Annotated in this window: 46 protein-coding genes and 1 pseudogene (1 of these 47 running past the window's edge); 17 read left to right on the plus strand and 30 right to left on the minus strand. The window is 69.1% G+C overall.

The features are described 5' to 3' along the window. Positions 1-285 precede the first annotated feature (285 nt). On the plus strand, positions 286-1,800 hold the full coding sequence (locus D7X32_RS03730) for a serine/threonine-protein kinase (RefSeq protein WP_120601112.1): 1,515 nt from the start codon (positions 286-288) through the stop codon (positions 1,798-1,800). Further along, positions 1,769-2,494, plus strand: coding sequence for a tetratricopeptide repeat protein (locus tag D7X32_RS03735; RefSeq protein WP_120601190.1), 726 nt, complete (start codon positions 1,769-1,771; stop codon positions 2,492-2,494). The genes D7X32_RS03730 and D7X32_RS03735 overlap by 32 nt, the downstream gene beginning before the upstream one ends. A 343-nt stretch (positions 2,495-2,837) precedes the next feature. Here D7X32_RS03735 and D7X32_RS03740 read toward each other — a convergent pair whose 3' ends face one another. The 3 genes from D7X32_RS03740 to D7X32_RS03750 form a co-directional block, all read right to left on the minus strand. Beyond that, complete coding sequence (locus D7X32_RS03740; RefSeq protein WP_120601113.1) at positions 2,838-3,374, minus strand: FHA domain-containing protein; 537 nt, start codon at positions 3,372-3,374, stop codon at positions 2,838-2,840. Between the two features lie 89 nt (positions 3,375-3,463). After that, on the minus strand, positions 3,464-4,318 hold the full coding sequence (locus D7X32_RS03745) for an ATP-grasp domain-containing protein (protein ID WP_120601114.1): 855 nt from the start codon (positions 4,316-4,318) through the stop codon (positions 3,464-3,466). 73 nt (positions 4,319-4,391) lie between these two features. Then, the gene (locus D7X32_RS03750) at positions 4,392-5,999 is read right to left on the minus strand and encodes a serine/threonine-protein kinase (RefSeq protein ID WP_120601115.1); all 1,608 of its coding nucleotides are present in this window, start codon (positions 5,997-5,999) and stop codon (positions 4,392-4,394) included. A 238-nt stretch (positions 6,000-6,237) separates the two neighbouring features. Here D7X32_RS03750 and D7X32_RS03755 point away from each other — a divergent pair, with 238 nt between their 5' ends. Continuing rightward, positions 6,238-10,845: an amidohydrolase family protein gene (locus D7X32_RS03755; RefSeq protein ID WP_120601116.1), complete on the plus strand. Its 4,608-nt coding sequence runs from the start codon at positions 6,238-6,240 to the stop codon at positions 10,843-10,845. 139 nt (positions 10,846-10,984) lie between these two features. Here D7X32_RS03755 and D7X32_RS03760 read toward each other — a convergent pair whose 3' ends face one another. The 6 genes from D7X32_RS03760 to D7X32_RS03785 form a co-directional block, all read right to left on the minus strand. Next, positions 10,985-11,629 carry a TetR/AcrR family transcriptional regulator gene (locus tag D7X32_RS03760; RefSeq protein ID WP_120601117.1) on the minus strand — a complete coding sequence of 215 codons (645 nt, stop codon included), beginning with the start codon at positions 11,627-11,629 and terminating at the stop codon, positions 10,985-10,987. 19 nt (positions 11,630-11,648) lie between these two features. Continuing rightward, on the minus strand, positions 11,649-12,917 hold the full coding sequence (locus D7X32_RS03765) for a metallophosphoesterase (RefSeq protein WP_120601118.1): 1,269 nt from the start codon (positions 12,915-12,917) through the stop codon (positions 11,649-11,651). A 107-nt stretch (positions 12,918-13,024) separates the two neighbouring features. Continuing rightward, positions 13,025-13,624, minus strand: a complete 600-nt coding sequence (locus tag D7X32_RS03770) for a hypothetical protein (protein ID WP_120601119.1) — start codon at positions 13,622-13,624, stop codon at positions 13,025-13,027. 257 nt (positions 13,625-13,881) lie between these two features. After that, positions 13,882-14,934 carry an alpha/beta hydrolase-fold protein gene (locus D7X32_RS03775; protein WP_120601120.1) on the minus strand — a complete coding sequence of 351 codons (1,053 nt, stop codon included), beginning with the start codon at positions 14,932-14,934 and terminating at the stop codon, positions 13,882-13,884. 88 nt (positions 14,935-15,022) lie between these two features. After that, positions 15,023-15,931 carry a TIGR01777 family oxidoreductase gene (locus tag D7X32_RS03780; protein WP_120601121.1) on the minus strand — a complete coding sequence of 303 codons (909 nt, stop codon included), beginning with the start codon at positions 15,929-15,931 and terminating at the stop codon, positions 15,023-15,025. After that, the gene (locus D7X32_RS03785) at positions 15,928-16,491 is read right to left on the minus strand and encodes a peroxiredoxin family protein (RefSeq protein WP_244238833.1); all 564 of its coding nucleotides are present in this window, start codon (positions 16,489-16,491) and stop codon (positions 15,928-15,930) included. Before D7X32_RS03785 ends, D7X32_RS03780 begins: the two co-directional genes overlap by 4 nt. Before the next feature lie 123 nt (positions 16,492-16,614). On the opposite strand from D7X32_RS03785, the gene D7X32_RS03790 reads away from it, so the two are divergent. From D7X32_RS03790 to D7X32_RS03840, 11 genes are all read left to right on the plus strand, one after another. Further along, a complete protein-coding gene (locus D7X32_RS03790) occupies positions 16,615-17,703 on the plus strand; it encodes a polyprenyl synthetase family protein (protein WP_120601123.1) in 1,089 nt (362 codons plus the stop codon). Between the two features lie 10 nt (positions 17,704-17,713). Next, a complete protein-coding gene (locus tag D7X32_RS03795) occupies positions 17,714-19,258 on the plus strand; it encodes a phytoene desaturase family protein (protein WP_120601124.1) in 1,545 nt (514 codons plus the stop codon). Next, entirely contained in the window at positions 19,255-20,292 is a 1,038-nt protein-coding gene (locus tag D7X32_RS03800) for a phytoene/squalene synthase family protein (RefSeq protein WP_120601125.1), read from the plus strand. The genes D7X32_RS03795 and D7X32_RS03800 overlap by 4 nt, the downstream gene beginning before the upstream one ends. Beyond that, complete coding sequence (locus D7X32_RS03805) at positions 20,289-21,740, plus strand: phytoene desaturase family protein (protein WP_120601126.1); 1,452 nt, start codon at positions 20,289-20,291, stop codon at positions 21,738-21,740. Before D7X32_RS03800 ends, D7X32_RS03805 begins: the two co-directional genes overlap by 4 nt. Continuing rightward, entirely contained in the window at positions 21,737-22,696 is a 960-nt protein-coding gene (locus D7X32_RS03810) for a carotenoid 1,2-hydratase family protein (RefSeq protein WP_120601127.1), read from the plus strand. The genes D7X32_RS03805 and D7X32_RS03810 overlap by 4 nt, the downstream gene beginning before the upstream one ends. A 100-nt stretch (positions 22,697-22,796) precedes the next feature. Continuing rightward, on the plus strand, positions 22,797-23,915 hold the full coding sequence (locus D7X32_RS03815) for a glycosyltransferase (RefSeq protein ID WP_120601128.1): 1,119 nt from the start codon (positions 22,797-22,799) through the stop codon (positions 23,913-23,915). After that, positions 23,912-24,295 carry a lycopene cyclase domain-containing protein gene (locus D7X32_RS03820; protein ID WP_120601129.1) on the plus strand — a complete coding sequence of 128 codons (384 nt, stop codon included), beginning with the start codon at positions 23,912-23,914 and terminating at the stop codon, positions 24,293-24,295. The genes D7X32_RS03815 and D7X32_RS03820 overlap by 4 nt, the downstream gene beginning before the upstream one ends. After that, positions 24,292-24,639: a lycopene cyclase domain-containing protein gene (locus D7X32_RS03825; RefSeq protein WP_120601130.1), complete on the plus strand. Its 348-nt coding sequence runs from the start codon at positions 24,292-24,294 to the stop codon at positions 24,637-24,639. Before D7X32_RS03820 ends, D7X32_RS03825 begins: the two co-directional genes overlap by 4 nt. Next, a complete protein-coding gene (locus D7X32_RS03830; RefSeq protein WP_120601131.1) occupies positions 24,636-25,313 on the plus strand; it encodes a lysophospholipid acyltransferase family protein in 678 nt (225 codons plus the stop codon). The genes D7X32_RS03825 and D7X32_RS03830 overlap by 4 nt, the downstream gene beginning before the upstream one ends. After that, positions 25,310-26,170 carry a MerR family transcriptional regulator gene (locus D7X32_RS03835; protein ID WP_120601132.1) on the plus strand — a complete coding sequence of 287 codons (861 nt, stop codon included), beginning with the start codon at positions 25,310-25,312 and terminating at the stop codon, positions 26,168-26,170. The genes D7X32_RS03830 and D7X32_RS03835 overlap by 4 nt, the downstream gene beginning before the upstream one ends. A 12-nt stretch (positions 26,171-26,182) precedes the next feature. Next, positions 26,183-27,088: a MerR family transcriptional regulator gene (locus tag D7X32_RS03840; RefSeq protein ID WP_120601133.1), complete on the plus strand. Its 906-nt coding sequence runs from the start codon at positions 26,183-26,185 to the stop codon at positions 27,086-27,088. A gap of 11 nt (positions 27,089-27,099) precedes the next feature. Here D7X32_RS03840 and D7X32_RS03845 read toward each other — a convergent pair whose 3' ends face one another. From D7X32_RS03845 to D7X32_RS03910, 14 genes and pseudogenes are all read right to left on the minus strand, one after another. Further along, positions 27,100-27,450, minus strand: coding sequence for a DUF2019 domain-containing protein (locus D7X32_RS03845; protein ID WP_120601191.1), 351 nt, complete (start codon positions 27,448-27,450; stop codon positions 27,100-27,102). Between the two features lie 126 nt (positions 27,451-27,576). Then, positions 27,577-27,882, minus strand: a pseudogene (locus tag D7X32_RS03850) (DUF2019 domain-containing protein); the annotation flags it as partial. A gap of 117 nt (positions 27,883-27,999) precedes the next feature. Beyond that, positions 28,000-28,350, minus strand: coding sequence for a DUF2019 domain-containing protein (locus tag D7X32_RS03855; RefSeq protein WP_120601135.1), 351 nt, complete (start codon positions 28,348-28,350; stop codon positions 28,000-28,002). After that, positions 28,347-29,699, minus strand: coding sequence for a SitA5 family polymorphic toxin (sitA5, locus tag D7X32_RS03860; RefSeq protein ID WP_120601192.1), 1,353 nt, complete (start codon positions 29,697-29,699; stop codon positions 28,347-28,349). Before sitA5 ends, D7X32_RS03855 begins: the two co-directional genes overlap by 4 nt. A gap of 36 nt (positions 29,700-29,735) precedes the next feature. Then, positions 29,736-32,870: a type I restriction endonuclease subunit R gene (locus D7X32_RS03865; protein WP_120601136.1), complete on the minus strand. Its 3,135-nt coding sequence runs from the start codon at positions 32,868-32,870 to the stop codon at positions 29,736-29,738. Beyond that, the gene (locus tag D7X32_RS03870; protein WP_120601137.1) at positions 32,867-34,213 is read right to left on the minus strand and encodes a restriction endonuclease subunit S; all 1,347 of its coding nucleotides are present in this window, start codon (positions 34,211-34,213) and stop codon (positions 32,867-32,869) included. The genes D7X32_RS03865 and D7X32_RS03870 overlap by 4 nt, the downstream gene beginning before the upstream one ends. Further along, positions 34,210-35,952 (minus strand): type I restriction-modification system subunit M, encoded by a 1,743-nt coding sequence (locus tag D7X32_RS03875; RefSeq protein ID WP_120601138.1) that lies wholly within the window; start codon positions 35,950-35,952, stop codon positions 34,210-34,212. The genes D7X32_RS03870 and D7X32_RS03875 overlap by 4 nt, the downstream gene beginning before the upstream one ends. A 153-nt stretch (positions 35,953-36,105) precedes the next feature. Continuing rightward, positions 36,106-36,702 carry an imm11 family protein gene (locus D7X32_RS03880; RefSeq protein ID WP_120601139.1) on the minus strand — a complete coding sequence of 199 codons (597 nt, stop codon included), beginning with the start codon at positions 36,700-36,702 and terminating at the stop codon, positions 36,106-36,108. Between the two features lie 3 nt (positions 36,703-36,705). Further along, the gene (locus D7X32_RS03885; protein WP_120601140.1) at positions 36,706-38,007 is read right to left on the minus strand and encodes an AHH domain-containing protein; all 1,302 of its coding nucleotides are present in this window, start codon (positions 38,005-38,007) and stop codon (positions 36,706-36,708) included. A gap of 143 nt (positions 38,008-38,150) precedes the next feature. Continuing rightward, positions 38,151-38,774: an imm11 family protein gene (locus D7X32_RS03890; RefSeq protein WP_171446947.1), complete on the minus strand. Its 624-nt coding sequence runs from the start codon at positions 38,772-38,774 to the stop codon at positions 38,151-38,153. 1 nt (position 38,775) lies between these two features. Then, positions 38,776-40,077 carry an AHH domain-containing protein gene (locus tag D7X32_RS03895; RefSeq protein ID WP_120601141.1) on the minus strand — a complete coding sequence of 434 codons (1,302 nt, stop codon included), beginning with the start codon at positions 40,075-40,077 and terminating at the stop codon, positions 38,776-38,778. Between the two features lie 182 nt (positions 40,078-40,259). Then, positions 40,260-40,736, minus strand: a complete 477-nt coding sequence (locus D7X32_RS03900; RefSeq protein ID WP_120601142.1) for a hypothetical protein — start codon at positions 40,734-40,736, stop codon at positions 40,260-40,262. Positions 40,737-40,982: 246 nt separating this feature from the next. Further along, entirely contained in the window at positions 40,983-42,458 is a 1,476-nt protein-coding gene (locus D7X32_RS03905; protein WP_120601143.1) for a DUF2252 domain-containing protein, read from the minus strand. 104 nt (positions 42,459-42,562) lie between these two features. After that, complete coding sequence (locus D7X32_RS03910; RefSeq protein ID WP_120601144.1) at positions 42,563-43,927, minus strand: cytochrome P450; 1,365 nt, start codon at positions 43,925-43,927, stop codon at positions 42,563-42,565. A gap of 312 nt (positions 43,928-44,239) precedes the next feature. On the opposite strand from D7X32_RS03910, the gene D7X32_RS03915 reads away from it, so the two are divergent. Beyond that, positions 44,240-45,064 (plus strand): hypothetical protein, encoded by an 825-nt coding sequence (locus tag D7X32_RS03915; protein ID WP_147450017.1) that lies wholly within the window; start codon positions 44,240-44,242, stop codon positions 45,062-45,064. 60 nt (positions 45,065-45,124) lie between these two features. Here the strand turns inward: D7X32_RS03915 and D7X32_RS03920 are convergent, their stop codons facing one another. The 4 genes from D7X32_RS03920 to D7X32_RS03935 form a co-directional block, all read right to left on the minus strand. Continuing rightward, positions 45,125-48,655, minus strand: a complete 3,531-nt coding sequence (locus D7X32_RS03920; RefSeq protein WP_120601146.1) for a hypothetical protein — start codon at positions 48,653-48,655, stop codon at positions 45,125-45,127. Positions 48,656-48,698: 43 nt separating this feature from the next. Next, positions 48,699-50,558 (minus strand): hypothetical protein, encoded by a 1,860-nt coding sequence (locus tag D7X32_RS03925; protein WP_120601147.1) that lies wholly within the window; start codon positions 50,556-50,558, stop codon positions 48,699-48,701. A gap of 174 nt (positions 50,559-50,732) precedes the next feature. Beyond that, on the minus strand, positions 50,733-51,254 hold the full coding sequence (locus D7X32_RS03930; protein WP_120601148.1) for a hypothetical protein: 522 nt from the start codon (positions 51,252-51,254) through the stop codon (positions 50,733-50,735). Between the two features lie 34 nt (positions 51,255-51,288). Next, positions 51,289-51,687, minus strand: a complete 399-nt coding sequence (locus tag D7X32_RS03935) for a hypothetical protein (RefSeq protein ID WP_120601149.1) — start codon at positions 51,685-51,687, stop codon at positions 51,289-51,291. Between the two features lie 145 nt (positions 51,688-51,832). On the opposite strand from D7X32_RS03935, the gene prpE reads away from it, so the two are divergent. Then, on the plus strand, positions 51,833-53,746 hold the full coding sequence (gene prpE / locus D7X32_RS03940) for a propionate--CoA ligase (protein ID WP_120601150.1): 1,914 nt from the start codon (positions 51,833-51,835) through the stop codon (positions 53,744-53,746). A gap of 64 nt (positions 53,747-53,810) precedes the next feature. Here prpE and D7X32_RS03945 read toward each other — a convergent pair whose 3' ends face one another. Both D7X32_RS03945 and D7X32_RS03950 read right to left on the minus strand, forming a co-directional pair. Further along, a complete protein-coding gene (locus tag D7X32_RS03945; protein ID WP_120601151.1) occupies positions 53,811-55,604 on the minus strand; it encodes a M4 family metallopeptidase in 1,794 nt (597 codons plus the stop codon). A gap of 298 nt (positions 55,605-55,902) precedes the next feature. Next, the gene (locus tag D7X32_RS03950) at positions 55,903-56,541 is read right to left on the minus strand and encodes a TetR/AcrR family transcriptional regulator (protein ID WP_244238835.1); all 639 of its coding nucleotides are present in this window, start codon (positions 56,539-56,541) and stop codon (positions 55,903-55,905) included. A gap of 128 nt (positions 56,542-56,669) precedes the next feature. Here D7X32_RS03950 and trhA point away from each other — a divergent pair, with 128 nt between their 5' ends. Beyond that, positions 56,670-57,326: a PAQR family membrane homeostasis protein TrhA gene (gene trhA / locus D7X32_RS03955; protein WP_341868116.1), complete on the plus strand. Its 657-nt coding sequence runs from the start codon at positions 56,670-56,672 to the stop codon at positions 57,324-57,326. Positions 57,327-57,337: 11 nt separating this feature from the next. Here trhA and D7X32_RS03960 read toward each other — a convergent pair whose 3' ends face one another. Further along, positions 57,338-57,671, minus strand: partial view of a winged helix-turn-helix transcriptional regulator gene (locus D7X32_RS03960; RefSeq protein WP_120601152.1) — the 3' portion only. 47 nt of this gene lie beyond the right edge of the window; the window shows 334 of its 381 coding nt (coding positions 48-381); its start codon lies beyond the right edge, outside the window; the stop codon is at positions 57,338-57,340.

Genomic DNA, 57,671 nt, shown 5'->3' on the forward strand with positions numbered 1-57,671 from the left:
CGGGAACACTCTGCGTGCCCCCCGGTGCTGACGACCTCCGCCCACGTTGACCAACCGCATCCAAGCGGCGACCATCGTTGGCCGGGGGAACAGGACGGGAGTGGGCTGTATGGAGAAGTATTTCAATGTCCGTGGACGGGAGGTGCGCGTTCGCCGCACATGCCATCTGTCCATGCGCCGCACGACCGGTGAATCGTCACGTGGCGAAAGTTTTCCCGTCGTGCGGGCGATAGATGCCCTCCCATGGGTTGCAGGGTCGCCTCGCCATGGAAACCTGATCCTCCCATGGGCACCGACGACCTCCTCGCTCACACAGTCCTCTCTGACTCGGGTGGCGCCGTGACCGACGGTGGCGGAGCGCCCGTCGTGATGTCGCCGCCTGGACAGGAGGTCCAGGAAGGCACGGTGCTGGGCAACTACCAGCTGGAGAAGCTGCTGGGCGAAGGCTCCATGGGCCGGGTCTTCCAGGCGCGGCACGTGCGGCTGGGGCGCCAGGTGGCGCTCAAGGTGCTCAAGCCGGAGCACGCGCGGGACAGCTCGTTCGTGCAGCGCTTCTTCCAGGAGGCGCGCACCGTCAATCAGATCAACCACGAGCACATCGTGGAGGTCTTCGACTTCGTGGACGATTCGCCCGACGGGCACGTCTACTGCGTGATGGAGCTGTTGCGCGGGCAGAGCCTGGCGGCGCTCCTGAAGGACGAGGGGCTGACGCTGGAGCGCGTGCAGCGCATGGGCGTGCAGGTGTGCGCGGCGCTGGGCGCGGCCCATCAGGTGGGCGTGGTGCACCGGGACATCAAGCCGGACAACCTCTTCATCACGCAGCGCTCCGGGCAGCCGGACTTCGTGAAGGTGTTGGACTTCGGCGTCGCCAAGCTCATCACCACGCAGACGGGCGTGAGCCTCACGGGCACGCTGGACGGGACCATCATCGGCACGCCGGCGTACATGGCGCCGGAGCAGGCCGCGGGGCTGCCGGTGGACGCGCGCGCGGACATCTACGCGGTGGGCAACATCCTCTACGAGATGCTCTCCGGCCATCCGCCGTTCCAGGCGACGGCCTTCGGGCAGCTGGTGGTGCAGATCATCACCCAGCCGCCGCCGGCGCTGCCCTCGCACCTGCCGTCGGGCGAGCGGGTGCCGCCGGAGCTGGCGGAGCTGGTGATGCGCTGCCTGGCGAAGGAGCCGGAGTCCCGGCCCCAGCAGCTGGCGGAGGTCACCACGTCGCTCCTGCTGATGCCCACCGCGCCGGCCGCGCCCGCGCGCACGGAAGTGCTGCTGGAGGAGGCGGAGCGGCCCACCCTGCGCATGCGCGTGCCGGGCCTCTTGCGCAGCCGGCGGCTCCAGATGTCGGTGGGGCTGGCGGCGCTCGCGCTGGTGTCCGGCATCACGACGTGGAAGGGCCTGCAATCGATGCGCGCCTCCCAGACGGCGCAGGCTCCGGTGGCGGTGGCGTCCGCCGCGCAGACGCCGGTGCCAGGCGCGATGGACGCGGTGACGCTCACGGTGCACTCGTCGCCGCCGGGCGCGAAGGTGGTTCGCGTGGACACCGGCGAGGAATTGGGCACCACGCCGCTGACGAAGGCGCTGAGCAGGCAGGCGGTGCCGCCGCAGCTGCGCGTGGAGCTGGCGGGCTACGTTCCGCTGGAGCGGGCGGTGGACCTGAAGCAGGATGCCGCCGCCGCAGAGCTGACCGTGCCGCTCGTGAAGGCGAGCGCGGGGCCGCGCCGCGCCCCCGCACGCACGCCGGGCCGCAAGGGAGGAAGCCGGGATGCGGTCATTGATCCGTTCGCGTCGCCGTGAGCCCAAGGCCCTGAGCCTGGCGCTCGCGCTCGCGCTGGGGACGCCGTTCCCCGCGGTGGCGGCGGAGGCGACGGCCACCGCCGCGGAGGACCAGGCGAGGGAGAAGTTCTCCGAGGGCAACCTGGCCTATGACCTGGGTGAGTTCGACCGGGCGCTCAAGGCCTTCAGCGAGGCGTACCGCCTCAAGCCGCTGCCCGCGTTCCTCTTCAACATCGCGCAGTGCCACCGGCAGCTGAACAACCCGTCGCGCGCGGCCTTCTTCTACCGGCGCTACCTGTCGCTGTCGCAGGGGGAGCCGGCGAACGCGGACGTGGTGCGCGAGCTCATCGCGGAGATGGACACGAAGGCGCGCGTCCAGGACGAGCAGCGCCGGGAGCGCGAGCGCTTCGCGAGGGACCGCGAGCTGCAGCGGGCGCGGGAGCAGGCCGCCCTGGCGGAGGCGCGCGCGAACGAGTCGAAGCTCGCCACCGGGAGCCCCACCGCCGCGCCACAGAAGAACGGGGCCTCCGAGGCCCTGGCCATGCAGGTGCCGGACGCGTCCGTGAAGACGGAGGCCGGTGCCTCCAAGCCGTGGACGCGCCGCTGGTACGTCTGGGCGGGCGTGGGCGCGGTGGCGCTGCTCGCGGGCGGCGCGGTGTGGATGGCCACGGCGCCGGATCCGCGGGACACGACGCTCGGCACCGTGGGGCGGTAGGCGCCGCGCCCGGCGCTTCCGTGGCGGCGGATGCGGCGCGAGCCCAGCGCCACCACGGCTGCTTCAGCGCGGTGGCGGAGCATGTCGGCGTGCGCCAGCCTCCGCGCGGCGCGTCTCAGCGGCGGAAGCGGCGCGTGCCCGGCGCCACCACGGCTGCTTCATCGCGGTAGCGGAGCTCGGCGCGCGCCAGCCTCCACGCGGCGCGCCTCACCGGTGGATGCGGCACGTGCTCGGCGCCACCACGGTTGCATCAGCGCGGTGGCGGAGCTCGGCGTGCGCCAGCCTCCGCGCGGCGCGCCTCAGCGGCGGAAGCGGCGCGTGCCCGGCGCCACGACGGCTGTTTTCAGCGCGGCGGTGGCGGTGCGGCGGCCTGTGCCAGCACCTGCGCGGCGATGCGGCCGATGCGCGCGTGGAACGACGCGGCGTCGTGGAAGGTGAGGCGCACGTCGCCCACCTTCAACTCGTCGCCCGTGCGCAGCGGTCGCGGCTGTTCGGCCTCCAGCGGCTCGCCGTTCACCGTCACCGGCCGGGACTGCGCCAGCCGCTCCACCTTCCAGCCGCCATCCGGCGTGGGGTGCAGGGCGAACTGCTCGCGCGACACCGTGGCGTCGTTGACCACGAAGGTGTTGTGCGACGCGCGCCCCAGCTTGAGGGGGCCTCGGTCCGCCACCCCCATCAGCTCGAAGCACAGCGCGTCGCCCGCGGGCAGGCAGTCGCGCAGGTCCATCATGGGCAGCCGCGTGGCCGCCACGTTCTGCTCCTCGGGGACGTTCCACGCGCCCGCCTCCCACACCAGCCACGCGTGCGGGTACTTGGCGTTGAACTTCTCCTGGAGTGCCATGTGCTGCCGGATGAGCAGCGAGAGCAACAGGGCTCGCATGGCCCATTCATAACCCCATCCGCCGCTTCCGCGTCGCCCTGATGGCCTTCCAGGTGTCCACGAGTGGGCGAATGGCCCGGAGCGAAAGGCTACAACCGGGCAACCAGGGCCTTCGCCATCCGCTCCGGCGCGCCCGCGTCCATGAGCAGGAAGAGGCTCGGCTCCGTCACCTCCACCTCCTGCAACCGCGTACGCCCCTCGTTGTCCGTGGCCACGTCCACGCGCGCATACAAGAGCCGCGCGCCCCCGCACGCCTCCATCACCTCGTGCGCCACCTGCTGCTCCGCCGCGTTGTCCGGCGTGAAGCCGTGCGGCTCCGCGAAGCCCCGGGGCGCGGTGGACAGCGTGGGCGGGCGGCGCACCGCATGGCTGAAGGCGCCGTTGAAGAAGATGTACGAACGCTCGCCCTCCGTCTCGAAGGCGCGCAGGTAGGGCTGCACCATCACGTCCCCCTCCTTCGCCAGCTCCGCCACCTTCGCGCTCGCGTCGTCCCACTGCTCGCGCCGAACGATGAAGACCTTGAGCCCGCCCGCCGCCACCGCGGGCTTGAGCACCACCGCGTCCCAGCCGCGCTCGCGCGCCGTCGCCGCCACGTCCAGCGTCCCCCCGGGCGGCACCCAGACGGTGGGCGTCAGCGGCAGGCCGCGCGCCTCCAGCGTCTTCAGGTAGCCCTTGTGCGTGTTCCACCGGAGCACGTCCGCCGGGTTGAACAGCCGCGTGACGCTGGCCACGCGGTCCGCCCAGGCGAGGAACTCCTCGCGGCGCAGGTGGCTGTCCCAGGCGTTGCGCACCACCGCCGCGCGCACGCGGCTCCAGTCCACGGCCGGGTCGTCCCAGATGACCGGCCGCGCATCCAGGCCCAGCGCCCGCAGCGCGGGCACCAGCGGCGCGTCCAGCGGGTGGAGCTGCGGCAGTCCGGCGTAGGTGATGACGGCGATGTCCAAGGCGGCGGGCTCCAGAAGGAGGAAACGCGCCGCGTTCTAACGCGCTCCTCCGCCCCTTGCAGCGCGCCCCGCGTCAGGCCGACCGTGCCACGGGCGACTTCCCCACGGCCGCCGTCTCCACGGTCTCCTTCGTCAGCTGCTCGGCCAGCGCCTTCGCCTCGCGCGCCACCCGTCCCAGCTCCGCCTGGCCGTGGGGGAAGGGCGCCGCGGGGCCCTCCAGCGCCAGCAGTTGCTGACGCAGCGCCGCGCCGTTGGGCGTGCGCTTCTGCGGATCCTTCTGGAGCAGCGACATGACGATGAGGTCCAGCGCCAGCGGCACCGCGGGGTTGAGCTGCGAGGGCAGGACGACCTCCTGGTCCACCGCCGCGCGCAGCAGCACCTCCTCCGAGTGGCCACTCAGCGCGCGCTGGCCGGTGAGGGCCTCGTGCAGCGTGAGCCCCAGGGCGAAGAGGTCCGCGCGCCCGTCGATGTCCTTGCCCATGGCCTGCTCCGGCGCCATGTAGCCCAGCTTGCCGCGCACGCTGCCGGCCACCGTGATGTTCGCGCGGACCGCGTCGCGCGCGATGCCGAAGTCCGACAGCTTCACCTCGCCAATGCGCGACACCAGGATGTTGGGCGGGTTCAAGTCGCGGTGGACCAGTTGGAGCGGGACGCCGTCCGCGCTGGTCCGACGGTGCAGGTAGTCCAGCGCGGACGCCAGCTCCGCGGCCAGGAACGTCGCCGCGGCCAGGGGCAGCGGCCGGCGGTTGCGCGGCCTGAGCAGGGCGCTCAAGGGCAGGCCGTCCACGTACTCCATCGCCAGGAAGTAGGTGCCGCCGTGGCGGCCCAGGTCGAACACCTGGACGATGTTGGGGTGGTAGAGCGACGAGCACAGCTCCGCCTCGCGGCGGAACATCGTCACGAACGCCGCGTCGTCCGCGTACGACGGCAGGATGCGCTTCAGGGCCACCTGCTTCTCGAAGCCGCCCTCCGGCGAATACGTGGCCCGGTACACCTCCGCCATGCCGCCCGCGCCCAGCCGCTCGTGCAGCACGTACTTGCCCATGACCTCCTGCTCACGCAGCGCCGCGAGCGCGCTCCGCGTGCGCTCCAGGAAGTGCCGCGCCAGCGTCGCCGTCAGCGCGCCCGTGGCCACGAAGAAGAACGCGCGCACGCAGATGAACAGCGGCGCCAGCGTGACGAGCGGGTTCTCCGGCAGCAGCGGCCGCACGAAGCCGAAGTAGAGCGTCAGGTACTCCGCCGCCACCAGCGCGCCCGCGGCCAGCCCCAGGCGCGGGTTGCTGCGCAGGCCCGCCAGCGTCACCAGCGTGCCCCAGATGACCAGCGTGGGCGCGGTGAGCGCGTAGACGGGGCCCTTGAAGTGCAGGTCGAACGCCAGCACCACCGCTGGGATGCTCACCTCGATGAAGACGTTGAGCCACGGGATGGCCGGGTGGAACGCGCCGGAGCGCAGCACCCACCACATGCAGCCGTAGTAGCCCGACAGCACCGCCGACAGCCCCATCAGCGCCAACGTCAGGTCCCAGCCCATGGCCGGGCCCAGCGCCGCGGCCACCACCACGCAGAGGGCGGACAGGATGCTCATGAAGCGCGCCACCGACAGCTCACGCGCCTGCGCGTCACGGCGCAGGTGCGCGTCCAGGAAGCGCGACACGGTGCTCGATGGATTCCGGGTAATCATGTCCCCCCACTCTAGAACGTGGCAGGACGCGTCATCCGCCTGCTCCCCCACACGTTGGGTGTGTTCCTACCATACCTGCCGCGACACGGCGGACCTTTGGAGCCCCATGAAGTGGACTTCGCGGGTCAGGTATCGCTGAAATGTTGCACCCCCGGGCTACGCGGCGTGCGAGGCACGGGGGGCTTTCACGCCACACCGTCTCTTCTTTTCACGGCTCTGCCTTCGGGCAGGAGGCTTCATGCGCAGCTCCCGTTTATTGCTGGCCGCCCTGGGCGCGGTCCTTTTGTTGGGCAGTGCCTGTGGATCCGATGATCCAGAAGTTCGCGCGGTCTGCGGAGACGGAAAGAAGGAAGGCGCCGAGCAATGCGATGACGGCAACACCACCGGCGGCGACGCGTGCGAGGCGAACTGCACGCTGCCTTCCGCGAAGTGTGGCGATGGCCAGAAGGCGGCCACCGAGGCGTGTGACGACGGCAACACGGTGAGCGGCGACGGGTGCGAGGCGGACTGTACCGTCACCCCCACCCAGACGGTGCAGTGTTGGGCCACCCCTCCCGCGCCGCTGGCGAACGGCGCCACCTGCGAGGTGACGAAGGCGGGCACGGCGGGCAAGCTCTTCACCGGCATCGTCCTCACGGATGGCCAGACGCTGGTGGGCGGCCAGGTGCTGGTGGACGCCCAGGGCGTCATCACCTGCTCCGCGTGTGACTGCTCGCAGGCGGCCGGCGCCGCGGAGGCCACGGTGGTGACGTGCCCCACGGGTGTCATCTCCCCGGGCCTCATCAACCCGCACGACCACATCACCTACCCGGGCGCGCCCCAGGCCAGCACCAGCGTGGAGCGCTACGAGCACCGCCACGACTGGCGCACGGGCAACAACAAGCACACCCGGCTGAACAACCCGGCCAACACGAAGGCGGACGCGATCCGCTGGTCGGAGCTGCGCCAGGTGATGGCGGGCACCACCTCCATCGCGGGCGCGGGCGGGCAGGCGGGGTTCCTGCGCAACATGGACGTGTCCGCCACCGCGCAGCAGGAGGGCCTGTCGGAGCCGTACGCGGACTCGGACACCTTCCCGCTGGGCGACAGCAGCGGCACCACGCTGACGGACAGCTGCTCCTATTCGTCGTTCCCGTCCTCCGCGACCATCACCGGGCGCACGTCCGCGTACCTGCCGCACATCGCGGAGGGCATCGCGGCCACGGCGCAGAACGAGTTCCGCTGCCTGTCCGCGGGGGCGGGCAACGTGCTGTACCCGCGCTCGTCCATCATCCACGGCGTGGGTCTGACGGCGAAGGAGATCTCGGAGATGGCGGCGCACGGCACGGGCCTCGTCTGGTCGCCGCGCTCCAACATCTCGCTGTACGGCGACACGGCGATGGTGACGGCCTTCAAGCGGCTGGGCGTGTCCATCTCCCTGGGCACGGACTGGATCCGCTCCGGCTCCATGAACATCCTGCGCGAGCTGGCTTGCGCGGACCACCTCAACACCACGCGCTACGCGAAGTCCTTCACCGACGAGGACCTGTGGCGCATGGTCACGGGCAGCGCCGCGGACGTGGTGGACATCTATGAGCGCGTGGGCCGCATCGCGCCGGGCAAGGTGGCGGACCTGGCCATCTTCCGGGTGGGGACGAACGCGGCCTCGCCGTTCCGCGCGGTCATCGCCGCACAGCCGCAGGACGTGGTGCTGACGGTGCGCGGCGGCAAGCCGCTCTACGGCGACCAGGCGCTGGTGGACGGCCTCAAGGGCACGGACACCTGCGACGCGCTGGACGTGTGCGGCACCCAGAAGGCCGCGTGCGTGAAGTCGGAGATTGGCAAGACGCTGGCGGAGTTCCAGACCTCCCCGGACACCCAGGGCCTCTACCCGCTGTTCTCGTGCGGCACCCCCGCCAACGAGCCCACGTGCGAGCCTGCGCGCAGCGCGGTGAACACCAGCTTCCCGGTGGCCGCCGTCAACGGCTCCACCGTCTACACGGGCGTTTCGAGCGCGGAGGACGCGGACGCGGACGGCATCCCGGACGCGAGCGACATCTGCCCCACCATCTTCAACCCCGTGCGCCCCATGGACAACGGGCGGCAGCTGGACACGGACGGCGACGGCGTGGGTGACGCGTGCGACCCGTGCCCCCTGGAGGCGGGCACCACGGCGTGCGTGGCCTTCCGCGGCGACGACGACGACCACGACGGCGTGGCCACCTGGAAGGACAACTGCCCCTTCGTGGCCAACGCGGACCAGAAGGACACCGACGCCGACGGCAAGGGTGACGTGTGCGACGGCTGCCCGGCGGACGCGACCACGTGCGCGGCCCAGGACCCGTCCGACTTCGACTACGACGGCATCACCGCCCCCACGGACAACTGCCCGCTGGTGGTCAACGTGGACCAGAAGGACGCGGACGGCGACGGCGTGGGTGACGCGTGCGACCCGTGCCCGGCGCCCAACCCCGCTGGCGCCGCGTGCCCCACCACCGTCTACGACGTGAAGACGACGCCCCGCTCCGGCGGCCAGTCACTGGTGGGCGTGAAGATCGCGGTGGATGACGTGGTGGTGACCGCGGTGGATGCGAAGGCGGCCAATGGCTACTGGGTGCAGGTGGCGAACTACCCGGCGGGCAAGGGCGCGGAGAACTCCGGCCTCTTCATCTACAGCCCCAAGGCCGATGTCGCGGTGGGCGACAACATCCGCGTCGAAGGCACGCTGAAGGACTACTTCAGCCTGCTGGAGGTGACGGACGCCAAGGTGACGAAGCACAGCGCGTCCAACCCGCTGCCGGCGCCGGTGGTGGTGCGCACGGAGGCCATCCGCACCGGCGGCCCGCAGGCGAAGGCGCTGGAGGGCGCGCTGGTGGAGGTCCGCAACGTCTTCAACACCCGCCTGGAGAACACCAACCGCGAGTTCATCGTGGACGAGAACAAGGCCGGCGACCCGGCGGCCACGGGCCTCATGGTGGATGACCAGGCCTTCGGCTACCCCACGCAGGTGCTGGGCACGGAGTACACCGCGCTGCGCGGCGTGCTCACGTTCACCTTCAGCGACCACAAGCTGCTGCCCCGGAGCGCGGCCGACATGGTCATCCCGCTGCCGCCCCTGCCGGCGCTGACGGCGTTCACGTCCGGCGGCTTCGTGCGCGTGGGCGGAACCCAGGCCATCCCGCAGCCCCTCACCGTCACGATGGCGAACGCCTACCCGGTGGACGTCACGGTGACCATCACGTCGGGTGACGCGGCGGCGCTGAGCGCGAAGGGCGGGCAGGTGGTGATTCCCGCGGGCCAGACCAGCGCCACGGTGGCGCTGGAGGCCAACGCGCAGGCGGCCTCCGTGGAGCTCACCGCGACGCTGGGCACGTCCTCGCAGATGGCCACGCTGCGCGTGCTGGGGACGAACGAGGCGGCCACCGCCACGAACCTCACCCCGGCGACGCAGGACGTGGCGCCGGGCGGCACGGCGCGCTTCACGGTGACGTTCGACCGGCCGGTGCCGGCGGGGACGACGCTGGAGCCGGTCGTGACGCCCGCGGGCTTCGGCACCATCACGGCCCAGGCCGTGACGACCGACGCGCTGACGGCCACCTTCGACCTGACCGTGGACGAGGCCAGCACCGGCTCCGGCACGGTGACGCTGGGCACGCTGAGCGCGACGGTGAACGTCGTCACGGGCGTGCCCCGGCTGGTGTCGCTCACCCCGTCCACCGCGACGGTGAACGCGGGCGCGTCCCAGGTGTTCACGGTGACGCTGGAGTCCGCTCCGGCGGCGCCCGTGCAGGTGCTGCTGGCGCTGACCTCGCAGGCCACGTCCTTCGGCGCGCTGTCCGCCACGTCGGTGACGGTGGGCGAGGGCGAGACGACGGCGACGGTGACGTTCACCGCCGCCGCGGACGGGGATGGGACGGGCACGGTGTCCGCCTCGCTCAACGGCATCACGCAGTCGGCGTCGCTGACCGTGCTGCCTCCGCCCGCGAAGCTCGCCAGCGTCACGCCGGAGACGGTGACGGTGACGGTGGGCACGACGCAGACGTTCACCGTCACGCTGGACCGCAAGGCCCCGGCGGGCGGCGCGGCCGTGGACGTGACGTTCGCGCCCGCGGAGCTGGGCTCGCTGGCGGCCTCGACGGTGACGGTGCCGGAGGGTCAGACGACCGCCACCGTCGTCTTCACCGCCACGCAGACGACGGGCGAAGGCCAGCTCACCGCGTCCTACCAGGGCGTGACGAAGCAGGCCGCCGTCACCGTGGCCCCGCCCCTGGGCCACGTCGTCATCAGTGAGATCTCCGGTCAGGGCCTCACCGTGAACGCGGACGACTTCATCGAGCTGTACAACCCGACGAACGCCGACGTGACCATCACCGGCTGGAAGCTGCTCTACCGCACGGCGAGCACCACCAGCACGACAACGAACTTCACGGTGCTGGCCACGCTGCCCACCGCGACCATCAAGGCCCACGGCTACTACCTGGTCGCGTCCTCCGGCTACTCCACGACGACGGTTCCCGCGGACCACACGTGGGGCAACACGGACATCTCTGGCTCCACGGGCAACGTCCGCCTGGGCACGGCGGCAGTGACGGTGGACCCCACGTCCCTCACGGGCGTGGTGGACACCGTGGGCTTCGGCACCGGCCGCACCGTGGTGGAAGGCGCCGCGGCCCCCGCGCCCGCGGGCAAGGGTGGCAGCATCGAGCGCAAGGCCCGGACGTCGTCCACCGCCGCGACCATGGGCGTGGGCGGCGCGGATGAGTTCGCGGGCAACGGCGAGGACTCCGACAACAACGCGTCGGACTTCCTGCCCCGTACCGAGCGCCAGCCGCAGAACGCGTCGAGCAGCCCCACCGAGACGCCGTAGTCCCGCTTCCAGGCCCCGCTCCCCTCACCGGGGGAGCGGGGGCTGAAGCCTCCTTCCGGAAATGAAAACGCCCGGTCCCCTCACGTGGGGGACCGGGCGTCTTTCGTTCCGGGCCGCCCGGCCCGGTGGATTCAGCGCGTCAGCCCAGGGGGCCGCGCACGTGGAGGCCGCCAGAGAGGATCTGGTCCAACGACGCCATCAGCGGGTCGTAGTTCACGGCGGCGCGGAACAGGTTGTGGTGCAGGAGGATGCCCAGGTAGCCGCCCATCATCGTGTGGGCCATGTGCAGCGGGTCCACCTCCTGGCGGAACTCCTGCCGCTTCTGGCCGAAGCGGATCATCCCCGCCAGCACCGCCACGTAGAGGGAGATCTTCTCGCGCAGCGCCTCCGCCACGCGGTCGTTGGACTCCGCGGACTCGGCGGACAGCATCCCGAAGAAGATGCCGTATTCGCGGTGGTAGCGCAGGAACTGCGACGTGCGCGACACCACGAACACCAGCTGCTCCCGGCCGGACAGGATGCGGCGCTCGGCCAGCAGCGGCGCGAACTCCATCAGGTAACGGTTGTGCAGCTCCTCGATGGCCGCCAGCAGCAGGTCTTCCTTGGTGGGGAAGTGCCAGTACAGCGCGCCCGGGGTCATCCGGATGGCTTTCGCCAGGTCCGACATCGTCGTCGACAGGTAGCCCCGCCGGGCGAACAACGTGATGGCAGCCTCCAGGATTTCGACCCGCGTTCGCGCGGCCCGCTCCTGTTTGATTTCGCGCTTCGCTGGTTCCTTGCCCATTTACGGGTAAATCTACACCTCACACTGCCAGTAGCGTCACCTTAACGATTTCGGATGGCGCGCCGACGCGCAGGGGCGGGCCCCAGAAGCCGGTGCCACGGCTGACATAGAGGGAATTGTCGCCCTCCTGGAAGAGGCCGGCGTCGTGCTTCCAGATGGTGGAGACGGCGACGGTGAATGGGAAGAACTGTCCACCGTGGGTATGCCCGGACAGTTGCAGGCCCATGCCCGCCTTCGCGGCGACGTCCCAGTTGGAGGGCTGGTGCGCGAGCAGCACGGCCGCGTGGCCGGGATTCCTGCCCGCGATGGCGGCGTCCAGGTTGTAGCCCTTGGGGCCGCTGCGCATGGACCAGTCATCCACGCCCACCAGGTCGAACGCGCCGCCCGCGTCACCGATGGTCACGTGACGGTTTCGCAACACGGTGACGCCCAGGCCGGTGAGCGCGTCCGCCCACGTGCTCGCGTTCCAGTAGTACTCGTGGTTGCCGGTGATGAAGTGCGTGCCCGCGCGCGCCTGGAGGTTCTGGAGCGCGGCGACGGAGTGGCGCAGGTCGTCCACCGTGCCGTCCACCAGGTCGCCGGTGATGGCGACGAGGTCCGGCTTGAGCGCGTTGGCCCGCCGCACCAGCTCGTCCATGAAGCGCCGCTGGATGATGGGGCCTACATGGATGTCGCTCATGTGGACCAGGGTGAAGCCGTCCAGCGCCTTGGGCAGGCCGGGCAGCCGCACCGCGACCTCGTTGACCACGGGCGGATGGAGCGCGCTCCACATGCCGTAGCCGGTGAGGCCGCCCGCCGCCAGGACCGCGCCGCCCGCGGTGGCCCGCGCGAGGAACCGCCGGCGCTCTTCGTCCACGGGAGGGACCGGGGGCACGGCGGGAGGCGGAGGCGGCACGGTGACCGCCAGGTCCGCCAGGGACGGCGGCGCGGCGGGGTCCGGCGCGGGTGTGGCGAGCGGCGCGGCGACGCCCCGGTGGCCGCGCGTGCGGGCCACGAGCCAGCGCACCCCACCCAGCAGCGCCAGCGAGAGCAGCAGGTACACGGCCACGCCCATCCACGTCCACGCGAACACGGCGACGATGAACGCGGAGGGCAGCACGCGCGTCACCACCCAGGACAGGAGCAGCGGCAGGCACAGCGCCGTCAGCAGCACCTTGCCGGCGGTGCGCCAGGTGGGGTTCGTGGACGTGTCGCGGAAGAGGCGCCGGTACAGGTAGATGTGGACGTAGACCGACGCGACGCTGACGAGGAGGACGAACAGGATGATGCGCAACGGGCTTTCCACCATGGGAGGCCCATCCTGGCGTGCACGCGTTCAGGCGCAACCGGCATGCGCGTGAAGAAGCGTGAAGCGGTGGGGGCCCCGGGCCCCCAAGCTCGGAGCCCGGAGCCCGGCTACTTGCGCGAGTCACCCAGCGCGGCGCCAATCTGCTGCCACTCCTGGGCGTAGGTGCCACGGGAGAAGGCGCGCAGGTCGTCGCCGGTCACCGTGCCGCGGGAGAGCGCCGTGTCGAGCGCTCGCACGATGGCGTTCTTGTGCGGCTGCTCCACGTACGGGTTGTCCTCGCGGAAGACCTCGCCGAAGAGCGACTCCAGGCGGCCGTCCTGCTTCAGCCGCTCCACGATGCGGTTCTGCGACACGGGCGCATCCGAGTGCGCGTGCAGCATGGCGGACGCGATGCCGCTCTGCGCGTCCGCGTCCGGGAACTGCTCCAGCAGGCCCAGCTCCATGTCCGCCTGGGCAATGGACTCCGCGTCCGCGGGCGAGGGCGGACCCTTCACCGCCGGCGTCTGCGAAGGCGTGGGGCGCCCGGGGGCGGGGCGCGCGGGCTCGAAGTCGCTGCGGCCCTGGAACGAGCGCACGTTGGCGTTGGCGGGCGTCCGGCCCTGGGCCCCCGTCTTGCCGTCGCGCGTGACGTCGCTCCGCTCGGACCGCTCGAACTCCGAGCGCTTCGGGGGAATGGACGGGCGATTGCCACCATCGACGCGAGACATGAGGGGACTCCAGGAGCGGGGGAAAGCCCGTCGCGGTACTCGCGCCGGGTTGCGCACCTACATCTGTTATCGGTCCGTCCTTCCCCAGGGTTGCGTGGCCTGCCAGTCCACAACCCCCGCACGGCCGCCCGCCTGCCGCGTCAAACGCCCCTCTCAAACCTGGATCATCCGGCCTTGGCCGCCTTCCTCCCGGGCCAAGCCCTTGAATCCATGGGACTTTCATCCCGGGCGGAAATCCAGCGTTTCGCCGCGACGCGTCACCCAGGGGGCGAGAAGATTTCTTCGAGTCCGGCCGGGAGGCTGGTCTGCCACGCCGGGTAATTATGGCCCCCGCTGTAGGGCCGGTACGTGACGCGATGGCCGGTCGCATGGAGGGTGGGGAGCAGGCGCTGGTTGCCGTCCTGGAGTCCTTCGAAGCGGCCGCAGTCCATCCAGACGTGCAGGGGCGGCTGGCCGGTGCGCCGGGCCAGGTCGAAGACGACCATGTCGGTGCCTTCGATGGAGAAGGCGCCGGACTGGGACAGCACGCGGCCGAAGACGCGCGGCAGGCGTTGGGCCGCGTAGAGCGCCATCAGGCCGCCCAGGGACGAGCCCAGCACCGCGTGCGCGCCCGGCGTGCGCTGTTCATCCACCAGCGACAGGTGCTCGCGGGCCAGCGGCAGCACGCGCTGCGCCAGGAAGGCCACGGTGGCCTCGCTGCACGCGTATTCGGTGGTGCGGGCCGGACCGCCGTTGGCCACGAAGGCCATGGCCACCGGCTGCATGCGGCCCGCCGCACTCAGGTTCTCCACCAGCGTGGGCAACTGCACGCGCTGGAGGTAGTCGTCGCCGTCCAGCACCACCATGAGGGGCACGGGGCCTTTCACGGGCGGCGCGTAGAGGGCCACCGCGCGCTTCTTGCCCACGGCCCATTCGTGCGTCTCCAACTGGTGGCGCGTCACGCGGCCCCTGGGCACGTTCCGGATGCGCCGGCCCAGCGGCGTGGGCTCACCCTTCGGCATCCAGAAGCAGTGGTTGAAGTCACCGAAGCCGTTGTCGGAGCGGCGCGGGTTGAGGGGGTCGCGCACGCGGCGGCCCTTGGCGTCCTGGAGCGCGTACTCGACGTAGGCGTCCTCGGGCAGCGCCAGCGAGCGCGCCCACAGTCCCTTGCCCACGCGCTCCAGCGGCAGGGGCTTGCCGCGCCAGTCCTGGAAGTCCCCCTGGAGGAAGACCTGGCGGGGTCCCTTCCACACGAAGGTGGCGGTGTCTCCGTCGATGAGCGGCGTGCCCTCTTTGCGCGCGCGGGCTTCCAGTGTCCGGGTGTCGTCCATGCGTGCCGCGCACTCTACGCACCCATGCCCTGCGAAGCGGATCCATGCCCGGGCCGCGTCCACCCGCGGACATCGCGGGCGGGACACCTCAGGAAGGCAGCAGGTCGCGCAGCGCTCCGGTCAGGTCGGGAAAGCGGAACTGGAAGCCCGACTCCAGCGCGCGCCGGGGCATCACCCGCTGGCCCTCCAGCGCCACGCGCGCCATCTCTCCGAAGCGCGCCTTGAGGACGAGCCCCGGCACCGACAGCGCCGCGGGCCGCTCCAGCACCGCGCCCAGCGTGTGCGCGAAGGTCGCGTTGGTGACGGGCTCCGGCGACGTGGCGTTCACCGGGCCGGACAGCGTGAAGTTCTCCAGCGCGAAGCGCATCAACTGGAAGAGGTCCTCGCGGTGCACCCAGCTGACGTACTGCTGGCCGTTGCCCACCTTCGCGCCCGCGCCCATGCGGAACACCGGCAGCATCCGGTGCAGCACGCCACCGGCCGGGTGCAGCACCACGCCGATGCGCAGGCGCACCGTGCGGAGGCCCGCCTCTTCCGCGCGCAGGGCCTCCGCCTCCCAGGCCTGGCACACGTGCGCGAGGAAGTCGTCGCCGGGCGGATCCTCCTCCGTCAGCGTCTGCCCCGCCCGCGCGCCGCCGTAGAAGCCCACCGCCGACGCGCAGACGAAGTGACGCACGCAGCCGGCCTGCTTCATCGCCTCCACCAGCACGCGCGTGCCCTCCACGCGGCTGTAGTGGATGCGGTGCTTCGCCTCGTGTGTCCAACGTTGGTCCACCGGCTCCCCGGCCAGGTGGACCACCCCCTCCGCCCCCGCCAGCGCGTCCGGCGACAGCGGGGTGCTCCCGTCGAAGAAGGAGCCCGTCACCCCGGCCGGCAGGCGGCCGAGCGCGTGTTCAACGTTCCGGCTGAGCACGTGCACCGTGTGGCCGGCCTCCAACAAACCCTGGACAAGGCCTGGACCGAGGAAGCCGCTGGCGCCCGTGCAGGCCACCTTCATGGATGGGCCTCCGCCTCACGTCCTGCGGTCAGGTCCTGGCCCACCAGCTCTCCCAGGGTGGTGAAGAAGCGGGCCTGGTCCTCCGGCTTCATGCGGCCGGAGTACTGGAAGACGGGCGTGCCTGCCGCGTCCAGCAGCATCACCGTGGACGTCTTGGTGGGCAGCTTCCAAGGCGCCTGGCCCAGGGTGCCCTTCAGGTCCACCAGGATGGGCACGCCGGCCTTCTTCTCCTCGTCGCGCACGTACGACAGGGCAATCTCCCGGGCGGGGAAGAAGTCGTACTTTTCCAGATTGGCGATGGCGACCACGAAGGCGCTCTGGAGCAGGCCCCGCTCCCGTCCCCGAGCGAACAGCTCTGCCTTCAACGGCGCGTTGAGTGTCGTGGAGTCCTTGTCCTCGTAGAAGAGGATGACGGGTTTTCCACGCCAGTGGGCCAGCTGGATCCGCTCACCCTTCGAGGTGCTTAACGTCGCGTCCACCGGCTCCGGATCCGGCGAGGCGCCACCCGCGCTCCCCGCCGCCAGGGTCACCGTCAACGCACCTGTGATCCATGCCTTCATCGGGAGCCTCCCGTGTACAAGGTTTTTGCAAACCTTAGACATAGCCTTGACAATCTCTGGACGCAAACGCTACCTCTAGGTGAAGAAGCTGCTGCCGTGCTCCCGACTCCGGAGATCCGCTGTATGGCCACCCTGCTTCCCAACGTGCAGCAGACCTCCGCCGGAGCGGCATACCCCGAACACGCCTGGTTGCAGCTCGTGCAGGCAGAGGTGGAAGCGGCGCTCGTCCAGCTGTTCGATCTGCCCGATGAACAAGGCCTGGACGCACGTTGGACACAGGCGCAGGCCCAGACGCGAGCCTATGCGCTGCGGCCGGCGAAGCGGCTGAGACCGGCGCTGGTGCTGGCGGGGCACGGGCTGGCGCGTGGGAGCACGGCGGTGCCTCCGGGGCTGTGGCGCTTCGCCGCGGGGCTGGAGCTGCTGCACACGTTCCTGCTCATCCACGACGACGTGGCGGATCAGGCGGAGCTGCGCCGGAGCGGGCCGGCGCTGCACCGGATGCTGGCCCCGGGCCGTCCGGGCGAGGACCTGGCCGTGGTGATGGGCGACCACCTCTTCGCGCGCTCGCTGGAGGCGATGCTGGAATCGGGGCTGCCGGGCGCGTCCAGCGTGGCGCGCTACTACCTGGGTGTGTGCCGGCACACGGCCGCCGGGCAGTACCTGGACCTGGACCTGGCGCGCGTGCCGCTGGCGGAGATGACGCTCTTCCAGACGCTGCGCGTGGCGCACCTCAAGACGGCGCGCTACGGCTTCTGCGCCCCGCTGGTGTGCGGCGCGATGCTGGGCGGCGCGGACGTGGCGCTCCAGCAGGGCCTGGAGCGGGTGGGGCGCTCGGTGGGGCTCGCGTACCAGCTGCGTGACGACCTCATCGGCCTGTTTGGCGACGCGTCCGTGGCGGGCAAGGCGTCCGACGGCGACTTCATGCAGGCCAAGCGCACCTTCCCGGTGGTGGCCGCGTATGTGCGCGCCACGCCCGAGGGCCGCGAGGAACTGGAGCGGTTGTGGGCGCTGCCGGTGGAGTGCAAGGACGAAGCGGCGCTGGCCCGCGCGCGCGAACTGGTGGAGCACTTCGGCGGCCGTGCGGCGTGTGAGCGCGCGGTGGAGCGTGCGTCGCGCGCGGCGCGGCGGAGCCTGCAGGCATTGCCCAACCCCCACGGCTTGAGGGACCTCTTGGACGCCCTCATCGCCCGGCTGTCGCGTCGCGCTTCCTGAGGACACCGTCATGAGCGCACAGGGCAAGCGGGTGGTGGTGGTGGGCGCGGGGGTGGGAGGACTGGCCGCGGCGGCGAGGCTCGCGCGGCAGGGCTTCGACGTCCAGGTCTTCGAGAAGACGCACGGCCCGGGCGGCCGGTGCAACCAGCTGCAGGTGGACGGGTTCACCTGGGACGTGGGTCCCACCATCGTGCTCATGCCGGAGGTGTTCGAGGAGACCTTCCGCGCGCTGGGCCGCCGCATCGAGGACTACCTCACGCTGGTGCGGTGCGACCCGAACTACCGGGTGCACTTCCGGGACGGCTCGGACGTCACCTTCACCTCCGAGCTGTGCACCATGGGCCGCGAGCTGGAGCGCGTGGAGCCGGGCAGCTTCCAGCGCTACCTGGCCTTCATGGCGCAGGGCCGCGACCAGTACCGCATCAGCCTGGACCACTTCGTGGGCCGCAACTTCAACGGCGTGCGCGACTACTTCTCGCCCGGGGTGCTGGCCAAGATCTTCAAGGCGCGCGCGCACCGCCGCATGTACGCGGACGTCAGCCGCTACTTCCAGGACGACCGGCTGCGCGCGGCGATGACGTTCCAGACCATGTACCTGGGCGTGTCTCCCTTTGAGTCGCCCGCGGTGTATGGCCTGCTGCCCTTCACCGAGCTGGGCGTGGGCATCTGGTTCCCCAAGGGCGGCCTGTATGCCATTCCCCTCGCGCTGGAGCGGCTGGCGCGCGAGGAGGGCGTGACGCTGCACTACGGCCGCGCGGTGGAGCGCATCCTCACGGAAGGGGGGCGCACCACGGGCGTGCGGCTGGTGGGCGGTGAGGTGGTGTCCGCGGATGCGGTGCTGTGCAACGCGGATCTGCCGTACGCGTACGAGAAGCTGCTCGACCCGAAGGATGCGCCGTTCAAGCGCGGGGAGAAGCTTCGCTTCACCTCCAGCGGCTACATGCTCTACCTGGGCATGAAGAAGCGGGTGCCGGGCCTGCTGCATCACAACGTGATGTTCGGCCGGGACTACGCGGGCTCGTTCGAGGACATCTTCCAGCGCTTCCGCGTGCCGGAGGACCCCAGCTTCTACGTCAACGTGCCCACGCGCACGGACCCGTCGCTGGCGCCGGAGGGGAAGGACGCGCTCTACGTGCTGGTGCCGGTGCCGCACCAGCACTCGAACCTGGACTGGAAGGTGGAGGGGCCGAAGGTGCGCGCGAAGGTGTTCCAGCGTCTGGCGGAGCTGGGCTACCCGGACCTGGAGGCGGACATCGAGGTGGAGCGCGTCTTCACCCCGGATGACTGGGCGGGCACGTACAACCTGGCGCGCGGCAGCGCGTTCGGGCTGGCGCAGAACTTCTTCCAGATTGGCCCCTTCCGTCCGGCCAACGTGGATCCGCATGTGAAGAACCTCTTCTTCGTGGGGGCCTCCACGCAGCCGGGCACGGGCCTGCCCACGGTGCTCATCTCCGCGCGGCTCGTCACCGAGCGGCTGACGGAGTGGGCGCACAAGCAGGGCGTGGCGCTGTCTCCGCGCCAGGGTGTCCCGGCGGCGGTGGAGGTGGCGGCATGAGCGTCACCGAGTCGCCAGCGCTCATCGCGCAGGGCTACCAGCGAGCCCGGGTCGTCACGCGCCACCACGCCAAGAGCTTCTTCTTCGCGTCGTACCTGCTCTTCGGACAGCGGCGGAAGGCGGCCTTCGCGCTGTATGCCTTCTGCCGGCGGCTGGACGACCTGGTGGACGCGGGCGAGAGCGCGCTGCCGGGCGAAGCGCCCATGGACCTGGCGACGCGGCTGGCACGGGCGCGCGAGCGCGTGGCGGAGGTGTACCTGCCCTTGCCGGAGCTGGCGTCGAAGGAGCTGGGTCCGCCGTCCGCGCGCCAGCCCTCCGCGGAGGCGCCGTCGCCGTGGGACCCGAGCGAGTTCGCGGCGCTGCGCCACTCCATCCACCACTACCGGATTCCCGAGCAGCCCTTCCAGGACCTCATCTCCGGCATGGAGATGGACCTGACGAAGCTCCGCTACGACACGTGGGAGGAATTGGACCTGTACTGCTACCGCGTCGCGGGTGTGGTCGGGTTGATGCTGACGCCGGTGCTGGGCTGCGAGGACTCGCGCGCGGTGGAGCCCGCGGCGGATCTGGGCCGTGCGATGCAGCTCACCAACATCCTGCGCGACGTGCGCGAGGACCTGGAGCGCGGCCGGGTGTACCTGCCCGCGGAGGAGCTGCGCGCCTTCGGCATCACCGAGGACGACCTGCGCGCGGGCCGGGTGGATGCGAAGTGGCGCGACTTCATGCGCTTTCAAATCCAGCGCGCACGGGCCTACTACGCGCGGGCGGCGGCGGGCGTGCGCTACCTCACCGGCTTCGGCAGCCAGCGCATGGTGCGGCTGATGGGCGCCATCTACGGCGACATCCTGCGCGACATCGAGGCGCGGGATTACGACGTGTTCAGTGGCCGTGCTCACACGACGACGGGGCGCAAGCTGGCGCTGACGGCGACCGTGTTCCTGCGGCCCCAGGCCGCGCTGCCGGAGGCTCCCCTGTCCCTGCCGTCCGCGCCGGTGGCGCCGCTGCTGCCCACGGGCACGGGAGGCCCGCGATGAAGGCCTCGCGCGTGGCGGTGATTGGCGGAGGCATTGGCGGACTGACGGCCGCGGGCCTGCTGGCGAAGGAAGGGCACGCGGTGACGCTGTTCGAGGGCAGCGCGTCCCTGGGCGGCAAGGCGCAGGCCGTGACGGTGGAGGGGCTCACGCTGGACACGGGGCCCACGCTGCTCACGTTGCCGGCGCTGGTGCGGAGCACCTTCGAGCAGCTGGGCGCGTTGGACCTGCTGCCGCCGTTCACGGAGCTGGAGCCGCAGTGCACCTACCACTTCACGGACGGGTGCGGCTTCACGGCGTACAAGGACCTGGAGCGCATGGCGGAGAGCGCCGCGGAGCTGCGCCCCATCGAGCGCAAGGGCGTGCACTCCTTCTACGCGGAGGCCGCGGCCATCTGGCGCGCGGCGGGTGAGCCCTACCTGGAGGCCCCCTTCGAGGGCATGGCCGGCTTCATGGCGCGCGTGGCCCGCCGGGGCATTGGCGCGATGCTGGCGGGGATGAAGCTGGACACGCTGCACACGCTGGCGGCGAAGCACTTCCAGACGCATCACTTGCGGCAGTACGTGGGCCGCTTCGCCACCTACGCGGGCGGGTCGCCGTACGCGTCCAGCGCGGCGTTCGCGCTCATCCCGCACATCGAGCATGCGTATGGCGTGCACCACGTGCGCGGCGGTATTGGCGCGCTGGTGGACGCGTTGGGGCAGGCGGTGCGGCGGCTGGGCGTGACGGTGCACCTGGACACGCGCGCGCGCTTCGAGCGCGTCTCCGGGGGCTACCGCGTGGATCCGGTCGGCGAGGTGTTCGACAGCGTGGTGGTGAACGCGGATCCGCTGGCGTCGCTGCGCCGGGAATCGGAGCCGCTGTCGCTGTCCGGCTTCGTGCTGCTGCTGGAGGCGGAGGGCCGGCCGCCGGTGCCGCACCACGCGGTGATGTTCGGCGGGGACTACAAGCGGGAGTTCGATGAGCTCTTCGCGGGCCAGCTCGCGACGGACCCCACGGTGTACGTCTGCAACCCGTCCGCCACGGACCCGGGCATGGCGCCGCTGGGCCGCACGGGGTTGTTCGTGATGGTGAACGCGCCTGCGATGCCGCTGGAAGAGGGCCGCGCGGAGCAGGCGCGGCGCGAGTGGGAGTCCAGCGCGGAGCGCGTGCGCGAGCAGATGTTCGAGAAGCTCGTCCGGCACTACCCGGCCTTGAAGGGACGCGTGCGCGTGGTGGGGCAGCGCTCGCCGGTGGACCTGGCGGCGCGCGGCGCTCCGGGCGGTTCCATCTACGGCTTCCTGCCGCACGGCCGCTTCGGTCCGTTCCGCAGGCCGCGCATCCGGGGCGGCACGCCGGGGCTGTTCTTCGCGGGCGGTGGCACGCATCCGGGCGGCGGGGTGCCGCTGGTGATGCTGTCCGGCCGGTTCGCGGCGCAGATGGCGTCCGCGCACCTGCGGGAGGGCGCATGAAGTCCGTCCTCGCGCAGAACATCCTGCCTGACGCTGCGGAGTCGTGCGCGCTGCCTTCGCTTCCCGACAGTCCGGGGGCGTACCGCTGGTTCTACGCGGACGTGACCGCCGGGCCGTACAGCGCGGTGTGCATCTTCATGCTGGGGTCGCTGTTCTCGCCGCGCTACTCGGTGGCGGCGCGGCGCGGAGGGCATCCACTGGCGTACAGCGCGGTGAACTTCGCGCTCTACCACCAGGGTGTGCGCAAGTTGTGGGTGCTGAGCGAGTACCCGCGCGTGGAGTTGCAGGGACCGGGACGGCTGCGGATTGGCCGCTCCACGTTGACGCACGCGGTGGACGGCACGGTGCGCATGGACGTGGATGACGGGACGGCGCCGTGGGGCCGCCCGGTGCGCGCCAGCCTGACGTTGCGGCCGATGACGGGGCGGGGCACGGAGGTGCAGCTCATGCCGGGCCTGCCGCATTACTGGCAGGCATTGGCTCCCCGGTCGGAGGCTCGGCTGGAGGTGTCTTCGCTGGGGGTGACGGCGGAGGGGATGGGCTACCACGACACGAACCACGGCCAGGAGTTGCTGGGCGCGCGGCTGTCTGGCTGGCACTGGGCGCGCACGCACCACGCGAACCACACGGTGGTGGACTACCACCTGCCGGACGGAGTGGCGCCGCTGCGCATGATGGCGGGACCGAACGGCGTGGTGTGCGAGCGCGGCCCGAATCCCGAGGCGCGTCCCACGAACCTGACGGGCTGGGGTCTGCGAGTCCCCGCGAGGCTGCACACGGGCAACGAGGTGGTGGGCGCGCCGCGCCTGCTGGAGTCGTCGCCCTTCTACGCGCGGCTGGAGTCGAGGCGCGACACGCTGGACACGATGGGAGAGGTGGCGGACTTCCGCCGCTTCCATTCCCCGTTCATCCGCTGGATGGCGCACTTCCGCACGAGAGTGGGGAGGACGGCATGAACGCGCTCACGCTGGCGGTCATGGGACGGCATGAGTGCGCATGGCCTCTGCGCACGGTTGCGCTGGAAGCGCACTTCCTCGAGGGCAAGGGGAGGACGACATGAACGCGCTCGGCTTCTTCACGCTCGGGTGGACGGCGCTGGCCGGTGGCTTCAGTGCGGTCGCGCTGGCGCGGCTGTATCGCCGTGCGCCCGTGACGGCCGGAGGCTCGCTGCCTTCCGTGTTGCTCCTGCGCCCCGTGGATGCGCCCACTCCGCTGGAGCTGGAGAACCTGGCGCTCCCCATCGACTACGCGGGACCGTTGGAGCAGGTGGTGCTGTCGCCGTACCTGCCCCGGCTGGCCGAGGGCGTGCGTTGGCACCCGAGCGACCCCGTGTGCCCCAACCGCAAGGTGGGCCACCTGCTCTACGCGCTGGAGACGTTGGACGTGCGCGGTCGGGTGGTGCTCGCGGTGGACGCGGACGTGGCGGTGACGGGCGCGCTGGTGGAGGGACTCGCTTCTCCGCTCGTGGCGGGCGCCGCCTTGAGCACCGCCGCCCCCACGCCTGTTGGCGCGGTGGACGCGGCCGGCCGTGCCATGGCGGGGCTGCTTCGCTACACGCACCACAGCTTCCGCGCGCTGCATGCGATGAGCGCGGGCGCGCAGGCCGTGTGCGGCAAGGCGCTCGGGCTGTCACCGCGCGCGGCGGAGGAACTGGTCGGACTGTCGGACCACATTGGCGAGGACCTGGAGCTGGCGAAGCGGCTGCACGCGCGCGGCCTGGACGTGGCGCTGAGCCCCGCGCCCGCGTGGGTGCCCGTGGCCAATGGGACGTCCTGGCGCGTGCCACTGGAACGCTTCACGCGCTGGATGCAGGTGCTCGCGAGCCACCGGCCCGGCCTGTACCCCACCGTGCCGCTGCTCTTCACGCCCACCGTGCCGCTGCTGCTCCTGGCCGCGTGGCTCCACGAGCCCGCCGTGTGGCTCGCGGTGGCGGCCCTCGTCGCCGTGCGCACGCTGCTGTCGCTGCGCCTCGCCGCGCTGAGCCGGGTGCCCGCGGAGGCGGACTCGAGCCATGCGCTGACGGACTGGGTGCAGGGAGAGCTCCTGTTGCTCGCGGCCTTCGCGGCCTCGCTGACGCGGCAGGGAAGGGTGACCTGGCGCGGCCATACCTACGCGCTGGAGGCTGGGGGACGCATGGTTCGCGTGGCGCCGCAGTGGAGTGGAGGCCCGGGATGACCTACGCGCGCTTCCTGGGCATCTTCGTCGTGCTGCCCATCCTGTTCCTGCTCGTGCGCTACCGCCGCACGCTGTCGTGGCGGGGCCTGGCGCCCATGGGCGTGCTGCTCGTCGTCGTCTACGCGGCCACGTCGCCGTGGGACAACCTGGCCGTGAAGTGGGGCCTGTGGGGCTTCGACCCGGAGCGCATCTGGGGCGTGAAACTGGGCTACCTGCCGCTGGAGGAGTACCTCTTCTTCGGTCTCCAGACGCTGCTCGTGGGACTGTGGGCGCGCGACCGGCTGGAGCGCGTGCTGGCGAAGAAGCCGCAGCCCGTGTCGAAGGAGCACAAGCCCGTCCGCACGGAGCGGACCCTGGAGCCTCGCGAGGTGTCGCCATGATGGAGACGCGCTGGGCGTATCTCATCCACCTGCTGGCGTGGACGCTGCCTGTGATTGGCATCCAGCTGGCGCTGCTCGTGAACCACTACAAGGCCCGCGCGGGCGAGGTGCTCCGCGCGGTGCTGCCCCCGGCGCTGGTCATTGGCGTGTACCTGTCCATCGCGGACCACCTGGCCATCTCCACCGGCATCTGGAACTTCGGCGAGGGACGCCACGTGGGCGTATACGTGGGCGCCGTGCCGCTGGAGGAGGTCCTCTTCTTCCTGCTCACCAGCATCCTGGTGTCGCTGGGGCTCGCGCTGTTCACGGCGCTCCTGCGGCTCAAGGAGGCTCGGGCGTCTTGATCCGCGCGGCCAAGGGTGGGCCCTTCGGGTGGGCGGTGGACCGGTACATCGGGTGGAAGGTCCGCTCGACGTTCCGGGGCCTGTGGGTGCGCGGCGAGCTGCCCGCCGACGGCGTGGGCCGGCTCGTCTACCTGAACCACACCAACTGGTGGGACGGCTTCGTGCTGCACCAGCTCTGCCAGGTGGCGGGCTGGGACGGCTACTGCCTCATGGACGAGGAGAACCTGCGCCGCTACCCCTTCCACACGAAGATGGGCGCGTTCAGCATCCGCAAGCAGGACGCGATGTCGTCCCTGTCCTCGCTGCGATACGCGAAGGAGCTGTTGCGCAAACCGCACGCCGCGGTGTGTGTCTTTCCGGAAGGGGAGCACCGGCCCTTCGGCGTCCACCCGCTGCAACTGGAACGTGGGGTGGAGTTGCTGGCCCGCGCGGCGAAGGCGGAGTGCCTGCCCGTCGCCATCCGCTACGCCTTCTTCGAACACGAGCGGCCGGATGTGTTGCTGGAGGTCGGCACACCGCACGAGGCCGGGCCGCTCGCGCGCTTCCAGAGCGGGCTGGAGGCGGTGGTGCGGCGGGTGTCCGAGGCGACGAGCCTGGAGGGCTTCACGCGGAAGGTGTCGGGGGCGCGCGGCGTGGCGGAGCGCTGGGACCGCGCGCGAGGCCTGGGCCCATGAGCCTGCGCATCCGCACCATCGCCCGGCTCACCGGCATCCGCGAGGCCACCCTGCGAGCCTGGGAGCGCCGCTATGGCTTCCCGCGCCCGGAGCGCAGCGAGAACAACTACCGCGTCTATTCTCGCGACGAGGTGGAGGCCGTCCGCCGGGTGGCGAAGCTGATGGAGGAGGGCCTTTCGGTGAGCGAGGCCATCGCCCAGGTGCGCGACGAACCCGCGCGGTCCATCCTGTCTGGGGCGCGGCGCATGGAGCGCTTCTGGGCGGCGGTGATGGTGATGGACGCGGAGGCCGCGGACGCGGTGCTGTCCGAGGCCCAGGTGGGGCTGGATGCCACCACCTACTGCGACACGGTCCTCATCCCGCTGCTGCGCGAGATGGCCTCCCGCCTGGACGTGGCGCGCGAGCACCTGGCCTCCGCGCTGGTGCGGCAGCGGCTGCGCATGCTGCTGGCGGGAATGGAGCGCGTGGGTGAAGGGCCCCGGGCGCTCCTGGCGTGTCCGGCGAGGGACCACCACGAGGGCGGACTCCTGGCGCTGGGCGTGCACCTCAAGGCGCGGGGCTGGCGGGTGACGCTGCTGGGGGCGGACACGCCCGCGGAGGCGCTGGAGGGGGCGTGCATGCAGGTCCGCCCGGACGTGGTGGCGCTGTCGTTCCTCCGCCGCCGGGACGCGGAGGACTTCGTCGCGGTGTTGTCCGAAGCGATGCATGCGTGCGCGCCCACGCCGGTGGTGGTAGGCGGTCCGGGAGCGCGGGAGCACCTGAAGACCCTCTTCACGCTGGGCGCGCAGTACGCGGAGTCCGCGGAGGAACTCATCGCCGTCTGGCAACAGGCGCGAAACGCGCAGAACCGACCGTGAAGCACGCACACCATGGCTGAGCGCACCTATCGCATCCACATCGCCGCGGAGCTGTCAGGGGTCCGCGTGGAGCTCATCCGGGCCTGGGAGCGCCGCTACGGGGTGCTCGTGCCCGAGCGCACGCCCGCGGGCTATCGCGTCTACACCGACCGCGACGTGGCCCTGCTCAAGCGGCTCAAGGCGCTGACGGACGAGGGCGTGGCCATCAGCGAGGCGGCGAAGCTGTTGCCCCAGCTGCGCGCGGAGCTGGACGCGGTGGCGCGCCCCCCGCCCCCCGAGAGCCACGAGGAGCGGATCGGGTCGCGACCGGAGGCGTGGCGCGCGGCGGTGATGGCCGCGGCCGAAACGTATGACCAGCCCCGCGTCGCGCGCGTCCTGGACGAGGTGCTGGCGGCGCTGCCGCCGCTGAAGGCCTTCGAGGACGTGCTGGTGCCGGTGCAGCGCGAGGTGGGCGAGCGCTGGCACGCGGGAACGCTGTCGGTGGCGCAGGAGCACCTGGTGACGCAGGTGGTGCGCGAGCGGGTGGTGAGCCTGCTGCACGGCGCGCCCCGGGGAGGGCGCAAGCACGCGGTGCTGGCGTGTTTCCCGGAGGAAGAGCACGAGATCGGCCTGCTGGGTGCGGCGCTGCGGCTGCGCTACGCGGGCATGCGAGTGACGCTGCTGGGGCAGCGAGTGCCGGCGGAAGGGCTGGGCGAGACGGTGGCACGAGCAAAGCCAGACGTGGTGGGCCTGTCGGCGGTGATGAACCGGGGCGCCACGGTGTTCGAGGACGTGCTCACGCGCATCCGGGAGGCCTTGCCCCAGGGGCTGCCCCTCTGGGTGGGAGGCCCCGCCGCCCAGGCGCACGCGGACATCTGCGCGCGGCTGGGCGTGAGGCTCTTCATCCACGAGGACGACTGGACGCGGATGGCGGGCTGAAGCCCCGGCCGCTATTCAGGATCCAGGGCCCAGGCGCCTTCTTCCCAGCGTTTCAAGGTCTGCCCTGCCTTGAATGGCACGAGTCCTTCGCCCCTGGCCGCCTCCATCAAGACCTCACGTGCCTCATGCGTCCGGTAGCGAAGCAGGTAGGCCGCGGCCATGACCCGCACATCCATTCGTGGATGACTGAAAAGCACCGTGAGCGCCTCGCGGCCTGTATCCCCATGCGCCCGGAGTTGCTCGAAAGCGGAGATGTATTTCCTCGCGCATCGGTTCCCGGCCTTCGCAGCGCCCTGCCAGATCGCGTCGGTCTGGGCGGCGACATTATCCGCGAATTGCCTGACGAGTGCATCCAAGCTCATCGCCAGATACTTCACCTTCGGCTCTCGCATGTCCCCTGTGGTTCCCCAGAGTTCGTTTGGCACCGGTCCCTTCGCCAGCCTGCATTCAAGGGCCTCCATGCATCCGGCCCACCCACTGGAACGGTTCTACTCTTCCAGGGGAAGGGTTCCGTTCTTCCACGCATCAAGGGTCATGGCTGCACTGAGTCCCATCAGGCTCGACGCAGGGGTAGACAATGCGGAGAGCGCCGCCTCCGCCTCACTGGGGGCGAACCGCAAGGCAGCTGTCGCCGCCCAATACCTCGTTCCTTCTTCGGGGTCGGAGAGTAAACCCAGCAAGGCCGCCTCCGCCTCCGCCCCGCGCGTTTGCAACTCTCGCCTGACGGCGACCGCGTGCTTGTACTCCTTGTTGGCGGCGCGAGTGTTGAGCGCGTTCAACAAATGACCGTGTTTCGCTGAAAGCTCACGATCAACGCTTCCAGCGTCAGCGTCTTGAGGTCCTTTGTCTTCATGGGAGAGGTGGCGAGCGGGGCGCCCGTCAAGGGGAAGGGTTCACGGGAGGCCCCTCTGCTATTCCGGATCCAAGTCCCAGACGCCTTCTTCCCACCCTTTCAACGTCTGCTGGGCGCCGAAGGCAACGAGCCCTTCTCCTTTTGCAGCCTCCTCCAGCACCGCCCTGGCCTCGGCGGTGCGGTAACGGAGCAGGAAGGCAGCAGCCGTGGCCCTCACGTCCATCCTGGGGTGTTTCAGGAGGATGCAAAGTGCCTCTCTTCCTTCATTACCTCGGGCACGGAGTTCTTCAAAAGCCGTGATGTATCGGTCGCCGTGCTCATCCTCGGGGTCTGCACCCACCTGGAAGATCGCATCCGTCTGGGCCGCGACATTCTCGGCAAACTCCCTGACCCATCCCTCCAGAGTCATCGCCAGATTCCCTTCTTGATGTTTTCAATGGCGAGCATGCCGAAATCGCGTTGGGCTGCGTAAGACTGCGTGCTCAGCCACTCTCGAATGGTCAGGACGCGTGAACGAGTGAGGAGCGGGTACTTCCTTGAATAGAACGCGCTGACCATGTCGTGGAGCGACTTATCCAAGGCGATGACATTCTCGGTGTTGTGAATTGCTTCTGGCCCGAAATGACGAACGTTCCCTTCGGTCTGCTCGACGATGTGGTGCCACTCCTTGTTCGGGCCCGCGCTCCCTCGCGCCTTCGTCATGCCCCGGTGTGTCTGCCACGCCTTGTATCCAGAGGAAGTGCTCCCACCGACGGGCGTTCCACTCGAGGACATCGCGACTGCACCCGGCGCGAGGCCGACCGTGAAGCCGTCCGCGGCGATGGCGACCGTCTCGACCTGTCCCACGGCCGCGTAGACCACGCCGGCTTCCGCCTCGGCCCGGACCGCGGCCTGGGCTGCCCCAGGCAAGCCCGGCAGCTTCGTTCCAAGCGTCGCCCCCGTGCTTCCGATGGCCGCCGTCGCCAGCATCACGAAGGCTCGCGCCGCCTGCCGGCCCATCACCTTGCCGAATCGCTCTCCCGCTCCGCGCAGCTCGTCGAACGTCAGCGCCGCGTCCGACTCCACCATCAGGTGCCGGAAGCCCTGGATGAGTGCCCAGAACGTGTCGATGCCCACGTAGGCGATGAGCCCTGCCGAGAGCACCGCCGCCACGCCCTTCGTCGCGGGCTCAGGCACGGTCCAGAGCAACGCATACGTGACTGCTGTCCACAGCGCGGCCTGCATCAGCGCCTCGGGATTCGCCATGTCCTTCACGGCCTCCCACAGCTCCTCCAGCACCGCCCCCTTCGCCAGCGCGAGCGCCAGGGCGAAGCGCGCGTCCCCCGTGATGACTGGGCTCTCCTTCAGCAGGCCCAGACAGTCACCGGCCCGTCCGGTCCGTCCGCACCAGCGCAAGTAGGCGCGGGTCAGCTCCACGTCTGGCTGCGTCTGCTCGGAGGACAGGTGCTCACCCGGCCCGAGCGGCGTGATGCGGCGGCGCTGCACATCCATCAGGTACGAACCGCTCCGGGGCTCCACCTCGAAGAGGCGCCGGGCCGCATCCTGGGCCCTTGGTGACAACCGAAGCCCCGGGGCCAGCCGCGCCACGGCCTCCTTCAGAGCCCCCGCATCAAGCAGGACCGGCCGGGCCGTTCCATCCGCACGAGGCATGTGGACGACAGGCGCACCGCGCCCCGTGTCGAGCCGGACGACCTTCGTCGCACCGCTACACCCGACCAGCGCCCAGAACAGGGACAGCACCAGCCATGGAAGCCGCATCAGGAGCTCCAATCGCATGCCCTTGTCCATGCGAACCTACCGCTGAGGGGCCTCTCCACCCGTGCGCACCTTGGACCGCAGGGCCTCCCACAGCATCGCGTGGTTGAGCAGGATGTCCTTGATGCCATTCCGGACGCTCTCGGAATCCAGCGCTTGCTTGCTCATCAGCGCATGCGCGTCGAGCGCGTCGATGATGGCACTCATGATCTCTTCCCGAAGATCTGGCGAGTTCGCGAACTGTTCCTTGGTGTTGTTCGCGGCCTGCTGGGCCAGCGTGGTGGACTCCAGCAACTTCCCCAGCAAGACACTGTTCACGTAGACGAGCTTGTCCTGGTCCGAAAGCTCTCCTTCGAACAGCGTATTCACCTTTTCAATGATCTCCTTGAGCCTTGCACGCTCCTTCTCCTGCACGCTGCCCCCACCGGCCTCCGTCGCGGGGAAGAGCGTCGGCTTCTCTCCCACGGAGAGCTGAAGCGGGACCTTGGCCTGGCCTCGTAGCGTGTAGTGCGTGAGCCTGACCTTCGACAGGTCGATGTCCTCGCGCTCGCGTCCAAACTCAAGAAGCGGAAGCAGGCGTTTGTAGAAGATGGCCCGCTTCTCGATGGCGGTGCTGCCGTAGTCGAAGATCTGGGAAAGGAAGGTGTAGAGCCGGAGGAACGCCCCCATGTCCGACTTGAAGAGGGCGAGGGCATCCAACTCGGCCTTCGCGTCCTTCCGGGCCTTCGCGTCAGAGCGTTCGTTGGCGGCCCTGAAGGCAGCCTGCGCGGCCTTGAAGCGCTTCATGAGCCGGTCCACGACCGGCTCGATGGCCTTCACGAGGTCACTCTGCCTCGCCTTGGGGTTGAGCTCCGCTTCAACCACACGCTCGACCTCGAAGTCGTCGTAATGGCCCGCACCGTCGAGCTTGGCGCGCAGGTTGAACACCACGTTCGGGTCGGTCGTGGCCGACAGTTCCGCGGTCGTGTAGTACGTCTTGAAAGCGGTGAGGATGTCAGCCGCATCATTGATGAAGTCCACGATGTAGGTCGTGTCCTTGCCAGGATGCGCCCGGTTCAGCCGCGACAGCGTCTGGACCGCCTGGATGCCTGCCAGCCGCTTGTCCACGTACATGCCGCAGAGCAGTGGCTGGTCGAAGCCGGTCTGGAACTTGTTGGCGACGAGCAGCACCTGATACTCGCCGCCCTTGAACGCCTCGCGGATGTCGCGTCCCTTCAGGTGGGGGTTCAGCGCCTTGCTGTTCTCCGTGAACGGCTCCGGCCCGGACTCCTCATCCATGACCTCGCCGGAGAACGCCACGAGCGTCCCCATCTTGTAGCCGCGCTCCTGGATGTACTTCTCGATGGCGAGCTGCCAGCGCACCGCCTCCAGTCGGCTGGCGACGACGACCATCGCCTTGGCCTGTCCCTCCAGCAGCGGGGCGACGTGCGCGCGGTAGTGCTCCACCACGACCCGCACCTTCTCCGCGATGTTGTAGGGGTGGAGCCTCACCCAGCCCATGATCCGCTTCAGCGCGGCGCTCTTCTCCACCTCCTTCTCGTCCACCTCCTTGCCTTCATGGGCGAGCTTGAAGGCCAGGCTGTAGGGCGTGTAGTTCTTCAGCACGTCGAGGATGAACTTCTCCTCGATGGCCTGTCGCATGGAATAGACGTGGAATGGCACCGGGATGTTGTCGGGCGCGGGCTTGCGCGACGGGTCCGGCCGGGTGCCGAAGATCTCCATCGTCTTGCTCTTCGGCGTGGCCGTGAACGCGACGAACGTGATGCCAGAATCATTGGCGCGTGAGGCCATCTGCGCCGTGAGGAGGTCCTCGCTGCTCACCTCACCGCCGTCGTTGAGCTCCGCCAGCTCCGCGGGGCACAGGACGGCCTTGAGCTTGGAGGCGGCCTCACCGGTCTGCGAGCTGTGGGCCTCGTCGGCGATGACCGCGAAGTGCTTGCCCTGGGTCGCGGCCAGCCGCCGCACCTCTTCGATGGCGAAGGGGAACGTCTGGATGGTGCAGACGACGATCTTCTTCTTGCCCGAAAGCGCCTCGGCGAGCTTGCCGCTCTTGCTGCCATCCTGGTTGGTGATGGTCGCCACGACGCCGGTCGTGCGCTCGAAGCCGAAGATGGCCTCCTGAAGCTGGGAGTCGATGACGTTGCGGTCGGAGACGACCAGCACCGTGTCGAAGACCTTCTTGTGCTGGGCGTCGTGCAGCTCGGCCAGGAAGTGCGCCGTCCACGCGATGGAGTTCGTCTTCCCCGACCCGGCCGAGTGCTGGACGAGGTACTTCGTGCCGGGCCCATCCGTGAGCACGGCGGCCTGGAGCCTCCGGGTGACGTCCAGCTGGTGGTAGCGGGGGAAGAGGAGCCGGGTGATCTGCTTCTTCGGGTCGCGCTGGGCGATAAGGTAGCGCCCCAGGATTTCGAGCCAGCTCTCGCGCGCCCAGACCTGCTCCCACAGGTACGCGGTGCGGTGGCCGCCGGAGCGGTTCACCGGATTGCCCGCGCCACCATCGTCGCCCTGGTTGAAGGGCAGGAAGCCGGTCGCCGGTCCTTCGAGCCGCGTCACCATGTGGACTTCGCTGTTGCTCACCGCGAAGTGCACCAGCGCGCCGCTCGGGAACGAGAGGAGGGGTTCCGTGGCCTGCCCCTTGGGGTGTGGCAGGCGGTCGAAGCGGTACTGATCAATGGCGTCCGTGACGCTCTGGGTGAAGTCGGTCTTCAGCTCGGCCGTCGCCACCGGCACACCGTTGAGGAAGAGCACCAGATCGATGCTGTTCTCGTTGTGAACGGAGTAGCGGACCTGCCGCACCACACGCAGCCGGTTGGCTTCGTAGCGCGCGAGGATGTCGGGGTTGATGGCGAGCGCGGGCTTGAACTCGGCCAGCTTGAGCGGCTGCTTGAGGCCCAGCAGCTCGATGCCATGGCGCAGGACGTCGAGCGTGCCACGTTGATTGAGCTGGTCGCGCAGGCGGTTGAGCAGTGTCTCCCCGGCATTGCTGCCGTGGTTCTTCGTCAGCGTCTCCCACGCCTGGGGCTGCGTGGCCTGAACCCAGGCGACCACGTCGGGCGGGAAGAGCGCGCGTGGACGGTCGTAGTCGGAGGCGTCTTCGTCCGCGTGAAGCCAACCGTGGGACGCGAGGTGGGCGCAGATCTCGGACTCGAAACTGATTTCCTTATGGAGGCTCACGCTGCGGCCCTGTCGGCGATGGCGCGAACGTCGATCTGGCCGGTGACGGCGGCGGAGATCAGGGCGGTGCGGCGCTCTTGGAGGAGTTCGATGGCGCGCTGAGCTTCGACTGCCAACGCATCGAATTGCTTTAGCTTAATATCAATATATCCTACAGTCGCAACCTGCTCGTCATCTGGAGGCACGCAAACCGCAAGTTCACGAACTGTTGCTATCGACACCTCGTTGAACGTTGAGCCTTGTTTGCTGAGTTCCCAGTACCAAGCGACGGCAGCCGTTCCGAAATAGGCAACCAAGTACTGGCTCGTCACTCTGCATCCCGGAACGATTCGGGCAACTCCACGGGAAAGATTCGCCCCCGCCAATTCCATTGGCACGACATGCGCAGCACCAATCGAAGCCCGAATCCCTAGAATCACTTCGCCACCGGTCAAGGCAGAGCGTGGATATGCGCTTGCAATCTCGGCACTTGTCCTCTGGAGACTATCGAGATCAAACGTTCCAGAACTCATGTTCGTCGTCTGTACGAACGGCACACCTGTCGCAAGCGGCTCGCCCGGCTGAACGATGCCGTAGGAGATTGAAGTGTCATCTGCAATCAGTCGTTTTAGCGGAAGCACTGCCCAATGCGCCGGAACCTCGCCAAGCCACTCGACACCCGAGGGCTTCATGGGCGCGTTGGGGTTCAGTCCCTTGGTGACGGCGAGGGAGATGACGGCTTCGCGCTTCTCCTTCAGCAGTTCGATCAGTCGTTGCTGTTCGGCCACCAGTTCATCGATCTTCGCAGTTTCGCGATCGAGGAAATTGCTGATGGCGACCTGCTCGGGCAAGGGCGGTAGAACTACGCGATGATTAGATATCTGCTCTTCATTTATTGATGGAACAGCACCTGGATTTGCGAGCATGGAGAGGTCGAGCAGGGGCAGTAAATGAAGGAGGAATTGCGGCACGCAATTCCTATTCACAATCAGCCCCATCATGTTGTTGTCAATGCAGGATGGTTGGCCCAGCCAGCGATATCGCTGAAGCAGCAGCGCTGCTCCTACCTTTGCGAAGACAATTGTCCACACAGGCAACACCCGTGCACGCAAGAGACGAGCGGTGTCTTGTGAAATCGTGTGGTTTGCATTCCGCAGCGCGCCATCCACATCGGCTTGACCAATGTCGCCAACCTTGAAGAACGGGATGTCAAAGGTGGTTTGTCCTTGATGCTCTTCAGGAAACCCAGCCCCACCCTTGAAAACACCAATCAGGCCGAGCTTCACGACGTCCCAATGTGCCGGCACCTCGCCCAGCCACTCGACACCGCTGTCCTTGTACTCCGGGTAGCGAGGAAAGCTCATTTCGACAGCCCCCCAATCATCGTGACGATGCGGTCTGTAACGCCCTTCAACTCAGCATCGATTTCCGCGAGCGGGCGCGGCGGCTTGAAGACGTAGAAATGCCGGTTGAAGGGAATCTCGTAACCCACCTTCGTCTTCTCGTGATCAATCCAGGCATCCGGCGCATGGGGTACCACCTCGCGCTGGAGGTACGTCTCCACGTCCTCGGAGAGCGGGACGTTCTCCGTGTCGCGCAGGTTCGCGTCCGCCACGGGCTTGCCCTTGCCCTTTCCCTTTGTGCCCAGCACCTGACGGCCCTTGTCGTCACGCTCGGGACGCTCGACCGTGATGGTGCGGTAGCCGAAATCCTCGTTCTTGAAGATGCGGCTGATGGGTACCCCCGCCCGCGTCAGCTTCTTGAACGCGCCGAAGATGCGCGTGATGTCCTCGATGTGCTCGGGGCTCAGTTCCTTGCGCTTGCTGCCGAGGCTCTTCCTCATCTTCTGGAAGAAGCTGCTCGCGTCGATGAGCTGCACCTTGCCCTTGCGCTGGGCAGGCTTCCGGTTGCTCACGATCCACACATAGGTGCTGATGCCCGTGTTGTAGAACATGTCCGTGGGCAGGCCGATGATGGCCTCCACCAGGTCGTTCTCCAGCATGTAGCGGCGGATCTCGCTCTCACCCGACCCCGCGCCTCCAGTGAAGAGCGGCGAACCGTTGAGGACGATGCCGAAGCGGCTTCCCCCGTCCTTCTCCGGCCGCATCTTTGAAACCAGGTGCAGCAGGAACAGCAGCGAGCCGTCGCTCACGCGCGGCAGGCCCGGGCCGAAGCGGCCGTTGAAGCCCTGCTGTTCGGCTTCCTTGCGGACCTCCTTCTCGATCTTCTTCCACTCGACGCCGAACGGCGGGTTCGACAGCATGTAGTCGAAGTGCTTGCCGTGATGCCCGTCCGCGGAGAGCGTATTGCCGAAGATGATGTTGGCGACGTCCTGCCCCTTGATGAGCATGTCCGCCTTGCAGATGGCGTAGGACTCGGGGTTCAGCTCCTGTCCGTACATGACGAGGCGGGCCTTGGGATTCATCGCGGCCAGGTGCTCGCCAGCCACGCTCAACATGCCGCCAGTGCCCGCCGTCGGGTCATACAGGTGGCGCACGATGCCGGGCTTCACGAGCGCGTCGTCGTCCTCGATGAAGAGGAGGTTGACCATGAGCCGGATGACCTCGCGGGGCGTGAAGTGCTCTCCGGCGGTCTCGTTTGACAGTTCGGCGAACTTGCGGATCAGCTCCTCGAACACCGAGCCCATCTTCGCGTTGTCTACGACGTTCGGGTGCAGGTCGATGTTCGCGAACTTCTCCGTCACCAGGTACAGCAGCCCGGCCTTGGACAACCTGTCAATCTGCGCGTGGAACTCGAAGCGCTCGAAGATGTCCCGCACCGAGGCTGAGAAGCCCTGCACGTAGGCGCGCAGGTTCTCACCAATGTTGTGCTGGTCGCCCATGAGCTTCTTCAGGTCGAGCGGCGACGTGTTGAAGAAGTGCTGGCCGGACTTCTTGAGCAGGAAGGGCTCGGGGTTGAGCTTCGCCTTCTCGCGGGCCACCTTCTCCGCGAGGACCGCGGGCTTCGTCGCTTCCAGCACGCAGTCGAGGCGCCGCAGCACCGTGAACGGGAGGATGACCTTCCCGTACTCGGACTGCTTGTAGTCGCCGCGCAGCAGGTCCGCGACCGACCAGATGAAGGAGGAGAGGTTCGGCTCACTCATGACGGCGCTCTTTCGGGGCGCCCGGAGCGAAGGGGAGCGGGTTGAGGCATGCGGGGCCGCTCCGGGGCAATCCCGGTCATGGTAGCAGCGGCCGTTCAGGGACGGCCATCCCCAAGAGATGCACTTCAGGCCCGCTGGCCCGTGGAGCGCTTCTCACTCAGGGTGCGCGCTGCGCGGCCCCGTCACGCGCTCGAAACGCACTCCCAGGTTCCCCACCTCCTCAAGCGCACGCTTGATCTCCTCTGAGACGATGAGCGCGGAGGAGTAGCCTTGTATCCGGAAGACCCGGGCTCCTTCGGTCTTGGCAGGGTCGATACGCAGACCGTGGATTGCGCGGTACGTTCCTGCTCTCTCCGGCGCAACTCCATCTGGAGGATAGATTTGCACCTCCTTGGAGTTCTCTTCATCAACACACCTGAAGCACTTGGTTGCGTTGATGATATAGAGATTCTTGCCTGTTCCTTCAATTTCGATAGGGAATGTCTGGACGTCATCGGGCGCCAGCGTGCGAAAGACATTCGCAACCTGCTCGTCCGCGACAGGGGTTCTCCCCGAATTCGCCACCGAGAAGGAGCGCTGCGGCCCCTCACGGAAGGGTCTGCTCGTGAGGGGGCCGGGGTCTGGCAGGCGCCTTCCGTCCCCAAACATCCAGGGGTCATCCAGTTCACCGCCAGATGCCGGAGCAGGCAACTCCAGTACCCACTGATGAACATCCGCAATCCCTATGTCGTAGAAGTGGTCATCAGGCATCCACTAGCCCTCTTTCGGAGCAATCAGGCGCCGAAGTTCGGAATCCGGCGTCAGAAGGTCATCTGCGATCTTCGCAAGCTCCTCGACCAATCGCTCTCGGCACGTGTCTTTGTTCCTGCATTTTCCTAGCGCGTCATTCAGCCTCCGCAACACAGCCTCATGGTATTCGTGCGGATGTGGCCCCTGGTGTCCACGTAGACGAACTTTGTTGGCGACATCTTCCAGGGACAGCCCGGCCCGGGAAAAGACTTCTTCGCACAGCGGCGTCCAAGGCCCTCCGGACACAGCCGAAATCAGGTTCTTGTTCGTGCAGATGTGATGAACCGGCCCCTCGGCGTCACCTGGAATCTGGCCGTTCGAGGACATCGCGAGCGCGGCGACGGCCCCAGGCGCGAGCGCGACGTTGAGCACTCCCGCAGCAGGCATCGCGACGGAAGTCACACCCCCGTTCATCGCAGCCCCAAGCTGAAAACCAGCCTCAGCCTCTGCTCGGAGCGCGGCCTGGGGGAAGCCCGGGAGCTTGGGGCCCTGGGCCGCCATCGCGTTCTTCCCGCCGAGGGCCGCCGTGACGAGGAGCACCAGGACGCGCGTGCCATTCGTGCCGAGCACCTTTCCGAAGCGATGGCCGATGTCCTGCAACTCGATGGTGCTCGTTGCCGTCCCTGCCTCGTCCCAGAGCCGGACGAAGCCCCGGCCCATCTCCCAGACGGGCACGATGCCCAGCCAGGCCACCAGGGCGGCCGTCAGCGCCACGGCGATGGCCTTGGTGACAGGCTCGGGCAGCGTCAGGGTGAGAAGCAGGCTCAGCGCGGCGGACGTCACCAGGGCCTTGAGCGCCGCCGGGTTCAGCATCTTGCCCGCCTCGGCCGCGACGCCCTCCCACACGCTGTCGAGCGCGAAGGACAAGGCCATGAGCGTGCGGTCCTTGCGCGAGAACGTCAGCCCCGTGCCGCCCACCAGGGAGAGGCAGTCGTCCGCCTCGGGGCAGAGGCGCGCGTACAACGACTCAGGTGAACTCCCCGAGCCGGAGTCCGCCAGTCCTTCCGAGGAGGCGAGCAGCCTCCTGGACCGCACCCACCCACGCGCATCCGCCGCTTCCGCCTCACGGAACGCAACGTCCATGCGCAGGTCCAGGATGAGCCGCGTGAGGGCGGAGGTGAAGGCGTCCTCGCTCACCTGGACCGGGGCAGCCTCTACCGGCGCGTGGGCAATCCGTTGACCGTTCCCGGTATCGAGGTGGACGACACGGGAGGTCGCACACCCTGACACCAGGAGCAGCAGAGAAGCGACGACAACCCATCTCATGGAGTCCCCGAGCGCGCCTCCCGGCAAGGCAGAAGGCGCGGCATCCTGACCTTGGGGGGGCACAACTTCAACGGAACCCTTCACCGGACGGGGCCTGCGTGAAGGGGAGGCCGGACGTGGCCCCCTTGCGTGAGTGCCCCAGCTCAAGACCCTCCGCGCGCGGCTTGAACCTCGTGCGGTGGGGGCAATGACTCATGCGGACCCGTCACCCGCTCGAACGACACTCCCAGGTTCCCCACCGCTTCGAGGGCGGACTTGACCTCCTCGGAGACAATGAACGCGGTCTTGAACTTCTTGGGCCGCAGGACATGCGCGCCCCCGGTCTTCGAGGCGTCGATCCGCAGGCCGTAGATCCAGCGGTACTCCCCTTCGTATTCAGGGAATGAGTCCTCGGGATAGTGCTGCACTTCCCGGCATCGTGCTTCGTCGATGCAATCAACCATCCTGGTTGCATTGACGACCAGGTACGGCTCGGCTTCTCCCTCTATCGACACCGGAAACAGTTGAACATCGTCTGGCGCGATGGCCCTGAAGACGTTCGCGACGGCTTCGCTGACGATGGGGGCTTTCTCTATGACAGAGAACATGAATGTCCGCTTCTCACCCGGATGCGAAATCTGGGCTTTGATGGGTCCAGGGTCTGGGAGGACGCGACCGTCCGCGAACATCCAAGGCTCCTCGAAGGCGCCACCAGATACCGGTTCGGGAGTTGAAACGAGCCACTGGGGTACATCCCCCATTTCAACCCAATAGAATCGAGCCTCCATCTCACCCCTCCACCTTGACAATGAAGCTTCGCAATTCAGAACCCTGCATCAGGAGTTCATTGGCAATCGTTGCAAGCTCTTTCATCAACCTTGCCCGGCAGGTCTCAGTTGTCTTGCAGCGACTGACGGCATCCTGTAGCCGACTCACCACCTTCTTGTGATACAGCTCGGGATGAGGCCCTTCATGGCCATTGAGTCGGATCTTGTTTGCCGCGTCCTCAAGCGTCATGCCGGCCTTCTTGAAAATCTTCTCGCACAATGGCGTCCAGGGCCCTCCGGACACAGCGGAGACCAGGTTCTTGTTCGTGCAGATGTGATGAACCGGCCCCTCGGCGTCGCCTGGAATCTGGCCGTTCGAGTACATCGCGATCGCGGCAACAGCCCCAGGCGCGAGCGCCACGTTGAGCACTCCAGCAGCAGGCATCGCGATGGAAGTCACACCCCCGTTCATCGCTGCCCCAAGCTGAAAACCGGCCTCGGCCTCTGCGTGGAGCGCGGCCTGGGGGAAGCCCGGGAGCTTGGGGCCCTGGGCCGCCATCGCGTTCTTCCCGCCGAGGGCCGCCGTGACGAGCAGCACCAGGACGCGCGTGCCATTCGTGCCGAGCACCTTTCCGAAGCGATGACCGATGTCCTGTAGCTCGATGACGCTCGTTGCCGTCCCTGCCTCGTCCCAAAGCCGCACGAAGCCCCGGCCCATCTCCCAGACGGGCACGATGCCCAGCCAGGCCACCATGGCGGCCGTCAGCGCCACGGCGATGGCCTTGGTGATAGGCTCGGGCAGCGTCAGGGTGAGAAGCAGGCTCAGCGCGGCGGACGTCACCAGGGCCTTGAGCGCCGCCGGGTTCAGCAGCTTGCCCACCTCGGCCGCGACGCCCTCCCACGCGCTGTCGAGCGCGAAGGACAAGGCCATGAGCGTGCGGTCCTTGCGCGAGAACGTCAGCCCCGTCCCGCCCACCAGGGACAAGCAGTCATCCGCGGCGGGACAGAGGCGCGCGTACAACGACTCAGGTGAGCTCCCCGAGCCGGAGTCCGCCAGTCCCTCCGAGGAGGCGAGCAGCGTCCTGGACCGCACCCACCCACGCGCATCCGCCGCTTCCGCCTCACGGAACGCGACGTCCATGCGCAGGTCCAGGATGAGCTGCGTGAGGGCGGACGTGAACGCGTCCTCGCTCACCCGCACCGGGGCAGCCTCCACCGGCGTGTGGGCAATGCGCTGACCGTTCCCGGTGTCGAGATGGACGACACGGGAGGCCGCACACCCTGCCATCAGGAGCAGCAGGGAAACGGCTACAACAAATCGCATGGAGTCCCCAAGGGCGCCTCCCGGAAAGGAAGAAGGCGCGGCATCCTGACCTTGGGGAATGACGACTGCAACGGAACCCTGGGTCCGCCCAGGCGCACGCGGACGTCCGCGCGCGGCTGGGCGTGAGGCTCTTCATCCACGAGGACGACTGGACGCGGATGGCGGGCGGAGCGCCCCCGGCGTCACTGCTGGCAGAGCGGAGGCAGCGAGCGGGCCAGGCCCACCGCCGAGTCCACCTGCCCGAGCGCCGTGGTGAAGACCTGCTGCGCGGCCCCGGCGTTCCCCGTCAGCAGCAGGGTGGTGGCATCGCGCAGGCTGCTGACGCCGGAGGTGGCCGTGGCGAGCGGAGCCCGGAGGTCCGCCGTCAGGGCCGAGGGCGCCAGCAGCGCCACCGCCGCCTCCGCCTGGGTGACCGCCAGGAGCGCGGCGGTGTTCTGCTGGGTGGCCGCGAGGACGGTGAACAGGTTCAGCGTCGTGAGGGCCTCCCGGGTGGTGGCCGCCGCGGTTTGCGCCGCGTGCACCGCGGTGGTGACCGCCGTGATGGCCACGGCTTCGGTGGAGTCGGTGCTCACGCACTGCTGGGACTGCGCGGAAGCCGGCACGACGTAGAGGGCCACGGTCAGCACGGCGGCGGACAGCCAGTTCGTACGAGTCGTCATGGGTTCGGTTTCGCGCGACGGCGGACACCGCCCCTCCCTCCGCGACAGCGGGACGGGTTCCACCAGCCCGCGCGGGCGAGTGGGGGTTGAGGGGTTGTGAAGAATTACAACCGGAGGGTAGGGAATAACTGGGCCCGACCCTCGCGTCCGTCAATCAATGGCAGACTTCGGGACGAGCGGCTGTGCTTCCCGGGACGCGAGCGTTGAACCCTCCTCCAACGCTGTCAGGTGGCGACGCCCGCTTTCTCAATGCGCGAGGGCCCCGGCTGCCTTCGCCTGCGCGTCCGTGAAGTGCCCGTAATCCGACTCCACCTGATCCGAATAGGCGCAGGCGAACTCCGCGATGGCCTCATCGAAGTGGTCCTTGCTGCCCAGGTAGCCCGCGATGAGCGCGGCGTCGCCGGTGCGCGCATGGGCTCGGGCCAGCGTCGCGCCGCACGCGTCCGCGTAGTCCTGGAACATGGGCCCGTCCATCTTCTCCGCGTCCAGCGAGCCCTTCATGTCGCGCAGCTGGCGCACGTAGAAGGCGCCCATGCCCTCCACCTCCGTCCAGCCGAGGAACAGGTCGGAGAAGGCCTGCATGCGCCGCTGGCCCACCACCACGCGCTCGCCCGCGCTGTGGAATTCGCTGGGGCCCAGGTAGGGCTCCAGCACGGAGGCCTTCGCTTCCTTGAGCTGCAACACCAGCGGGTCCTCCCCGCCGTTGCCTTCACACAGCACGACGTAGGCCTGCAAGCCCACGCTGCCCACGCCCACGACCTTGAAGCCCCACTCCTTGCGCTGGTAGCGCAGGCACAGGTCGCGCACCGCGCCGTCAAGCGACGCGAGGTAGCCCACCGTGAGCCGCTTGATGCGCCGCTCCAGCTCCGCGGCCGACACGTCCATCTTCACCGCCGTGAGCGGGAAGAGCAGGGGCGGCTGGTAGGCCAGGTGCCGCTGTCCGTTGCGCTCCACGGTGAGCTTCTCCACCGCGTGCGCGCTGGTGTGGCGCTTCGCCTTCTCCACCGCCTCCGTGGCGAGCTTCGCCGTGTCGACGGATTCGGCGTTCTTCAGCTCCTTCGCGTCCACGTGGAGCGACCAGACCTCCAGCAGGCTCATCGTGGTCAGCTCGCGCATGGTGAGCCGGTAGGACTCCACGGCCTTGCGCGCGGCCTTCTTTCCGCAGCGGGCGCCCAGGCCGTTCTGCTTCGCCGCCATGACGAAGCTGGCGGCCAGGCGCTTCACGTCCCATTCGAACGGGCCGGGCAGCGTCTCGTCGAAGTCGTTGAGGTCGAAGATGAGGTTGCGCTCGGGCGTGCCGAACAGGCCGAAGTTGGCCAGGTGCGCGTCGCCACAAATCTGGCTGCGCAGGCCACTGTGCGGCGTGTGGGCCAGGTCGCGCGCCATGACGAGGGGCGTTCCGCGCAGGAAGGCGAAGGGCGACTCCGACATGCGCTCATGGCGCACGGGCACCAGCCACGGCAGCCGCGTGGTGTCGGACTCCTTGAGCTGCGCGAGCGGGTCGCGTCCCCGGAAGGGCTTCCACGCGGCATGGCTGCTCCGGGGGCAGCGCTTGCGCAGGGCGCGGCCGGCGTCCATGCGCTCCTCCACGCCGCGGAAGTCCACGGCCTGGAGCCGCGAGGGCTTCAGCTTCCGGGGCGTGCGCCGCGTGCGCTGCTGCTTCTGGGTGGATACGAGGGGGACCTTCGCTGCGCCCAACTCCGATGTACCGTCCGCATCCATGGGGTGTGTGACTCCTCACCCCCAAAAGTGGATCCGGCACCGCGGAACCGGAAGCGTCCAGGGCCGGAAAATCGTCCGCCCTTGGGAGCGACAGCGGGGAGTGTTCACTCCCGGAGGGACACGTTTCGCGGCGTGAGTGGGATGCCGCCCTTCGGGCGCAGCGTGATGGCGGGGAGGACCTCCGGCGCGGGCCCTGGCGCGGCGTCGAAGTGGAAGCGTTGGAGCACCGTGGCCAGCACCAGGCGGATCACCATCAGCGCGGAGCCCGCGCCGATGCAGAGCCTGGGCCCTCCTCCGAACGGACACCAGGCGAAGCGTGGGATGCGCCGCTCCAGCCCGTCCGCCCAGCGCTCGGGACGGAAGGCCTCCGGTTCCGGAAAGTAGCGCGCGTCGCGGTGCAGCGCCCACTGTGACCACGCGACCACCGTCCCGGCGGGGACGTGGACGCCGTCCATCCGGTCGTCCGCTTCCGCCACCCGGCTCATGCCCCACGCGGGTGGATACAGACGCAGCGACTCCTTCACCACCTGCTCGCAGTACGGCAGCGACGGCAGGTCCGCCACCGTGGGCTCGCGGCCCCCCAACACCGTGGCCAGCTCCCGCCGCAGGGTTGCTTCCGCCTCCGGGTGGCGCGCCAGCAACCACAGGCTGAGCGCCAGCGCGGCGGCGGTCGTCTCATGCCCGGCGATCATCAAGGTCAGACATTCGTCGCGCAGCTGCGCGTCCGTCAGGTGCTCGCCGTCCTCGGCCTGCGCCTCCAGCAGCAGGCCCAGGAGGTCGTCTCCGGAAGCTCCCTGCTTCCGGCGGCGCTCCACCACGTCGTCCACGACGGCGTGCAGGGCGCGCAGGCCGGTCCTGAACCGCCGCTGCCCCGGCGTGGGCAACCAGGCGGGCAGCGGAATGGGCGTGTCGAAGAGGAACTGGGCGTGCAGCATCACCACCTCCATGGCCCGTCCCAGCTCCCGCGCCTGCGCGGAGAGGTTCGCGCCGAAGAGCGTCCCCGCCACCACGTCCAGCGTCAGCGCCATCATCTCCGTGTACGCGTCGAAGGCCTCTCCCTCCCGCCGCGACGCCAGCCAGGTGTTCGCGGCCTTCACCGCCACGCTCCCGTGCGCGGCCAGCAGGTTCTTGTGGAAGGCCGGCTGCATCATCCGCCGCAGCCGCAGCCAGACGTCGCCATGGCTGGTGAACAGGCCCTGGCCCACCACCGACTCCAGGGCGCGCTTCTGGAAGGCGTCCTTCGGGTAGTTGCGGAAGTTCTTCACCAACACGTGCTCGATGGCGTCCGACGTGTTGAGCAGGTAGATGCCCGTCCCCACGAAGCGGGTCCGCACCACCGCGCCCCGGTCCGCGTAGCGCAGGAAGAAGCCCAGCGGATCCTTCCGGTACTCCAGCCCCTGGCCCACCCACGGCAGCCCCGCGGGAAGCCGGGGAGGAAGAACCGCGGAGTCAGACGGTGCGGCGTGCATGCGGCGGCTCCTGGGCGGGGCGCAAAGGACCTTCCCGAGGGCCCGAGTGTAGCCGAGCCGGGCCGGTGTCAGTCCCTACCGCGCCTCCCTCCGGTGACGGCGCACGCTACAAACCCAGACACCTGTGACACACGGGGTTACAGCGACTTGCTGCGTCAGCGCGTTTTCCCGGTGAAGCAGAAAGATTTGTTTTCGCATGTTACTGGCTCGGAGGGTGCAGGGCCCACCGGCAGCCGGGCGCGAGCAGGTGCCCGGCGTTTCACCCTTCCTGGGTGAAACACACCCCCTTTCGAGGTCGAAGACATGCGGACGATGAAGACGGGATTCGTGATGGCGGCGGCGTTCCTGGCGCTGACGGGTTGCCAGGGGCCGGACGACAGCGCGCAGGCCCCCGTGGGCGCGCAGGAGTCGCAGGCGCAGGGCTGTGTCTCGCGGTTCAATGGCATCCAGAGCTGTGCGGTGGGCAACGCGCAGCTGGCCGCCACGGCGGAGGGGCTCCAGGTGTTCGGGCTCGCGCAGGGGACCACGAACGGCGTGGCCAGCCGGTTCTCCAACGCGCAGGGCTGGCAGCAGTCCACGCGGATGACCCTGGCCGGCGGTCAGGGCCAGTTCTCGCTGGCCGCGCGTGACGCGGATCAGGTCGTCAGCAGCCTGAGCGTCACGCCGGGCGCGAACCAGACGCAGCTGACCCTGGCCCCCAGCTTCACCGGCACCGCCGGCGGCTCCAGCTACCGCGTCAACGTGTACCGCGACGGCGTGTTCCAGGGCGGCGGCACCCACGAGCCCGCGGCCCGCGTCATCATCTTCACGGACTGGATGGGCAACGTGTACATGGCCTGGGGCTTCGCCAACATCGACTTCCGCCACCTGCCGTTCCCGTTCGCGGTGCGCGAAGGCGCCGCTCCCCAGACCGAGACGGGCGCCTGCACCTGGCGCATGAGCCTCAAGGGCAAGACCTTCACCACCCAGGTGGATGGCCAGCAGCTCACCGGTGACACGCTGGAGCTGGTGGAGCAGATCGGCGACGGCGCCTATCCCTACCGCCACTTCTCCGGCATCGACGTGAAGGGCTCCGCGGGCAGCTACACCCTCCTGAGCGAGGCCACCGCCCAGGGCGACGCCGCCCAGGCGCGCTAGCCGTTCTGTCGTGACACCTCCCGTCCCCCGGCTTCGTGCCAGGGGACGGGGGCGTGGGGCTCACCAGAGCTGGAAGAGCTTCTTGTCCGTGCCGTCACCCGTGTTGTTGTAGAGGACCGCGTCCGCCCAGCGGGTGACGTCGAGCGCGAGCGCGCCCCACTCCGCGATCGCCGCGCCCGCGAGAATCAACGCCTTGTCGGCCTCGCCCGGGATGAGGCCCGCCACGCCCTCTCCCGTCATGCCGCCGAAGGCCAGGACGTTGGAGCCGAACTTCTCCGAGTCCCAGAAGGTGGAGTGGTAGGGCACCGAGGGGTCGATCTCCCCATCCAGCTCCAGGATGTAGCTGACGAGCGACAGGACCAGGCTCACGAGGCCCATGAACGTCAGCAGCGTGCTGTCCGTCACCTCCAGCGCCTTCGCCAGCCCCTTCGCCTTCACGTCAGCGCCCCGCGTCCAGCTCAGCAGGGACACGAGCCCGGTGACCACGGCCTCCAGGGAGTAGAGCGCCCAGAGCATCCGGTCCAACTGCTGCGAGGGCACGTCCGCGTCGAACGGGAAGCTCCCCGCCACCCCCGTCCAGGTGGAGACGGTCTGCCCGGTGGAGAACCACCGCTGCGAGACCTCACTCTTCGTGAGCTGCCCCGCCGTCAGGAAGCCCGTGTAGAAGAACGAGGAGACAATCGACAGCGCGCCGCCGATGACCGAATAGTTGTGGGCGGCGTCGCCAATCACGTTGTCGCCGTTGTCCTCCTTCGACTCGGGCAGCGCCACCAGCGACGTGGTGCGCCAGGGCGTCAGGGCCTTCATGGAGCGGGACTGCTTCTGCTGGGCCCCGGCCTGCTCGGGAACCGGGGCCTCCCCCGTCAGCAGCTTGAAGACAATCGTGACGGGGATGGCCGCGAGCAGGCTGAGGGCGCCCAGCATCGTCAGGGAGTCCTCTCCCGTGAGCTTCTTGTACAGCCAGCTCAAGACCGGGATGTTGAACGGACGCAGGAGCACGTCGTCCAGGATCGCCTGGCTCACGTCCGCGATGACCTCGCACAGGCCCACCAGCAGGTCCCTCGCGGCGGCCAGCAGCGTCTTCGCGGCCTCGCCCGCCAGCAACTGGACGAGCGAGTGCAGGCTGACGGTGCCCTGCTGCACCATCGTCTGGAGGCCCTGGCACAGCTCCTTCACGGAGTCCGCGACGTCCGACAGGATGTTCCCCACCGTCTGTAGGAAGTCGGTGATGGCCTGCGCCACCGGCGCGTCGGACTCCTCGGCCGTGCTGTCGCCGATGCCGCCATGGGAGACCTGGTAGGTGGAGAAGGTCGCGCCCGGGCTGGTGGTGAGGCAGTCGTTGGCGGACTGCTGCTCCGGCGTCTGCGCGGCCTGCGTCTGGGTCACCACCTGCTGCGTCGTCACGTCCGGCATGCCCAGCGCGGTCTGGCAGACGCCATCCCACTTCGCGATGAGCCCGTCGAAGTACTGGGTGATGGACGCCTCCATGCCCTTCATGTTGCCCGCGAGCGCCAGGACCACGTCCTTCGTCATCGCCTCCATCACGCGCTGGGTGGCGAGGATGTCGTCCCACGCGAACAGGAAGCCCAGGAACTGGATGATGTCTTCAATCAGCACCGCGAGCTGCTGGAACAGCCAGCTGATGAGCTGGAGCGCTTCCTTGATGGTGCGCACGACGAACGACACCACCTGCTCGCCAATCTTCACGAAGAACTGGAGCAGCGTCTTCGTGCCGCTGACGATGGGCTGGATGACGTACTCGTAGACGGCGCCCGCGGCGCTCTTGAGCGCCTGGAGCACGTCGCCCGCGGCCGTCTCGATGGCGTTCGTCACGTTGCCCAGGACCTTGAAGGATGTCTGGGTTTTCGCCATCGCCGTGGGCGCTGGTGCGGTGTCCTCCTCAACGGGCGCCGCCGAGCCGTCCGCGGGCAGGCTGTCCATGTGGTCCATCAGCTGCTGGAGCGAGGCCTGCACCTGCGCCACCAGGTCCGGGTCCGCGCCGGGGGGCACCACGGGCGTGCCGTCCGGCTTCTTCCACTGGGACAGGTCCTGGCCCTTGAGCTTCGCGGCCAGGTTCGCGCGCAGCTCCGCGCTGGGGTCCGCGGTCACGTCCTGGGCGAGGAACGCCGCGCTGAAGCGGAACACGGGCGTGCCCACGTCGGACACCTTGTTGATGAGCGTCACCGTGCCGTTGGCGTCCGTCTTCACCTCGACCTTGGTGCTGGCGTCCAGGTCCGTCCAGTAGCCGTTCACCATCACGCGGGACCACTCGGAGGCGTTGACCTGGACCGTCTGGCCCACGAGCACCGCGCCCTGCGCGTCGGTGAAGCGCACCACCGTGGTGTAGCTGGGGAACTCCTGCCCGTTGGCCAGGGTGGGCAACACCATGTCCGTGTTCTGCCAGGCGGTGGTGTCCGGGTCCTGCCACAGGTACGTGATGAGGCTGTTGTCCGTGGAGGTCACGAACAGCTCCCCCGTGGAGCGCTTCTGGTTGCGGCGAGGGGCGAGCCGCGCCACGTGCTCGCGCTGCTGGAGCGGCGCGGACCAGCCTTCGGTGGCGCCCACGGCGTTGTTCAGGGAGAACAGCCGCTGGCTGCCGTCCACCGCCCAGACGCTGACGCGGGAAGCGTCCTGCTGCGCCAGCACGGTGGTGACGCCCGACAGCACGTCCGATGACGCGACGGTGAGCGCGGTGCTCTTCGCGTTCTTCAGTCCCGTGGAGGGGAACCACGCCAGCCCGTCACCGCCCACATACAGCGCGCTCAGCCCCTGGTTCTGGCGGTCCTCCAGTGCCCACAGACAGCGCGCGCCCGGCGGCGCCGTCACCGACAGCGAGTGCGTGGTGTTGGTGGAGGGGTCCAGGAGGCTGGTGAAGGTGAGGCACCGCTTGCCGGTGTTGTCGTCGAACAGCGACCAGGTGCCCCGGTAGGAGATGCCGGTGATGGAGGCCCGGGCCACCACCACGTCGTGCAGCGTCTGCATGTCCTTGGGCGGCGCCCAGTTCACCCAGGCGCTGCCCGTGGTGCTCGTGGAGGCGTCCACGAAGTAGCGGCCCGTGGTGCCGGACGTGTTCTTCACCTCCGCGACCAGCAGCGGCGCCTCGCTGGCGCTGACGAAGTCGCCCAGGAGCAGCCGCTGCACGGGCATGCCGGCGGGAGCGCCATTGCGCTGGACCCACGCGGTGTTGAGCGTGTTCCAGGGGCCGCCGTCCGGCGTGGGCAGGAGGGCCGGGGAGACGAACACGCGGCTGCCGCCCGCGCCGTCATCCAGGGCCACGGCGATGATGACCTGGCCCGAGGGGGCCTGGACCACCGCGTAGCCCTGCACGTCGTGGTTTGCGTCCGGGCTGAGCTCGACCTGGCGCCAGCCGGTCGTCACGGTGGTGTCGCGCAACATCACCCACAGCGTCTTGCGCGCGGTGTTCGCGGCGGACGCGCCCACGCTGAACAGCAGCGGCGAGCCGCCGGTGTCCTCCGCGGAGGCGAGGGGATACGCCGCGTCCACGGAGGTGGCGGCCAGGTAGTTGTACATCAGGCTGGAGGAAACGGTCGCCGAGCCCGTCACCGAGCCCGTTTCGGAAGTCTGGGACATGGAAGGTCCTTGGGATGTCTTTGAAATGAGAGGGATTGGCGCTTCAGCCGGGGAACGACACGTCCACCTGGACGGCGCCTTCCGAGTTGAAGACAAACTGGCTGTAGTCATGCGCGGCGCCCGTGGGCAGCACGATGCAGTCTTCGATGTCCAACGCCGTGGAGGCGTTGTCACGGAAGGTATTGGCCAGGTCGTTGGCGAACTTCTGCGCCTGCTGCGTGATTTCGTCCTGCGGCGACGTGGAGGTCCAGCCGAGCAGCTTGTCCAGCGCGTTGAAGACCCAGCCATCCAGGGTCTTGTCCACGTCCGGTGCCGGGGCCTTGCCCAGGACGATGCTCACGGACGTCACCAGCTTGCCGCCGTCACCGGCCTGGAGGGTGATGGTGCCCGTCCAGGGCTGCACGTAGGTGGCCTTGCCCAGCACGTCCTTCAGGCTCAGCCCGATGAAGTCCAGGGGATACTGGCTGACCTCGATGTCCACCTGGAACTGGCCGTTCAGGGACACCGTGCAGCGGTCCGTCTGGCTGGTGTTGGGACTGGTGGTGAACGCGATGCTCTCCGTGCCGAGCACGTACTGGTCGAAGCCGTTGTTCACCTGGACGAACTCGCCGCGTCCGTCGTTCTTCGCCGAGTTGTTCTTCGAGCCTGAGCACGTGTAGGCGAGCGGCCCCGTGTGCCAGGTGGAGACGGGGATGCCGGAGGCCGTCGCGATGGCCGGCAGCACCACCGGCTTCAGGTAGCCCTCGCCCAGCGTGTCCTGGCTGAGGAACAGCCGCGCCCGGGCCTCCGCCGGGGTGCCGTCCGGGTTGGTGGTGGCGGCCAGCGGCGCGGTGAAGCCGAAGCGCGAGTTCCAGTTGGGCTCCTTCCGGCCCCGGCTCATCATGCACACGTTGAGCGTGCTGAAGTTCCCGTTCGCGCTGTAGCGGGTCGTGCGCTCCTTCGCGAACGTGGGGACGATGCTCGCGGGGCTGCCCGGCGCCTGCGGCGTGTACGCCACGTCCATGTGGCCCACGCCGGCCAGCGTGGCCTGGAGGGCGCTCTGCGCGGCCTGGCTGAGCGCCACGGGCTTGTTGCTCGCGTCCACCACCTGGAGCGACCGGAACAGCGACGGCTGGGTCAGGTCCAGGAAGAGGCGGTAGACGGAGTAGTTGAGCGACTGGAGGCCCTGGACGTACTGCTTCGCCGCGGTGGTGGCGGCCAGCGTGTTGGGGTCCGTCACCTGGGCCTGCGACAGGTCCAGCGACACGATGACCGTCGTCCCTGACAGGGACTGCGTCTTCGTCACGCCACCCTCCACGTACTGGAGGGTCGCGGTGGTGAAGGGCAGGTGCACGTCCAGGTGGGTCGTCTGGTCGTCGGGGACCGACACGGTCGGGTCGCCCATGGCCGTCACGGTGAGCTGCGCCCCGCCGCTGGCCTGGTGCGTGAAGGCGGACGGGATGAGCTGGTAGTAGCGCAGCGCGTGCAGCTGCTTGTTGATGAGGCCCACCGACAGCGCCCACACCAGGTCCCACTCATGGGGCGCGCGCGGCTTGAAGTCCACCCGGTAGGTGGTCGCGTGGTTGTCGCCGCTGCTGTCCGTCTGGGTGATGGTCACCGGCGCGAGGGCGGTGTTCGTGGTGGCGGTATAGGACTCGTGGTGCTGCGCGCCGCTGGAGTAGTTCCAGTAGAAGGAGAGGGGCACCTGCTCGTTCCCCGTCTCCAGCGTGTACGTCACCGTGCCTTCAGGACCCGGGGAGACGGAGTTCTTCTGCTCGATCTTGAAGGTCGTGCTGGAGCCCGCGGCGATGCTGGTGGCGGGCGCGGCTCCGCTGAGCGAGCCGTCCTTGTAGTCGGGCGTGCCGCGGTTATCGATGGGGCAGCCCGAGTTGTTCTGGATGGTGAGGGTCGTGGAGATCGTCATGGAAGGACCGTGCGGGTGGGGGACACGAGGCGTGAAACACAACCTGTTTCACGGACACGCTGTCTTCCCACTGCAAGGCCAGGACCACTTCGCAACCCATCGTGATCACATCCACGGCTCGCGCACGCTCCCGAATCTGCGTGCTGCGGGGACGCACCTGCGTCGTGCCGCGCGCTACCGCTCGTCGCCTGGCACCGGCCGGAGCTGTCCACTGTTGATGGCCAGGGACAGGCTGCGCTCCATCGCTTCGATTTCCTCGCGCGAGCCGGCGCGGAGGGCCTGATGGAAGCGCTGCTGATCCGTTTCCGTCCAGCGGCCCCGGGCGATGGCGCCGTCCAGCACCTGCTGCCCCTGGCGTGAGGCCTCCACCTGTTCGGGCGTGATGGCTGGACGCGCCTCTTCCTCACGCTCCGTGGGCTGTGTTGCCCCGGGCTCCCTCGCCGCGAGCACGGCGAGCTGTTCGCGGATGAGCCGCAGCTCCTCGCGCGAGTCCTGTGCCTGCATCACGACGGAGGCCGCCGGCGCGGGACGGGACTGCACGAGACCGCGAAGGTGGCCGAGCTGCGCCTCCAGCTTCGCGTCCAGCATGTGCTCCACGCGGGACTCCAGGGTGGCGAAGGTCAGCGCCACGCCCCCGGTGATGCCGAGCGCGATGCCCGGGACCTGTGACACGAGTGTCTGGAGGAAGGTCTTCATCGAAGGCTCCGGGGGCGTGACGCAAGCGGCATGACTACGGCGCCTTCGGCTCCAGGTGCGAACCCTTGAGCACGTCGATGGCCTGACAGACGCCGCTCGCGTCCCAGGCGAAGTAGATGTAGGCCGAGTCGTTGGCGGACTGGACGCTGCGGACGAGCGCCGGCGAGGACGAGTAGCAGGACACGTAGACGCTCGCCGAGTTGTTGGCGAAGCACCGCACCGACTCACCCGACGTCGCGTCCGCGAAGGTCCGGCAATAGATGTTCTGGATGGCGTCCGTGCTGTTGCGCGCCGTGCCCATCGCGCCGTACGCCGTGCGGGCGGTCGTGTTGATGGTCACGAAGAACTGCGCCTTCGACCCCGCGTACGCCACGGGCACGGCCAGCAGCACCAGCGCGACGGACGTCCCCAACGCCTGCGTGAAACGCTTCATGGTGTGGCTCCCCTTCAGTGGAAATACTGATGGGGTTACGCCCGTCGCGCTGATTATTCCCGAGCACCTTCCGGGGAGGCGTCCTTCCCACTCCGGCGGGCCTGCTCCTATCGTCAGGGGACATCCCCTTCGCAGGAGCGTCCGCATGGGCAGCTATCTGGACTTCTACCGCCGCTCCATCGAAGCGCCGGAGGCGTTCTGGGCGGAGCAGGCCCGGCTCATCGACTGGGAGCGGCCCTTCGACGCCGTGCTGGATGACTCCCGGCCGCCCTTCGCGCGCTGGTTCGTCGGGGGCCGCACCAACCTGTGCCACAACGCCGTGGACCGGCACCTGGCCACCCGCGCGGACCAGCCGGCCCTGGTCTTCGAGTCCTCCGAAACGGACCAGCGCCGCCAGTACACCTATGCGCAGCTGCACGCGGAGGTGAACCGGGTGGCGGCCATGCTGCGCTCCCTGGGCGTGAAGCGCGGTGACCGCGTCATCGTCTACATGCCCATGGTGCCGGAGGCCGTCTTCGTGCTGCTCGCGTGCACGCGGCTGGGGGCCATCCACTCGGTGGTGTTCGGCGGCTTCGCGGCGCACAGCCTGGCCATGCGCATCGACGACGCGAAGCCCGTCCTGCTGGTGACGGCGGACGCGGGCATGCGCGCGGGCCGCGTCATCCCCTACAAGCCCCTGGTGGATGAGGCCCTGACGCTCGCGAAGCATCCGCCCGGGCACGTGCTGGTGCTGGACCGCGGGCTCGTTCCTGGAAGCCCCGTCACGCCGGGGCGCGACGTGGACTTCGCCACGCTGGGCGGTCAGCACGAGGGCGCGCGGGTGCCGGTGGAGTGGCTGGAGTCCTCCGAGCCCAGCTACATCCTCTACACGTCCGGCACCACCGGGAAGCCCAAGGGCGTGCAGCGTGACACGGGCGGCTACGCGGTGGCGCTGGCCGCGTCCATGCGGCACATCTACACGGGCCAGCCCGGCGAGGCGATGTTCACCGCCTCCGACATCGGCTGGGTGGTGGGCCATTCGTACATCGTCTACGGGCCGCTGCTGAATGGCATGACGACGGTGCTCTATGAAGGCCTGCCCATCCGGCCGGATGCCGCGGTGTGGTGGCGGCTCATCGAGCAATACAAGGTGAGCGTGATGTTCACGTCACCCACCGCCATCCGCATCCTGAAGAAGCAGGACGCGGCGTTCCTCAAGCGCCACGACACCTCCAGTTTGCGCTACCTGTTCCTCGCGGGTGAGCCATTGGATGCGCCCACGCATGCGTGGATTTCGGACGCGCTGCCGTCCACGCAGGTGCTGGACAACTACTGGCAGACGGAGACGGGCTGGCCCATCCTGGGGCCCGTTCCCGGCGTGGAGCCGCGCAAGCGCAAGCTGGGCTCACCGGGCACGGCCATCTACGGCTATCGCGTGAAGCTGGTGGACGGGCTGAGCGGTGAAGAGGTGACGGCGCCGAACCAGAAGGGCGTGCTGGTGGTTCAACCGCCGCTGCCGCCGGGGTGTCTGTCCACGGTGTGGGGCGACGACGCGCGCTTCGTCTCCACGTATTTCTCCAGCTTCGACACGCCCCTCTACAACACCTTCGACTGGGCCACGCGCGACGAGGACGGCGACTACTTCATCCTGGGCCGCACCGACGACGTCATCAACGTGGCGGGACACCGGCTGGGCACGCGCGAGATTGAAGAGGCCATCAGCGGCCACCCGGCCATCGCGGAGGTGGCGGTGGTGGGCGTGAAGGACGAGCTCAAGGGCCAGGTGGTGATGGCCTTCGTCGTGCCCAGGGACCCGGCGCGCCTGCACCGCGAGGAGGACCGCGACGCGCTCGCGCGCGAGGTGATGGACACGGTGGGCCGGACGCTGGGCGCCGTGGCCCGCCCCGCGGCGGTGTACGTGGTGGCGAACCTGCCCAAGACGCGCTCCGGCAAGCTGCTCCGCCGCAGCATCCAGGCCGTGGCGGAGGACCGCGAGCCGGGCGACCTCACCACCATCGAGGACCCGGGCGCGCTGGAAGGCATCCAGGCCGCCGTGAAGGCCCGGCCGCCGAAGGCTTGAAACAGGAAGGCCCCCGGCGCGGCCGCCCGGGCCGGGGCGACCACGCCGGGGAATACGTGAACGGTTACTGCCCGGAGCTCACCGTGAAGGTGGCGCCGGAGAACGCGGTGTAGCCACGGATGAGCACGTAGTACGTGCCCTGCTGCGCGGCGTTGATGGTGCAGGACTCGTCGCTGCTGGCACCCGCGGAGCGGCAGTCGTAGCTGGAGGTCGTGGGCGCGCTGCCGAACTTCACGTACAGGTCCGCGTCACCCGTGCCGCCGGCCAGCTGGAAGCGCATCGCGGTGGCGCCGGACGGCTTCACGTAGCTGAGGTTCGTGTTGCTGCTGCGGCTGCCGGACACGTTGGTCAGCGTGGTGATGGGGGTCCAGGACGGCGGCGCGGCCACGCCCACGGCGGTCCACGCCTCGTTGACGGACGTGACTGCGCTGGAGCCGTACAGGTCCGCGGCGGCCTGCGCGGTGGCGCCGCGCGCGTCGGAGAAGGTGCTGCCCGGCGTCAGGTAGACGGTGTTCGCGCGGTAGAAGATGGCCGCGCCCTTCATGATGCTGGCGTAGCTGTTGGCGTCGAGCGCGGGCACCACGTTGCTCGTCTTGCCGCGCGGGTGCGTGCCGCCCTTGACCATCAGGTGGAACGCCAGGTTCGCGATGCCGGAGTTCCAGTGCACGCCGCCGCTGTCGGACGTGCCGGTGTAGCGCGTGGGGTAGTAGTCGTAGTCCCCCGCGATGGCCGGGTCGTTCATGTAGCGAAGCGCGTCGCCCGCGGTGGCCGGCGTCCAGCACTCCTCGCCAATCTTCCAGGTGTTGGCGCTGACGGCGCCGTCCCGGTACGCCTCGATGGAGGCGCCGAAGATGTCGGACATGGCCTCGTTCAGCGCGCCGGACTCGTTGGCGTAGATGAGCTCCGAGGACGTGTCGGTGACGGCGTGGGTCAGCTCGTGGCCGACGACGTCCAGCACCGTGAGCGCGCTGGACTGCACGCCGTCCCCGTCGCCGTAGACCATCTGCGTCCCGTCCCAGAACGCGTTCACGTAGTTCTTGCTGTAGTGGACGCTGGAGGTGAGCGTCGTGCCCAGCCCGTCGTAGCTGTCCCGCCCGAACACGGTGGCGTAGAAGTCATACGTGAAGCCCGCGTTGTCGTGGGCCTGGTCCAGCAACGCGTCGCCGGAGGCGCCCTGGCCCTCGCTGCGCACCAGCGTTCCGGGCAGCGTGGTGCGGTTCTTCGCCGTGTAGGTCTTTCGGTTGCGGCTGGTCTGGAGGTTGTCGAAGCCCCAGACGGAGTCCCCCGTCCGCGCGTCGATGAAGACGTTGGGCCTGGAGGGCAGGCCGTCCACGTCCAGCGTCTCCATCTGCACGCGCCACGTCAGGCGGGTGTCCTTGGTGTCGGCGAGGATCTGCAGGTCCGCCCGGGGCGCGCCCGTGAGCACGCTGCCCTGCGCCTCCAGCCCGGCCGCGGCGCGCTGGATGGCCTCCTCCGCCCGGAGCCGGGGCGTGGTGTCCACCTTGAGGTCGCGCACCAGCCGGTCCGTCACGCCCGCGACCGTGCCGTCCGCGCCCAGGTGGACGATGGCCGTGGCGCCAAAGACAGGCACGCCCTGGAACGTCTGCGTGAGGCGCTCATGCGCCTGGCCACGCCCATCCACGTGGAAGCGCCGCGAGGACAGCTCCCCCGCGCCCTTGAAGAAGCCGGGGCGCTGCGCCTGGAGCTGGCGCAGGCCGTCGCCACGGCCGGGCCTGGCGCTCAGCGCGCTGCCCTGCTGTGCCTCCGCCTTCGGCGCGTCTTCAACGGTGTCGGTCGGACCGCAGGCGCTTCCCAGCAGCAGGAAGGACGCGAGCGAGGCGTAGTGACGGATGCGCATGGGGGGACTCCGGTTCGCGCGAGGGGCGCTTTCCAGGGGGTGTGGTTTCACCCAGAAAGGAAATTTCCTGGGCTTTTCAGGAGACTCGGGGACGCGTCAAACGGCCACAGCCGCGACCTGGGGGGCATGTTCGACACACGGGCTGTCTCAGTGAGACGCCCCACCGAAACACGCTGCTCCCCGCACCCGGCCGGAAGTCTCACAGGGGGATGCCTGTCATTGACCGTCAGGGGCCTGGCCGTGGCGGAGCGGAAACAGGGGGAGGCGGTCTCTGGAATGGAGCCGCCTCCCGGGCCCTTCAGCTCCGGCGCTTCGGTTCGCGCTTCGCGCCGGGCGCCGCGGGGTCCTTGGGCAGGTGCCGCAAACCCATCCACCCGAGCGCCGCGACGTGGCGGGCCACGTTCTCCGTGGAGAAGGACTTGCCCTCCGCGGCCCACCAGTGGCCCACCTGCGTCACCATGCCCACCAGCGCGTTGGCGTAGATGGGCGCCACCTTGGACGGGTAGCCGGCGCGCTCGAACTCGCTGCGGAAGACGTCGCCCACGCGCTGGGCCAGGTCATCGATGACGCGCGTCAGCCCACGCCGCGCCACCGCGGTGGGCGAGTCCCGCGTCAGCACCGCGAAGCCCGCGGGCTCGTCCTTCACGTAGGCCATGAACGCCAGCACCGCGTCCTCGAAGCGCTGCCGGGGCGTGCCCTGCGCGATGCTCGCCGACACGCGCGCCACCAGGTCGTCCATCTCCCGGTCCACGATGGCCGCGTACAGTCCCTCCTTCGCGCCGAAGTGCTCGTAGACGATGGGCTTGGACACGCCCGCCTGCTGGGCGACCTCTTCGATGGAGGTCGCCTCGTAGCCCTTCGAGGCGAAGGCCGACCGGCCGATCTCCATCAACTGGACCCGGCGCTCGGCGCCCGTCAGCCGCTGTTTCTTCTTCAAGTTGACCTCTAACCTACTCACCGGTAACTTACCGGACCGAAACCTACCATTCCGTAGGGAACGCGTGGAGCCGGCACCGTCATGAAATGCTTCGTTTCGAAGGGTGTCGAGTCCGCCGTGGGGTGCGCGTGAGCGCGTCGGTGCTGGGAATGGAGAAGCCGAAGCTGCGGGGCGTGCTGCACCAGTGGGCGGCGGCGTTCGCGGTGGGGGCGGGCGTGGTGCTGGTGGCGATGGCGCCCACGCCTCGCACGACGCTGGCGTCCGCGCTGTACGCGTTGAGCCTGGTGGGGCTGTTCACCATCAGCGCGACGTACCACCGGGTGAACTGGTCGCCGGGGGCCCGCGCGTGGATGCGCCGGGCGGACCACGCGGCCATCTTCCTGCTCATCGCGGGGACGTATACGCCGGTCATCCTGCTGGGCCTGCCGCCCGAGGTGGGCAACACGCTGATGGCCTGGCTCTACGCGGGCGCGCTGCTGGGCATCCTGCAGTCGATGTTCTGGGTGGGCGCGCCCAAGTGGGTGACGGCGGCGCTGGCCATCGCGGTGGGCTGGACGATGATGCCGTACTTCGGCGACGTCTTCCGCGCGCTGGGCCCTTCCGCCATCGCGCTCATCATCGCCGGGGGACTGGCGTACACGCTGGGCGCGCTCGCGTATGCCTTCAAGCGGCCCAACCCCCGGCCCGGCGTCTTCGGCTACCACGAAGTGTTCCACGCCATGACGCTGGTGGGCGCGGGGCTGCACTTCGTGCTGGTGCTGCGCCTGGTGCGCGCGGCGGGGTAGGGCGCTTCTCTTCAGCGTCCCGCGACGGCGAGCCGGCGCTTCGGGGCCGCCTGCTCCGGAGCCTTCCGGCCCAGGTACGTCTCTCCCCAGGACTTGAGCGCGGCAATCACACCGCGCAGCGTCTGGCCCTGCGGCGTGAGGCTGTACTCGACGCGCGGAGGAACCTCCGCGTACACCTGCCGGTGCACGAGCCCGCTCTCCTCCAGCTCGCGCAGGTGCTGCGTGAGCATCCGCTGCGTGACGTCCGGGATGCGCTTGCGCAGCTCCCCGAAGCGCAGCGTGCCTTCGAGCAGGTGGTAGAGGATGAGCCCCTTCCACTTGCCTCCAATCACGTCCAGCGTCGCG

The organism is Corallococcus carmarthensis, from assembly GCF_003611695.1.
GTDB classification, from domain to species: domain Bacteria; phylum Myxococcota; class Myxococcia; order Myxococcales; family Myxococcaceae; genus Corallococcus; species Corallococcus carmarthensis.

Bases quoted from the DNA above. Each gene is read 5' to 3' on its own strand.
- D7X32_RS03840 (WP_120601133.1), top strand. From the start codon at position 26,183: ATGGCTGAGCGCACCTATCGCATCCACATCGCCGCGGAGCTGTCAGGG.
- D7X32_RS03795 (WP_120601124.1), top strand. From the start codon at position 17,714: ATGAGCGCACAGGGCAAGCGGGTGGTGGTGGTGGGCGCGGGGGTGGGA.
- D7X32_RS03785 (WP_244238833.1), bottom strand. From the start codon at position 16,491: ATGAAGGCATGGATCACAGGTGCGTTGACGGTGACCCTGGCGGCGGGG.
- D7X32_RS03780 (WP_120601121.1), bottom strand. From the start codon at position 15,931: ATGAAGGTGGCCTGCACGGGCGCCAGCGGCTTCCTCGGTCCAGGCCTT.
- D7X32_RS03835 (WP_120601132.1), top strand. From the start codon at position 25,310: ATGAGCCTGCGCATCCGCACCATCGCCCGGCTCACCGGCATCCGCGAG.
- D7X32_RS03880 (WP_120601139.1), bottom strand. From the start codon at position 36,702: ATGCCTGATGACCACTTCTACGACATAGGGATTGCGGATGTTCATCAG.
- D7X32_RS03845 (WP_120601191.1), bottom strand. From the start codon at position 27,450: ATGAGCTTGGATGCACTCGTCAGGCAATTCGCGGATAATGTCGCCGCC.
- D7X32_RS03755 (WP_120601116.1), top strand. From the start codon at position 6,238: ATGCGCAGCTCCCGTTTATTGCTGGCCGCCCTGGGCGCGGTCCTTTTG.
- D7X32_RS03765 (WP_120601118.1), bottom strand. From the start codon at position 12,917: ATGGTGGAAAGCCCGTTGCGCATCATCCTGTTCGTCCTCCTCGTCAGC.
- D7X32_RS03930 (WP_120601148.1), bottom strand. From the start codon at position 51,254: ATGAAGACCTTCCTCCAGACACTCGTGTCACAGGTCCCGGGCATCGCG.
- D7X32_RS03760 (WP_120601117.1), bottom strand. From the start codon at position 11,629: ATGGGCAAGGAACCAGCGAAGCGCGAAATCAAACAGGAGCGGGCCGCG.
- D7X32_RS03900 (WP_120601142.1), bottom strand. From the start codon at position 40,736: ATGACGACTCGTACGAACTGGCTGTCCGCCGCCGTGCTGACCGTGGCC.
- D7X32_RS03825 (WP_120601130.1), top strand. From the start codon at position 24,292: ATGATGGAGACGCGCTGGGCGTATCTCATCCACCTGCTGGCGTGGACG.
- D7X32_RS03815 (WP_120601128.1), top strand. From the start codon at position 22,797: ATGAACGCGCTCGGCTTCTTCACGCTCGGGTGGACGGCGCTGGCCGGT.
- D7X32_RS03925 (WP_120601147.1), bottom strand. From the start codon at position 50,558: ATGACGATCTCCACGACCCTCACCATCCAGAACAACTCGGGCTGCCCC.
- D7X32_RS03805 (WP_120601126.1), top strand. From the start codon at position 20,289: ATGAAGGCCTCGCGCGTGGCGGTGATTGGCGGAGGCATTGGCGGACTG.
- sitA5 (WP_120601192.1), bottom strand. From the start codon at position 29,699: ATGCGGCTTCCATGGCTGGTGCTGTCCCTGTTCTGGGCGCTGGTCGGG.
- D7X32_RS03750 (WP_120601115.1), bottom strand. From the start codon at position 5,999: ATGATTACCCGGAATCCATCGAGCACCGTGTCGCGCTTCCTGGACGCG.
- D7X32_RS03800 (WP_120601125.1), top strand. From the start codon at position 19,255: ATGAGCGTCACCGAGTCGCCAGCGCTCATCGCGCAGGGCTACCAGCGA.
- D7X32_RS03730 (WP_120601112.1), top strand. From the start codon at position 286: ATGGGCACCGACGACCTCCTCGCTCACACAGTCCTCTCTGACTCGGGT.
- D7X32_RS03915 (WP_147450017.1), top strand. From the start codon at position 44,240: ATGAAGACGGGATTCGTGATGGCGGCGGCGTTCCTGGCGCTGACGGGT.
- D7X32_RS03935 (WP_120601149.1), bottom strand. From the start codon at position 51,687: ATGAAGCGTTTCACGCAGGCGTTGGGGACGTCCGTCGCGCTGGTGCTG.
- D7X32_RS03910 (WP_120601144.1), bottom strand. From the start codon at position 43,927: ATGCACGCCGCACCGTCTGACTCCGCGGTTCTTCCTCCCCGGCTTCCC.
- D7X32_RS03905 (WP_120601143.1), bottom strand. From the start codon at position 42,458: ATGGATGCGGACGGTACATCGGAGTTGGGCGCAGCGAAGGTCCCCCTC.
- D7X32_RS03775 (WP_120601120.1), bottom strand. From the start codon at position 14,934: ATGGACGACACCCGGACACTGGAAGCCCGCGCGCGCAAAGAGGGCACG.
- D7X32_RS03855 (WP_120601135.1), bottom strand. From the start codon at position 28,350: ATGACTCTGGAGGGATGGGTCAGGGAGTTTGCCGAGAATGTCGCGGCC.
- D7X32_RS03870 (WP_120601137.1), bottom strand. From the start codon at position 34,213: ATGAGCTTTCCTCGCTACCCGGAGTACAAGGACAGCGGTGTCGAGTGG.
- D7X32_RS03735 (WP_120601190.1), top strand. From the start codon at position 1,769: ATGCGGTCATTGATCCGTTCGCGTCGCCGTGAGCCCAAGGCCCTGAGC.
- D7X32_RS03945 (WP_120601151.1), bottom strand. From the start codon at position 55,604: ATGCGCATCCGTCACTACGCCTCGCTCGCGTCCTTCCTGCTGCTGGGA.
- D7X32_RS03820 (WP_120601129.1), top strand. From the start codon at position 23,912: ATGACCTACGCGCGCTTCCTGGGCATCTTCGTCGTGCTGCCCATCCTG.
- D7X32_RS03890 (WP_171446947.1), bottom strand. From the start codon at position 38,774: ATGGAGGCTCGATTCTATTGGGTTGAAATGGGGGATGTACCCCAGTGG.
- D7X32_RS03920 (WP_120601146.1), bottom strand. From the start codon at position 48,655: ATGTCCCAGACTTCCGAAACGGGCTCGGTGACGGGCTCGGCGACCGTT.
- D7X32_RS03885 (WP_120601140.1), bottom strand. From the start codon at position 38,007: ATGAGATGGGTTGTCGTCGCTTCTCTGCTGCTCCTGGTGTCAGGGTGT.
- D7X32_RS03810 (WP_120601127.1), top strand. From the start codon at position 21,737: ATGAAGTCCGTCCTCGCGCAGAACATCCTGCCTGACGCTGCGGAGTCG.
- D7X32_RS03790 (WP_120601123.1), top strand. From the start codon at position 16,615: ATGGCCACCCTGCTTCCCAACGTGCAGCAGACCTCCGCCGGAGCGGCA.
- D7X32_RS03875 (WP_120601138.1), bottom strand. From the start codon at position 35,952: ATGAGTGAGCCGAACCTCTCCTCCTTCATCTGGTCGGTCGCGGACCTG.
- D7X32_RS03770 (WP_120601119.1), bottom strand. From the start codon at position 13,624: ATGTCTCGCGTCGATGGTGGCAATCGCCCGTCCATTCCCCCGAAGCGC.
- D7X32_RS03895 (WP_120601141.1), bottom strand. From the start codon at position 40,077: ATGCGATTTGTTGTAGCCGTTTCCCTGCTGCTCCTGATGGCAGGGTGT.
- prpE (WP_120601150.1), top strand. From the start codon at position 51,833: ATGGGCAGCTATCTGGACTTCTACCGCCGCTCCATCGAAGCGCCGGAG.
- D7X32_RS03740 (WP_120601113.1), bottom strand. From the start codon at position 3,374: ATGCGAGCCCTGTTGCTCTCGCTGCTCATCCGGCAGCACATGGCACTC.